The 57465-nt window shown below is 69.5% G+C and carries 51 protein-coding genes and 2 pseudogenes (2 of these 53 running past the window's edge); 25 read left to right on the forward strand and 28 right to left on the reverse strand.

Annotated elements, in window-relative coordinates:
• A protein-coding gene (gene gltX / locus BG418_RS10790; RefSeq protein ID WP_262928573.1) for a glutamate--tRNA ligase crosses the window boundary here: on the forward strand, positions 1–473 show its end. Its footprint begins 895 nt before the window's first position; the window shows 473 of its 1368 coding nt (coding positions 896–1368); its start codon lies beyond the left edge, outside the window; it ends in the stop codon at positions 471–473.
• A gap of 71 nt (positions 474–544) precedes the next feature.
• Here the strand turns inward: gltX and BG418_RS10795 are convergent, their stop codons facing one another.
• The 8 genes from BG418_RS10795 to BG418_RS10830 form a co-directional block, all read right to left on the reverse strand.
• On the reverse strand, positions 545–1090 hold the full coding sequence (locus BG418_RS10795; RefSeq protein WP_188273532.1) for a hypothetical protein: 546 nt from the start codon (positions 1088–1090) through the stop codon (positions 545–547).
• Between the two features lie 178 nt (positions 1091–1268).
• A complete protein-coding gene (locus BG418_RS10800) occupies positions 1269–2009 on the reverse strand; it encodes an IclR family transcriptional regulator (RefSeq protein WP_223184636.1) in 741 nt (246 codons plus the stop codon).
• A gap of 169 nt (positions 2010–2178) precedes the next feature.
• A complete protein-coding gene (locus BG418_RS10805; RefSeq protein WP_188273534.1) occupies positions 2179–3897 on the reverse strand; it encodes an acyl-CoA dehydrogenase family protein in 1719 nt (572 codons plus the stop codon).
• Between the two features lie 200 nt (positions 3898–4097).
• On the reverse strand, positions 4098–6047 hold the full coding sequence (locus BG418_RS10810; protein ID WP_398998314.1) for a glycoside hydrolase family 3 protein: 1950 nt from the start codon (positions 6045–6047) through the stop codon (positions 4098–4100).
• Between the two features lie 132 nt (positions 6048–6179).
• Positions 6180–7340, reverse strand: a complete 1161-nt coding sequence (locus BG418_RS10815; protein ID WP_317453604.1) for a GH12 family glycosyl hydrolase domain-containing protein — start codon at positions 7338–7340, stop codon at positions 6180–6182.
• Positions 7341–7757: 417 nt separating this feature from the next.
• Complete coding sequence (locus BG418_RS10820) at positions 7758–8606, reverse strand: hypothetical protein (RefSeq protein WP_188273535.1); 849 nt, start codon at positions 8604–8606, stop codon at positions 7758–7760.
• Between the two features lie 220 nt (positions 8607–8826).
• Positions 8827–9153, reverse strand: a complete 327-nt coding sequence (locus BG418_RS10825; RefSeq protein WP_188273536.1) for a hypothetical protein — start codon at positions 9151–9153, stop codon at positions 8827–8829.
• 114 nt (positions 9154–9267) lie between these two features.
• Complete coding sequence (locus tag BG418_RS10830; protein ID WP_188273737.1) at positions 9268–10200, reverse strand: alpha/beta hydrolase; 933 nt, start codon at positions 10198–10200, stop codon at positions 9268–9270.
• A gap of 334 nt (positions 10201–10534) precedes the next feature.
• Between BG418_RS10830 and BG418_RS10835 the strand changes: the two genes are divergently transcribed.
• Positions 10535–12508: a translation factor GTPase family protein gene (locus BG418_RS10835; RefSeq protein ID WP_188273537.1), complete on the forward strand. Its 1974-nt coding sequence runs from the start codon at positions 10535–10537 to the stop codon at positions 12506–12508.
• 41 nt (positions 12509–12549) lie between these two features.
• On the opposite strand, the gene BG418_RS10840 is transcribed toward BG418_RS10835, so the two are convergent.
• Together BG418_RS10840 and BG418_RS10845 are read right to left on the reverse strand one after the other, a co-directional pair.
• A complete protein-coding gene (locus tag BG418_RS10840) occupies positions 12550–12969 on the reverse strand; it encodes a molybdopterin-binding protein (protein WP_188273538.1) in 420 nt (139 codons plus the stop codon).
• A gap of 186 nt (positions 12970–13155) precedes the next feature.
• On the reverse strand, positions 13156–14151 hold the full coding sequence (locus BG418_RS10845; RefSeq protein WP_188273539.1) for a LacI family DNA-binding transcriptional regulator: 996 nt from the start codon (positions 14149–14151) through the stop codon (positions 13156–13158).
• Positions 14152–14370: 219 nt separating this feature from the next.
• On the opposite strand from BG418_RS10845, the gene BG418_RS10850 reads away from it, so the two are divergent.
• Together BG418_RS10850 and BG418_RS10855 are read left to right on the forward strand one after the other, a co-directional pair.
• The gene (locus BG418_RS10850; RefSeq protein ID WP_188273540.1) at positions 14371–16338 is read left to right on the forward strand and encodes a CBM35 domain-containing protein; all 1968 of its coding nucleotides are present in this window, start codon (positions 14371–14373) and stop codon (positions 16336–16338) included.
• Positions 16339–16340: 2 nt separating this feature from the next.
• Positions 16341–17477: an aminotransferase class V-fold PLP-dependent enzyme gene (locus BG418_RS10855; RefSeq protein ID WP_223184637.1), complete on the forward strand. Its 1137-nt coding sequence runs from the start codon at positions 16341–16343 to the stop codon at positions 17475–17477.
• A 7-nt stretch (positions 17478–17484) separates the two neighbouring features.
• On the opposite strand, the gene BG418_RS10860 is transcribed toward BG418_RS10855, so the two are convergent.
• The 6 genes from BG418_RS10860 to BG418_RS10885 form a co-directional block, all read right to left on the reverse strand.
• Positions 17485–19020 carry a carboxylesterase/lipase family protein gene (locus tag BG418_RS10860; protein WP_188273542.1) on the reverse strand — a complete coding sequence of 512 codons (1536 nt, stop codon included), beginning with the start codon at positions 19018–19020 and terminating at the stop codon, positions 17485–17487.
• A gap of 158 nt (positions 19021–19178) precedes the next feature.
• Positions 19179–20438 (reverse strand): serine hydrolase, encoded by a 1260-nt coding sequence (locus BG418_RS10865; protein WP_188273543.1) that lies wholly within the window; start codon positions 20436–20438, stop codon positions 19179–19181.
• Between the two features lie 116 nt (positions 20439–20554).
• Positions 20555–22507, reverse strand: a complete 1953-nt coding sequence (locus BG418_RS10870) for an ABC transporter ATP-binding protein (protein ID WP_188273738.1) — start codon at positions 22505–22507, stop codon at positions 20555–20557.
• A gap of 8 nt (positions 22508–22515) precedes the next feature.
• A complete protein-coding gene (locus tag BG418_RS10875) occupies positions 22516–23307 on the reverse strand; it encodes a hypothetical protein (RefSeq protein ID WP_188273544.1) in 792 nt (263 codons plus the stop codon).
• Positions 23301–23912: a hypothetical protein gene (locus BG418_RS10880; protein WP_188273545.1), complete on the reverse strand. Its 612-nt coding sequence runs from the start codon at positions 23910–23912 to the stop codon at positions 23301–23303. Before BG418_RS10880 ends, BG418_RS10875 begins: the two co-directional genes overlap by 7 nt.
• A gap of 12 nt (positions 23913–23924) precedes the next feature.
• Positions 23925–24662: a hypothetical protein gene (locus BG418_RS10885; protein WP_188273546.1), complete on the reverse strand. Its 738-nt coding sequence runs from the start codon at positions 24660–24662 to the stop codon at positions 23925–23927.
• Between the two features lie 185 nt (positions 24663–24847).
• On the opposite strand from BG418_RS10885, the gene BG418_RS10890 reads away from it, so the two are divergent.
• Together BG418_RS10890 and BG418_RS10895 are read left to right on the forward strand one after the other, a co-directional pair.
• Entirely contained in the window at positions 24848–25237 is a 390-nt protein-coding gene (locus tag BG418_RS10890; RefSeq protein WP_188273547.1) for a hypothetical protein, read from the forward strand.
• The gene (locus BG418_RS10895; protein ID WP_188273548.1) at positions 25234–26445 is read left to right on the forward strand and encodes a radical SAM protein; all 1212 of its coding nucleotides are present in this window, start codon (positions 25234–25236) and stop codon (positions 26443–26445) included. The genes BG418_RS10890 and BG418_RS10895 overlap by 4 nt, the downstream gene beginning before the upstream one ends.
• 52 nt (positions 26446–26497) lie before the next feature.
• Here the strand turns inward: BG418_RS10895 and BG418_RS10900 are convergent, their stop codons facing one another.
• Complete coding sequence (locus BG418_RS10900) at positions 26498–27034, reverse strand: GNAT family N-acetyltransferase (RefSeq protein WP_188273549.1); 537 nt, start codon at positions 27032–27034, stop codon at positions 26498–26500.
• A 210-nt stretch (positions 27035–27244) separates the two neighbouring features.
• Between BG418_RS10900 and BG418_RS10905 the strand changes: the two genes are divergently transcribed.
• Positions 27245–28396 carry a serine hydrolase gene (locus BG418_RS10905; RefSeq protein WP_188273550.1) on the forward strand — a complete coding sequence of 384 codons (1152 nt, stop codon included), beginning with the start codon at positions 27245–27247 and terminating at the stop codon, positions 28394–28396.
• 46 nt (positions 28397–28442) lie between these two features.
• Here BG418_RS10905 and BG418_RS10910 read toward each other — a convergent pair whose 3' ends face one another.
• Positions 28443–28703: a pentapeptide repeat-containing protein gene (locus tag BG418_RS10910; protein WP_188273551.1), complete on the reverse strand. Its 261-nt coding sequence runs from the start codon at positions 28701–28703 to the stop codon at positions 28443–28445.
• A 302-nt stretch (positions 28704–29005) separates the two neighbouring features.
• Between BG418_RS10910 and BG418_RS10915 the strand changes: the two genes are divergently transcribed.
• Positions 29006–32719 carry a WD40 repeat domain-containing protein gene (locus BG418_RS10915; RefSeq protein WP_188273552.1) on the forward strand — a complete coding sequence of 1238 codons (3714 nt, stop codon included), beginning with the start codon at positions 29006–29008 and terminating at the stop codon, positions 32717–32719.
• Between the two features lie 225 nt (positions 32720–32944).
• Here the strand turns inward: BG418_RS10915 and BG418_RS10920 are convergent, their stop codons facing one another.
• Positions 32945–33361: a cupin domain-containing protein gene (locus BG418_RS10920; RefSeq protein ID WP_188273553.1), complete on the reverse strand. Its 417-nt coding sequence runs from the start codon at positions 33359–33361 to the stop codon at positions 32945–32947.
• Positions 33358–34806: an MFS transporter gene (locus BG418_RS10925; protein WP_188273554.1), complete on the reverse strand. Its 1449-nt coding sequence runs from the start codon at positions 34804–34806 to the stop codon at positions 33358–33360. The genes BG418_RS10920 and BG418_RS10925 overlap by 4 nt, the downstream gene beginning before the upstream one ends.
• Before the next feature lie 57 nt (positions 34807–34863).
• Here BG418_RS10925 and BG418_RS10930 point away from each other — a divergent pair, with 57 nt between their 5' ends.
• Both BG418_RS10930 and BG418_RS10935 read left to right on the forward strand, forming a co-directional pair.
• Entirely contained in the window at positions 34864–35532 is a 669-nt protein-coding gene (locus BG418_RS10930) for a TetR/AcrR family transcriptional regulator (protein WP_188273555.1), read from the forward strand.
• 225 nt (positions 35533–35757) lie between these two features.
• Positions 35758–37683, forward strand: a complete 1926-nt coding sequence (locus tag BG418_RS10935) for an SMI1/KNR4 family protein (RefSeq protein WP_188273556.1) — start codon at positions 35758–35760, stop codon at positions 37681–37683.
• Positions 37684–37718: 35 nt separating this feature from the next.
• Here BG418_RS10935 and BG418_RS10940 read toward each other — a convergent pair whose 3' ends face one another.
• Positions 37719–38153: a carboxymuconolactone decarboxylase family protein gene (locus BG418_RS10940; protein ID WP_188273557.1), complete on the reverse strand. Its 435-nt coding sequence runs from the start codon at positions 38151–38153 to the stop codon at positions 37719–37721.
• Positions 38150–38815 carry a class II aldolase/adducin family protein gene (locus BG418_RS10945; protein ID WP_188273558.1) on the reverse strand — a complete coding sequence of 222 codons (666 nt, stop codon included), beginning with the start codon at positions 38813–38815 and terminating at the stop codon, positions 38150–38152. Before BG418_RS10945 ends, BG418_RS10940 begins: the two co-directional genes overlap by 4 nt.
• Before the next feature lie 129 nt (positions 38816–38944).
• Between BG418_RS10945 and BG418_RS10950 the strand changes: the two genes are divergently transcribed.
• From BG418_RS10950 to BG418_RS10970, 6 genes and pseudogenes are all read left to right on the forward strand, one after another.
• Positions 38945–39373, forward strand: coding sequence for a MerR family transcriptional regulator (locus tag BG418_RS10950; protein ID WP_188273559.1), 429 nt, complete (start codon positions 38945–38947; stop codon positions 39371–39373).
• Positions 39374–39574: 201 nt separating this feature from the next.
• Positions 39575–40807 (forward strand): serine hydrolase, encoded by a 1233-nt coding sequence (locus BG418_RS10955; protein ID WP_223184690.1) that lies wholly within the window; start codon positions 39575–39577, stop codon positions 40805–40807.
• Positions 40808–40827: 20 nt separating this feature from the next.
• Positions 40828–41028: pseudogene (locus tag BG418_RS10960) on the forward strand (hypothetical protein); the annotation flags it as partial.
• Between the two features lie 46 nt (positions 41029–41074).
• On the forward strand, positions 41075–43711 hold the full coding sequence (gene lanL / locus BG418_RS10965) for a class IV lanthionine synthetase LanL (protein WP_188273561.1): 2637 nt from the start codon (positions 41075–41077) through the stop codon (positions 43709–43711).
• Positions 43712–43754: 43 nt separating this feature from the next.
• A complete protein-coding gene (locus BG418_RS40495; RefSeq protein ID WP_262928569.1) occupies positions 43755–43883 on the forward strand; it encodes a hypothetical protein in 129 nt (42 codons plus the stop codon).
• A gap of 82 nt (positions 43884–43965) precedes the next feature.
• Entirely contained in the window at positions 43966–45036 is a 1071-nt protein-coding gene (locus tag BG418_RS10970; protein WP_188273562.1) for a lanthionine synthetase C family protein, read from the forward strand.
• Between the two features lie 2 nt (positions 45037–45038).
• Here BG418_RS10970 and BG418_RS10975 read toward each other — a convergent pair whose 3' ends face one another.
• Positions 45039–45992, reverse strand: coding sequence for a helix-turn-helix domain-containing protein (locus BG418_RS10975; RefSeq protein ID WP_188273563.1), 954 nt, complete (start codon positions 45990–45992; stop codon positions 45039–45041).
• Positions 45993–46110: 118 nt separating this feature from the next.
• Here BG418_RS10975 and BG418_RS10980 point away from each other — a divergent pair, with 118 nt between their 5' ends.
• Positions 46111–47142 (forward strand): trans-acting enoyl reductase family protein, encoded by a 1032-nt coding sequence (locus BG418_RS10980; RefSeq protein WP_188273564.1) that lies wholly within the window; start codon positions 46111–46113, stop codon positions 47140–47142.
• Between the two features lie 239 nt (positions 47143–47381).
• Here the strand turns inward: BG418_RS10980 and BG418_RS10985 are convergent.
• Positions 47382–47561: pseudogene (locus BG418_RS10985) on the reverse strand (FAD-dependent monooxygenase); the annotation flags it as partial.
• A gap of 130 nt (positions 47562–47691) precedes the next feature.
• Here BG418_RS10985 and BG418_RS10990 point away from each other — a divergent pair.
• Positions 47692–48096, forward strand: coding sequence for a hypothetical protein (locus BG418_RS10990; protein WP_317453605.1), 405 nt, complete (start codon positions 47692–47694; stop codon positions 48094–48096).
• Positions 48097–48853: 757 nt separating this feature from the next.
• Entirely contained in the window at positions 48854–49399 is a 546-nt protein-coding gene (locus tag BG418_RS10995; RefSeq protein ID WP_188273565.1) for an RNA polymerase sigma factor, read from the forward strand.
• A 154-nt stretch (positions 49400–49553) separates the two neighbouring features.
• Here the strand turns inward: BG418_RS10995 and BG418_RS11000 are convergent, their stop codons facing one another.
• The 3 genes from BG418_RS11000 to BG418_RS11010 all read right to left on the reverse strand — a co-directional run bounded on the left by BG418_RS11000 (position 49554) and on the right by BG418_RS11010 (position 52915).
• Positions 49554–50762 (reverse strand): MFS transporter, encoded by a 1209-nt coding sequence (locus BG418_RS11000; RefSeq protein WP_317453606.1) that lies wholly within the window; start codon positions 50760–50762, stop codon positions 49554–49556.
• Between the two features lie 276 nt (positions 50763–51038).
• Positions 51039–52184, reverse strand: a complete 1146-nt coding sequence (locus BG418_RS40825; protein ID WP_188273567.1) for a cytochrome P450 — start codon at positions 52182–52184, stop codon at positions 51039–51041.
• A gap of 380 nt (positions 52185–52564) precedes the next feature.
• A complete protein-coding gene (locus BG418_RS11010; protein WP_188273568.1) occupies positions 52565–52915 on the reverse strand; it encodes a hypothetical protein in 351 nt (116 codons plus the stop codon).
• Between the two features lie 253 nt (positions 52916–53168).
• Between BG418_RS11010 and BG418_RS11015 the strand changes: the two genes are divergently transcribed.
• From BG418_RS11015 to BG418_RS11025, 3 genes are all read left to right on the forward strand, one after another.
• Positions 53169–54794, forward strand: coding sequence for an alpha/beta hydrolase (locus tag BG418_RS11015; RefSeq protein ID WP_188273569.1), 1626 nt, complete (start codon positions 53169–53171; stop codon positions 54792–54794).
• Between the two features lie 176 nt (positions 54795–54970).
• Positions 54971–55594, forward strand: coding sequence for a hypothetical protein (locus BG418_RS11020; RefSeq protein ID WP_188273570.1), 624 nt, complete (start codon positions 54971–54973; stop codon positions 55592–55594).
• Positions 55584–56135 carry a hypothetical protein gene (locus BG418_RS11025; RefSeq protein WP_188273571.1) on the forward strand — a complete coding sequence of 184 codons (552 nt, stop codon included), beginning with the start codon at positions 55584–55586 and terminating at the stop codon, positions 56133–56135. The genes BG418_RS11020 and BG418_RS11025 overlap by 11 nt, the downstream gene beginning before the upstream one ends.
• Before the next feature lie 12 nt (positions 56136–56147).
• Here BG418_RS11025 and BG418_RS11030 read toward each other — a convergent pair whose 3' ends face one another.
• On the reverse strand, positions 56148–56594 hold the full coding sequence (locus BG418_RS11030; RefSeq protein ID WP_188273572.1) for an Lrp/AsnC family transcriptional regulator: 447 nt from the start codon (positions 56592–56594) through the stop codon (positions 56148–56150).
• Positions 56595–56687: 93 nt separating this feature from the next.
• Between BG418_RS11030 and BG418_RS40500 the strand changes: the two genes are divergently transcribed.
• The 3 genes from BG418_RS40500 to BG418_RS11040 form a co-directional block, all read left to right on the forward strand.
• On the forward strand, positions 56688–56819 hold the full coding sequence (locus tag BG418_RS40500; protein WP_262928570.1) for a hypothetical protein: 132 nt from the start codon (positions 56688–56690) through the stop codon (positions 56817–56819).
• Positions 56816–57250 carry a nucleoside deaminase gene (locus tag BG418_RS11035; protein WP_188273573.1) on the forward strand — a complete coding sequence of 145 codons (435 nt, stop codon included), beginning with the start codon at positions 56816–56818 and terminating at the stop codon, positions 57248–57250. Before BG418_RS40500 ends, BG418_RS11035 begins: the two co-directional genes overlap by 4 nt.
• 159 nt (positions 57251–57409) lie before the next feature.
• Positions 57410–57465: the start of an SMP-30/gluconolactonase/LRE family protein gene (locus BG418_RS11040; protein WP_317453607.1), read on the forward strand. It continues 916 nt past the right edge of the window; the window shows 56 of its 972 coding nt (coding positions 1–56); it begins with the start codon at positions 57410–57412; its stop codon lies beyond the right edge, outside the window.

Consider the following 57465-nt stretch of genomic DNA (forward strand, 5'->3'; position numbering starts at 1 on the left):
TCCCTCTGGGCGAGTTCATCGAGGCGTGCCGGCCGTGGCTGCGTGCGCCGTACGCCGGCTGGGCCCCCGAGGACTTCGATCAGGCGGCCTGGGAGGCGCTCGCACCCCACGCCCAGACGCGGTTGGCCGTGCTCTCGGACATCACCGCCAACGTCGACTTCATGTTCCTGAAGGAGCCGGTCGAGGACGAGCCGTCGTGGGCGAAGGCCATGAAGGACGGCTCGGACGCCCTGCTGAAGACGGCTCGCGCCAACCTTGAGTCGGCCGACTGGACGAGCCCCGAGTCCTTGAAGGAAGCCGTTCTTGCCGCCGGTGAGGAGCACGGCCTCAAGCTGGGCAAGGCGCAGGCCCCGGTCCGCGTAGCCGTCACCGGCCGTACGGTCGGCCTGCCGCTCTTCGAGTCCCTGGAGATCCTGGGCAGGGAGAAGACCCTGGCTCGGATCGATGCGGCCTTGGCGAAACTGGTCGGCTGACCTGAGTGAACGCTGAAGAGCCCGGCCCGAGCGGTGCGTCCACCGCTCGAGCCGGGTGATCAGTGGGAGCCTCAGCAACCCCCGCCGTCATGCGGCGCGGCCCAGTCCGCCCCGCCGTACCAGTGGTCGGTGCCCCACGCGTCGTTGCCGCAACTACGGTTCGCCGTCCACATGTTGGCCTGGGCGCGCCAGTCGTCCGGGCTGCCGTCGTGCACCCAGCCCCAGGAGGACACGTTCTTCTGGTTGATGTCGCCGCAGAGGTACGGCTCGACCGCACCCGAGGTGGGCGAGACCAAGGCGACGCAGACCGTGGGGTTGTCGCGGGCGTGGTCGCTCTGGAACTGCCCCGCCCACTGCCAGTGGGCCTGCGTCCGGTTGCAGGAGGAGTCCCAGAGCTGCTGCACCTGCCCGGCGTACTCGCCGTACATAAAGAAGTTCCCCGGGCTCCCGATGTAGTGCCAGTTCCCGGTACAGGTACCGCCGTCCATCGGCCGCATGGCGGTGGAGGTGTGGCCGGTCGCCTGTGCGCTGCCCGCGCCGGAGAGCGCGAGTGCTCCCCCGGCGAGGACGGCGGCGATCGCGGGCACGGCACGTCTTGTCCTGCGAAGCATGGCCATGTGGCTGGTCTCCTGACCGTCACGTCGGTGGAGCCGCCCGCAGAGGGCGACTGGATGCCGCGGCCAGTTCATCGCGTACGGGCCTCGCGCGCCTGGACTTTCGGGGTGGGCCGAAAAGCCTCAAAAGTACGGGACGGCCTCACGCTGCCCGGCCGCCGCACCCCGCGGCCATTCCGCGTCACAGCCGCCGGGCGGCGGGCATACGGGCCAGGTTCACGCCGGCCGCGCGGGCCGCGTGCCTGACGGCATCCGCGGCGGAGCCCGATCGCCGGTCGTCGAGGAGCGTCACGCCGATGGCAGCGACCACGGCCCCGGACCGGGCGCGCACCGCTGCCACCACGCAGCACATGGGCACTTCCCCCTCCGAGTGCTGAACGGCCACGCCGTGCTCCCTCGCGCTGCCGACCCGGCGTGACCACTCGGCGGCGGAGCAGCCGACCGGCGGCCGCGTCGCGGTGCCGGACGCCGCGACGACGATGTGGGCCGCGCTGCCCGGCGGCACGACCGCGCCGGCGGGGAAAGGGATGCCCGCGTCCGCCGGCCCTGGCAGCCGAGCAATGACCACCATGTCACCGGCGCAGGGAGCCACCGCGGCCGCGCCGCCCCCGGTCACCGCCACGAGACGCCGCAGCGGCAGCGCGGCGGCTCTCTCCACCATGCGATGGGTCCGCCAGGCGCGCCCGAGGCGGGCGACCGTCGCGCCCATGCGGTAGCGGCCGTCCCGGCGCTCCACCGCGCCAAGACCCGCCAGTTGGTCGAGCAGCCGGTGCGCGGTCGCCTTCGGCAGTCCCGCCCGGGCCGCCAGATCGCTCAGCCCGGCCTCATCCACCCCGGCGAGCCCCTCCAACAGCGCGAACGCCCCCTCCAGCACACCCCGCCCGGCGCCGACTCCCCGTCGTCGCGGGACTTCCGGGGACAACCCCGTGGCCTCCATCGCAACCCCCTACAGGCTGCCCCCACACTGCTGCGGACCCAACTCGGCCCGGAATACCGCGTATTGGGTATTGACAGCATTCACGCCATGAAGGAGCACCAAGGAGGGGCGCCCGCTGAGCCGACGGCTCTCCGACGGCTCAGCGGGCGGCTTGTCACTCCGCCATCTCGTACGCGCCGGACAGCGCCTCCACACGGTCCCAGACCCGCGCCGAGCGGGCGTCGTCGACGGCCGGGCGGCGGACCGCGCCGAGCGCCCAGGCCTGCTGCTGCTCGGTGGCGGAGTCCTTGCCGTGCAGCTCGACGGCGTGCGCGGAGAAGTCCCGTACGAGGACCGCGAACAGCTCGTCCAGTACATCCTCGTCCAGACCCGTCAGACGGGCCTGCTCCAGGACCAGCTGGCCGTGGACGACGAGCGCGAACAGCTGGCCGACGGCGAGCAGCAGGTCGAGGTCCCGGCTCTGCGCCTCGTCGGGAGCCGCGGTGGTGACGAACTCGCACAGCGCGTCGGCCTGCTCGCGGAAGCGCGCGACGTTCGGCAGCGTGGCGTACGCGTCGTAGGCGGCGCGCCAGTCGTGGAAGCGTACGGAACCAAGGCCGCGGGCCGGTCCCTGCCGGAAGAGGAAGTCGTCGTCGGCCGCGTCGAGGCGGGTCGGCACGGCCGGGTACTCCACCGGCTCCAGCAGGTGGTTGCGCATGAACTTGAGGATCAGCGCGAGGTTGACGTGGACCGTGCCCTCCAGCTTGGGCAGTCCGCGGATCTCGATCGCCGCCTGGGCGAAGTAGTTGTCCTTCTCGAAGCCCTTGGCCGCGATGACGTCCCACATCAGGTCGATGACCTTCTCGCCCTCCGTGGTCACCTTCATCTTCGTCATCGGGTTGAAGAGGAGGTAACGGCGGTCGTCGGGCCCGGCCGAGCGGAAGTAGTCGACGGCGCGGTCGCTGAAGAGCTTCATACCGACGAGACGTACGTACGCGTCCGTCAGCTCGCGGCGCACGTGCGGGAAGGCGGTGACGGGGCGGCCGTAGAGGATGCGGTTGTGCGCGTGGGTGACAGCCTCGTACATCGCGTGCTCGCAGATGCCGATGGAGGCGGTGCAGAGGTTGAACTTGCCGACGTTGACGGTGTTGAGGGCGGCGTCGAAGGCGGCGCGGCCGGTGTGCAGGACGTCGTCCGGGGCGACCGGGTAGTCCTCCAGGCGGAACTCACTCACGTACTTCGAGGAGTCGACCACGTTCTTGACCAGGTGGTACGCCGGGTGGCGGCTGTCGGCGGCGAAGAAGACGTAGCCGTCCGGGCCCTCGACGTCGGTGCGGCGGCCGAAGACCGAGACGAGCCCGGCGGCGTTGCCGTTGCCGATGTAGTACTTGGAGCCGGTGGCCCGGAAGCCGCCGTCGCCGTCGGGCTCAAGGAGCATGTCGGTGGAGTAGATGTCGGCGCCGTGCGTCTTCTCGGACAGACCGAAGGCGAACACCTCACCCTGGGAGAGGAGTTCGGCCGCGCGGGCGCGGGCGGCGGCGTTGTCGCTCTGCCACACCGGGCCGAGGCCGAGGATGGTGACCTGCCAGGCGTACCAGTAGTCGAGGCCGTAGAACCCGAAGATCTCGTTCAGGGCCGCGATCCGGGCGGTGTCCCAGCGCTGGTCCTCGTTCCCGGCATCGGCGGCCGGGGTGAGGAAGGTGGCGAACAGACCCTCCTTGGCGGAGAACGCGAGGAAGTCCGCCAGCCAGGCACGGGAGCGGTAGTCCTCGATCAGCCTGCGCTTGCCGCGCTCCTCGAACCAGTCGACGGTGGCCCGCAGCAGCCGACGGGTCTCGGCGTCGAAGTGCTGCGGGTCGTAGGTACGCGGGTTGAACAGCAGAGCGTCGGCCATGAAGAGTCGCCTTTCGAGGGGGTGAGGGTTCCGCTCGAATCGCCGGGCCGGCTCATGGCCGGAGCCTGGCTTCTGCAGCGGAGAGACGAGGATCGCGTGTTCGCGCGCCATACCTCGAATCCTTCTATGCAACTCGTTGCATAAACAAGTCTCACCGCCCGAGTGAGACCCGACTCACCCATGGCAGCCGGGGCGGAGGGTCAGCGCTGGGCGGTCAGGCCGTATCCGTACGGGAACAGCGGGTCGTAATGGGCGTCGCCCACGTTGATCGGTTCCTGGGCCTCGCTGCGGGGCCAGGTCACCGGGAGCTTGCCGGTGAAGGGGCGCTTGCCGAACAGGACGTCCGCGACCCCGTCGCCTTCGCTGCCGGGGAGCCAGGACATGGCGAAGGCGTCCGCCTTGGGCAGTTGGTCGGTGATGATCTGCGGGCGGCCCGCGACGTCGAGGACGAGGCATGTCCTGATCGCGGAACATACGCGGTCGATGTTCGCCCGGTCCGTGGCGGAGAGGTTGAGAGTGTGGCCGCCGGTGCCGACGTCGCCGACACCTTCGGCGTAGGGGGTTTCGCCGATGACGACGATGCCTACGTCGGAGCCGGTCATGGGGGCGGTGGCGTCGGCGCTGTACGTGACGTTCTTCGCGTCGCGCTGGATTCCCTGGAGGATGGTGGTGCCGGGGAAGGCGGTGTTGCCGGACTGGCCCTGCCAGGTCACGGTCCAGCCGCCGGCCTGGTTGCCGAGGTCGTTGGCGTTGACTCCCGCCACATAGATGTGCTGGGAGGGCTTGAGCGGCAGCGCGTGGTGGTCGTTCTTCAGCAGGACCTGGGATTCGGCGACCGCACGACGGGCCACGGCCCGATGGGCGGGCGAGCCGACGGTGTCGATGTTGGCCCGGTCCGTGAACGGGTGCTCGAACAGGCCGAGTTGGAACTTCGCGCGCAGAACACGGGAGACCGCGTCGTCGATACGGGACATCGGGACGCGGCCCGCCTGGACCTCGGCGGCGAGAGTCTGCTCGAACTGCGGGGCGTCGTACGGCTGCATGAACATGTCCATACCGGCGTTCACCGAGGTGCGGACCTGGGTCGCGAAGTCGCCCGGCAGTTGGGTGATGGCGTCCCAGTCGCTGATGAGGAACCCGTCGAAGCCGATCTTCCGCTTCAGGACGTCGGTGAGCAGCTCCTTGCTGGCGCTCATCTTGACCGGCTGACTGCCGGGCACGTCGGTCCACTGGACGGACGAGTAGGACGGCATGACACTGCCGACGCCGTGGACCTGGACGGCGGTGACGTACGGGGCCAGGTCGACGGCGGCGAACCGCTGATGGCTGGTGCGGGTGATACCCCGGTCGATGGTGTAGTCGCCGGTGGTGGAGGTGCCGTAGGTGGTGTCGCCGTCACCGGCGTAGTGCTTGACGGTGGCCAGCACGCGGTCGGGCCGGGCCAGGTCCTTCGTACGGGTGCCCTGGAAGCCGTCGATGGCGCTTTCCATCCGCTGGACCAGCGCCGGATCCTCGCCGAAGCTCTCATACGTACGGCCCCAGCGGTCGTCGCGGGCGACGCACACGCACGGTGCGAAGACCCACTGCGGGCCGGTGGCCCGGGTCTCGGTGGCCGTGATGTGCTCCTCTTCGGCCACCAGCCGGGGGTCACGCGTGGCGCCCATGCCGATGTTGTGCGGAAAGATCGTCGCGCCGACCAGATTGCCGTCCCCGTGCACGGAGTCGATCCCGTACAGCAGCGGGATGTGCAGCCGGGACGCGAGCGCGTGCGTCTGGTAGCCGTCGATCATGTCCGCCCACGCCGCAGGGGTGTTGGGCGTCGGGGTGGATCCGCCGCCGGACAGCAGCGAGCCGAGGTTGAGGTGGGTGATCTGCGTGGGGTCGGCGTCGACCGAGCCGCGTTCGGCCTGGGTCATCTGGCCGATTTTCTCGGCCGTGGTCATCCGGCCGAGCAGATCGGAGACCCGCCGCGCCACCGGCAGCTTCGGGTCGAGGTACGCGGGGGCTGTCGCGGTGCCGGGGTCGGCCAGGGCCGACGAGGCGGGCATGGCGGTGGCGACGAGGGCGGCCGCGACCAGCAGTACGCCTGCCGTGCGTCGACCGGTGGTGCGTGCTCGCGGCCGGGCGCCGCGTGCGGGGTGAAGTCTCACGTCGATGCTCCTTGGAACGTGGCCGCCTCGCGGGGCGCGACCGGGTTACGGTGCCGAAATGTTGTCCGGAGTGGCGCCCCGCGAATCCGCTGCTTTCACGCGGCGCCCGAATCCTGTGGTGCGGGGATCGCGCTACTTCTGCGTCCACAACTGGTTGGGCTGGGTGCCGCCGCCGTAGCAGTCCCAGATCTGCAGGAGCGCGCCATTGGCGGAACCCTCGGCGTCCAGGCACTTCCCGGACCGGGGGTTGGTGACGGTGCCGTTGGCGTTGAACTGCCACTGCTGGGCGCCGGTGCCGTTGCACGACCAGAGCCGCACCTGTGCGCCATTGGCCGTGGAACCGGCGGCCACATCAAGGCACTTGCCGCTCTGCGGGTTCACGATCTGCCCGCCGTCACGCTTGAACTGCTGGTTCCACCCGCTGCCGCAGTCCCACAACTGCACGGCCGTGCCGTCGGAGCTGCCCCGGTCCTTCAGGTCCAGGCAGCGGCCGCTCTGCTGCCCGACGACCGTGCCCGGCGTCGCGCCACCGCCGCCCGAGCCGTTCGAGTCGTACGAGAAGGAGTGCACGGACAGTCCGGGCCCGCCCACCCACGGCTCGAAACCGAACTGCACACTGGTCATGTACCAGGCCGACTGGAGAAAGCCGCGGGTGATCGAGTCGTCGGTGAAGTCCTTGATGTTCACCGTGATCGTATGGGTGGGCTGCTGACGGACGTACGAGACGGTGTTCCAGGTGATGCCGCTGCCCTGACGGCCGTACCACACATCCCAGTTGGCGCCCTCGATCCAGACGGTGGCGACCTTGCTGCCGTACGGTGTGGGCGGCCCGGAGTGGTTGGCCCAGATCATCAGCTCCTCGCCGTTGTTCTGGCCCGACGGGTTGGGGCTGGTGTCGAACCAGATGTCGTAGGAGGCGTCCCACTGCCCGTCGGCGGTGCCGAAGTCGACGCTGGACCGCGGGTTGTACGCGCTGCCGAAGGACGACACCCGCAGGGGCAGACCGTTACCGGTGGAGCAGTTGCCGTAGTGGCAGCCGGCGTAGACCGAGGGGTACGCGGCCGGTGCGCCGCCGCTGCCCACGTTGTGCCAGCCCTTGGTGATGTCGAAGCCGTCATCGCGCACGTCGATGCACTGCTCGACCGAGTCGCCCCACTCGTTGTTCTGGACGACGTACTTGCCGCCCGACACCTTCGTACTGTCGGTCCTGCCGCAGAGGGTGGTGCTCGCGGACGCCGAGGACGCGCCGGCCAGAGAGAGGGCGACCATGAGCAGAGCAACCACGACAGCCACGGCCCCATGTGGCTTCAGGCGCGATCTGGGCATGGGGGATCCTTTCGATCGCCGGGTGGGCCTCTGCCGCACCCGGGCGGTGGGGGGGATGCGCCGTGATCGATGGGAGCGCTCCCGTACGCGGCGACGCCGGCTCCTTCCGGAAAAGGGCATGCGGGAGCACTCGGACCAAGACGGCTCGCCGGAGCCGTCTCCGAAGCGGAGAAGCAGAAGAACCAGTACGCGGCGGACGAGCTCGCCCAGCTCGCTCACGCCACAACACATGAAGCCAGCGCAGCTGATTGACTGTCAAGCGGCGTGCATACGTTCACTTTATGAAGTCAGCGCGGGGTGCCTGTGGTGGGCGTGAACGCCGACCACTTCGCCCTGAACACCACTGAGTTGCCGGGCTTGACCGGCTTGACCCGGCTTGCCGATTCAGTCCATCCGAGGCAGGTACGGCAGTGCGGCGCCGGAATCCGCATTCACCGGGACCCGTCCGGCGAGGGGTTCCTTGAGGCGCACAGTGACCTTCGCGACCTTCAGCGACGCGTCGCAGATTCCCTTGAACGTCCCCTTGCGCTCAACGGCGGCGAGCACGACACTGTCGCGGCTTTCCCGCACCCGCACGTCCACACCCTTGGCACAGGCGCCATAGCCTGTGTCCACTGTCAGCAAATACCCCTCGGACGACACGGCACCGATACCCATGATCGGCATCAACCCGCCCGCGCGCGGCAGCACGCCCACCGGCGACGCGGGCAACTCCGGGGAGGGGATCGCCACCCGGGTGAGCGGGGTGGCGTAACCCTTGACGGAAAACCGCCATACGGGCAGGCGGGCCGGGCCGCGCGAGGTGAGCACCGTCCGCTCACCGCGATCGGCGCCGGTCACCACCAGCGGCGGCGCACCCTTCTCGCTGCTCCGGGCGCCCAGTAACGCAAATGTCTGAGGTGCCGTCAGCACCGGTGTGGCCGTGGTGGATCCGTCCGCCCAGTGGACACTGGCCGGCGGGGTGCCGTCGGGCAGGCTGCCGCGCAGCTCCAGCCATTTGTTGCGGTACGCCTCCTTGTCCTGCTCGGAGCGGAAGGCGTCCTGCGGCAGTTGGATGGCGTCTTCGAGCAGGTAGACGCCCCCGCGCCACTGCCGGGCCGCCTGCGATCCGTCCCAGGCGTCGGCCACCTTCTTCATCCGCGCGTCGGCGTCCTTCGCCGGGATGCTCACCGCATCCCCGTCGGAACCGGAACATCCGGCCGCCAGCACCGCACCCGCCGTCATCGCGACCACCGCGACCACCGCCGTCGAGACCGCTCTGCGCATGATGTCTCCCCCGTCTCGCCCTGGGCCGTTTCCCCTTGGGCGTGAGCGGGCGTGCGCCGGTTCCACGGGCGGCTGGAAATCAGCCAGCGGCGGCGCGGTGCGGTTGTACCCACGGCAACATGAGGACGTGCCGGGTCCAGGGCATGGACCCGGCACGTCCTCGCCCCCGGAAGGGCATGCGCTGCCGTCAGAGGTGTTCGGCAGGGTTGGCCGGCAGGAAGAAGTTCCAGCTTCCCGGACCGTGGTGCTGGCCGTCCGGGGAGTTTCTGGAGGCGCAGGCGCCGTTGGTGGGCGCGCCGTTCCACCAGAGGCTGAAGCAGTAGTTGCAGAAGCGCCAGTTGTCCTGGTACGCCGTTACACGGTCCGGGATCGGAAGCCCTGCCAAGGCTCGCGCCTGGTTGTGCGAGGCGGCGGCGCGGGCGGCGGGCGTACCCATGATGGCCGCACCGGCGACGAGGGTCGCTCCTCCCGCCGCCTTCATGACCCTGCGACGGCTCTGCTGCTGATCGGTCATGTGCTCACTCCTTTCGGGCTGCGCCAACCTTGCTCCGATCCCAACTGGGCCAGGAATCACGAATATTGGGTATTGACAGCCTTCACTGAGTGATCCGGACATCCGGCGAACGGCTCATCGGCCGAGCAACCGCCGAAGCCAGCGCGTACGGGCTTCGCGGGCGTCCCGGCTGAGGTCCGCCTGCGGCGCGAGGGTGTCGAAGCCATGGAACGCGCCGGGCCATACGTGCAGTTCGGCCTCGCCACCCGCCTGCCAGATCGCATCGGCGTAGGCCACGACCTCGTCCCTGAAGGTCTCGGCCGACCCGACTTCGAGGTAGGCCGGGGGCAGCTCGGACAGATCCGTGGCGCGGGCGGGGGCCGCATACGGAGGAAGGTCTTCGGCCCCGTACAAGTCGCCCAACAGGGCCTGCCACGCGGTCGCGTTGGAGGTCCGGTCCCAGGTGTCACGACCGGCCATCTGATGGCTGGAAAACGTGTCGTTACGGTCGTCGAGCATCGGGCTGAGGAGCAGTTGGCCGATCGGGGTCGGACCGCCACGGTCGCGGGTCAGCAGGGCGAGGGCGGCGGCGAGTCCACCCCCGGCGCTCTTCCCGCCCACGAGGATGCGATCGACGTCGAGGCCGAGGTCAGCCGCGTGATCAGCGGCCCATACCAGCCCCGCATGACAGTCCTCCACCGGTCCGGGGTACTGCGCGTGCGGCGCCAGGCGGTACTCGACGGAGATGACGGCGAGTTGCAACGGGAGAGCCCATTCGCGGAGCAGGCGCGGCAGTACGGACCACGCGTTGCCCGTGATCATTCCGCCGCCGTGCATGTAGTAGAGGAGCGGCAGTGGCCCATCGACCCCGGCGGGCCGCGCGCTCACGAGCGTGACATCCGGCCCGCCCGACGCCCCCGGCACACGCAGCTCCTCCACCTCGAAGCGGTCATCGGCCCGCAGATCCCCCACCGTGGGCCTGGGCCGCCCCGCCGCATCCCGCTTCTGCCAGGCAACAAGGCTCTCCGGGGTGACCGGCTCCCGCGCCTCCTCCCCCAGGGCTGCCAGCACGACACGCAGCTCCGGATCGATGGGAGGCGGCACGTACCGAGCCGTCGACGCAGACCCGCGCTCCAGCGGTATGTCACCGACACCCACGACAAGAGCTCCCCTCGGTTGACGGACGCCCGACGGCACCCCGACCAGGACAGCTTGCCAGCCGGGCCGCGCGGGTGAGCAACACCGGACATCGCCGTACCCTGCCGAAAACCAGTCGCCGACCCCGACCCCGCTGTGCGAGTGTGACGGGAGAGGCCCTCTGCGACCAAGGAGATCATCATGCGCGGAACGTTCATGTCCCAGACGAAAGGAATGCTCATCAACCTGAAGGACATGACGCTTCATGCGCAGTACGTCACGCACGCTCAACCTGGGGATCCTGGCGCACGTCGATGCCGGTAAGACGAGTCTGACCGAACGGCTGCTGCACACGGCCGGGGTCATCGACACGCTCGGCAGCGTCGACGCGGGCAACACGCGGACCGACAGCATGGAGCTGGAGCGGCGGCGCGGTATCACCATCAAGTCGGCGGTCGTCAACTTCGTGCTGGGGAGCGGCGATTCGGCCGTCTCCGTCAACCTCATCGACACACCCGGCCACCCCGACTTCATCGCCGAGGTCGAACGTGTCCTCGGTGTCCTGGACGGCGCCATCCTCGTCGTATCCGCCGTGGAGGGCGTGCAGCCGCAGACCCGCGTTCTGATGCGTACGCTCAAGCGGCTCGGCATCCCCACCCTGCTGTTCATCAACAAGGCCGACCGACGCGGCGCCGACGACGGACGTGTACTGCGCGAGATCGAGCGCAGACTCGATGTGCCCGTGATCGCGATGGGACATGTCACCGACGGACTCGGCACGTCCACCGCACGCGCCACCGCCTTCGGTGAAGGTGACGCTCCCTTCGTGCGACAGCTGCTCGACTCGCTCACCGTCCACGACGACGCTCTCCTCGCCTCGTACGTGGAGGACGAGGCCGACGTCTCGTACGACCGGCTGCGCGCCGCACTCGTGGCGCAGACCCGTGGTGGGCGGGTGCATCCGGTGTACGTCGGCTCGGCGATCACCGGCGCGGGTATCCCGGAGCTCGTCGAGGCGATCCGGGAGCTGCTGCCCGCCGAGCGCCCCAGCGGTGAAGGTCCGCTGTCGGGGCGGGTGTTCAAGGTGGAGCGCGGGCGGAGCGGTGAGAAGATGGTGTATGCCCGGATGTTCTCGGGAGAGCTCAGGGCCCGCGAGCGTGTACCGGTCGGGGGCGCCGAGGCCAAGGTCACGGATGTCGCCGTCTTCGACCGGGGTGCCCTTGAACGCCGTACCTCGGTACGGGCCGGGGAGATCGCGATGCTGCGCGGGCTGTCGGCGGTCCGGATCGGGGACGTGATCGGGCGGGTTCCGGACGGCCGCCCTGACGGCCGTGTCTTCTCGCCGCCTTCCCTCGAAACCGTCGTCGTACCCGCCGCCCCGGCCGACAGGGGCGCACTGCACCTGGCCCTGACCCAGCTCGCCGAGCAGGACCCGCTGATCGGACTGCGTCAGGACCCGGACGGCCGGCAGTTGTCCGTCTCGCTCTACGGCGAGGTACAGAAAGAGGTTTTGCAGACCACCCTCGCCGAGGAGTACGACCTCGCCGTCGAGTTCCGCGAGACGACCCCGATCTGCGTCGAGCGCGTGACCGGCACCGGGTCGGCCCACGAGATCATCGACCACGACGGGAATCCGTTCCTGGCGACGGTGGGACTGCGGGTGGGGCCGGGGCAGATCGGCGGCGGTGTCGTCTTCCGGCTCGACGTCGAACTCGGCTCACTGCCGCTCGGCTATATGCGGGCCGTCGAGGAGACGGTCCACACCACGCTCCGGCAGGGACTGCACGGCTGGCAGGTGCCCGACTGCGTGGTGACGATGACCCACTCGGGGTTCTGCAGCATCCGGAGCACAGCGGGCGACTTCCGCGGGCTGACCCCGCTGGTCCTGATGACCGCGCTGCACCGGGCCGACACGGTCGTCCATGAGCCGATGCACCGGTTCCGCCTGGAGTTCCCGCAGCAGGCATACGCCGTGGTGTCGCTCGCCCTGGCCCGCCGCCGCGCCCTGCCGGGCACACCGACGGCACTCGGAGAGGCGTACGTCGTCGAAGGCCACCTCCCGGCCGACCAAGTGCACGGCTTTGAGCGGGAGTTGCCCGAGCTGTGCGGCGGCGAGGGCGTTCTGGAGACGGCCTTCGACCACTACCGCGCGGCGGCGGTCCCGAGGGCCCGGGTGCGTACGGACCACAACCCGCTGCACCGCGATGAGTATCTGCTGCACGCGCACCGCCGGATGTGACGGTCGACCGGCCCTGCCGCCCTCGAACGGCCCGGCAGGGCTCAGGCCGTCGCGAGGGCAATCTCCGTCGACTTGATCAGCGCGACCACGGACGCACCAGCAGCCAGGCCGAGGTCGGCGACGGCGTCCTTGGTGATGGCGGCGGTGAGCGCGCCGCCGTTGATGTCGACCTTGACCGAGGCCATGGCGCCGCCGGTGGCAACGTCGGCGACGGTGCCGGCGATCTGGTTACGAATGGACAGACCCTCGACCGGGCCGGTCGCCAGGGACACCTCGGTCGACTTGATCAGAGTGCGCACGGCCGAGCCCTCGGCGATGCCCAGCTCCTTGACGGCCTCCAGGGTGATGGCGGCCGTCATGTCCTGACCACCCTCCAGGCGAACCTTGACCGTGGCCATGACCTCGCCGGGGGTGACCGAGGTGACGGTGCCGGGGATCTGATTGCGGATGGACAGGCTCATGACGGAACGCCTCGCATACGGGGTGTTTGAGTGGAGGTGGAATGCCGGGTTTTTCCCCTCATTCCCTTATTCCCTGCGCACTCTAACCACACGTCACACATTCGTCCGGACGCAGCTCGCAAGCGCCAACCGGGTGGGTGTATCCGGCTGGCAAACCAAAGCGAACCAAGAGCACACCGCGCCCTGCTACCGCAGCACCGGCCCCGTGGACGCGCGGATCACCAGCTCCGGGTCGAAGAGCAGTTCCCCCGTGGGCACCTCTCGGTTGCTGACCAGGGCCAACACGCTGCGGCCCACCTCCAGGGCCAACCGGTCCGCGGGCTGGCGGACGGTGGTCAGGGGCGGGTCGGTGAAGTCGGTGATCGCCGTGCCGTCGTAACCCACCACCGAGACGTCGTCCGGCACGGATCGCCCCTGCCGGCGGATCCCCCGGATGGCGCCGAGCGCCATGTAGTCGCTGGCGGCGACGATCGCCGTGACGCCGAGCGCGAGCAGCGGGGCGGCCGCCGCCTGTCCGCCCTCCACGGTGTAGCACTGCCGGATCACCCACGGCCGCGCGTCGTCGACGCCCCGTCGGGCCATGGCGTCGAGGAAACCCTGGACGCGCCGGTCGGCGGGACGGTTGCCCGTCGGTCCGGAGACCATGCCGATACGACGGTGACCGAGGCGGTGGAGATGGTCCACGGCCAGTTCGGCGGCGAGGACGTCGTCGGTGGAGAAGACCGGCACGGGCACCCCGTCGGCGAACTCGCCGTTGATCCCGACATACGGCACCCGGCGCTGACGCAGCAGTTCATAGCCGTCGGTGTCCGCGCCCTCCACCGTGTTGGAGGCGGAGAGAAAGACGACCGCCGCGACTCCCTTGTCCACCAGGGCGGAGAGGAAGTCCCGCTCCGGCACACCGCCCGCGAAGGCCGGACACAATATGGCCTTCAGCCCGTGCGGCGCGAGCGCGGACTCGATACGTTCGGCGACATCGGCGAAGAACGGGTTGGACACCAACTCGGTGATCACTGCCACCAGTTGGCCCTGGGTCGGCCGCTCGTAGCCGAGTTCGACCATGGCCCGCTCGACCGTCTCCCGGGTCTTGCGCGACACCCCCTGCCGCCGGTTGACGACCCGGCTGACGGTGGCCTCGCTGACCTGCGCATGGGCTGCGACGTCGGTGATGCCGACCTTCATCGCGCTCCTTCCGTGACGGTTGCACGACCCTCCAACACGCCTGCGTCCAGCGCAACTTACACCGATCTGTTGAAAGTTTTCAGCTCTGTCTTCCATTCTGTTTCGTCATAACCATTGAAACGTTTCCAGGCCGATTGCTAGCGTGCCGCCCGCGCCCCGAACCGCCGTAGGACAGCCGCTCCACACAGGACAGCCCCCACCGATCCGGGAGAGAACCCGATGAGCCGTTCCCGCGCGATGCTGCTCGCCACGGCCGCGTTACTGGTTCCGCTCGCCCTCGCCCCTATGGCCGCCGCCCGTCCCGGGGACGGATCCGCCGGAGCGCCCGCCCTACTGAGCGTGGCCGATCCGGGGTTCGAAACGGGCGGATCGGGTTGGGAGTTCGGCCCGGGCACCGGGGTCGCCACCAACAACCCGCACGGCGGCAGCCGACTGGCCTACCTCGACGCGGGCGGCAAGAAGGTCTCCCAGACCGTGACGGCCACCGGTCGCGGCAGCTATGACCTCTCCGTCTGGATCGCCACGGGTGGCCCGGGCGGGCGGTACGTGTTGCGGGTCAATGGCGTGACCGCTGCATCCGTGTCCCTGCCCGCGTCCGCCGCGTACCGTCGCTACACGCTCAGCCGCATCGCGCTCGCTCCCGGCGACCGGCTGGAGATCGCGTTCGAGTCGGGGGACGGTTGGGTGAACGTGGACGACGTGATGGTCTCACCGTCCGCGCCCGCCGACCCCCGGATCAGCTCCAGCGACCCCGAGGTGGTCGCCATGTTCGACTGGGCCGAGCGCAAGGCCAACAGCTGGGTCCAACTGCCCGGCACCCAGGGCCCGCTCAACGTCGACGAACGCAACACCGGCGGCACCGGCTCCGGCGTCTACGCCCCCTCGTACTGGGCCGGTTACGCCAACCGCAGCGGCTACTACGCACGCGACACGGCCCATCAACTGGCCGGAGCCGAAGTGCTGGGCCTGCGCACGGAGAACAAGACGATGCTGCGCTCGTTCGCCGCCTCCGCCACCGCCGAGCACGCCTACTACCCCGTATGGGCCATGAACTTCGACGCCCGGACGTATCTCTCCATCGACTACCACGGCCCCGACTCCTTCGTACGCGAGGTCCCGGCCCCCTTCGAGCTGGTGCAGAAGGCCGAGGAGGCGTACCGCTGGAGCGGGGACCGCGCCTACCTCACCGACCCCGTCCTGTGGGATTTCTACCGCCATGTCACCGACGAGTTCGTGACTCTGCACGACGGGCAGAAGGACAACGGCCGAGTACGCGTCGCCGAGGGCACCGGCAAGGGCATCTTCCAGGGCACCGCCAGCTACGACGAGGTCAGCGGGGAACCACTGGCCGAGGCCGGTGACGCCATCGGCTCCCAGTACCAGGCCTACCGCGCGATGGCCGCCCTGGCCCGTGCCAAGGGCGACAACGCACTGGCCGGGCGCTTCGAGCGCCGGTCTCGCGATCTCAAGGCGTACTTCAACTCCACCTGGAGCGGCGGTGGTTCGGGCGCCGACATGGTGCGCGGCTACACCACCGACGGGCGGGCGCTCACCGGCTGGGGCAAGGAGAACAGCTGGTTCATGCCGCTCAAGCACATCATCGACCCCGGCAGCCGTCTCACCGCCTACCTGGACTTCATCGACGAGCAGGCCGGTGGCGCGGGACAGCCCGACAACATCGAGGCGCTGACCTACCTCCCCGACGTCTTCTTCGCGGGCGATCGCCCGGACACCGCATGGAAGTGGATGCGGTATGTCTACGACCACAAGGACCTCCCGCACGTCAACTCCCGCCAGGGCACCAACGGCGACTACCCCGAGGTCTCCTTCACCCTGATCGGCCAGACCGTCCAAGGGCTGATGGGCCTCACCCCCGACGCCCCGGACCACACCCTCACCACACAGTCCCAACTGCCCACCAGTATGGGCTGGTTGAAGCTCGACGACCTGCACATAGGCCAATCCACCTTCGCCCTGCGGCACGACGGCGTCCGCAAGTCGACGCTCACACACGCCTCGGGCAGCACCCCGTACACCTGGGAAGCACGTTTCCCGGGCACCCATCGCGCGCTGCTCGTCAACGGGGTGCGGCAGTCGGCCCGTACCAAAGTGGTGGACGGAACGACGTACACCTACCTCCGTACCCGGGTCTCCCCCGGGCGGACCGTCACCATCGAGGTGCGATGACCATGGCGCCCGCCACCTTCCCCGGTGGCCCGCAACTGTTCCAGCTGAGCCCTGCGGTGGCCCACCTCAACCACGGCTCCTACGGCGCCGTGCCACTCCCGGTCAGCCGGGTGCAGCGGCGGCTGCAAACAGAGCTGCACGCCGACCCCGATGCCTTCTTCCTGGCCGTTCCGGACCGCCTGGCCACGGCCCGGGGCCGTATCGCCGCGCAGTTGGACACCGACCACGAGGCGATCGCCTTCGTCGCCAACGCCACCGAGGCCGCCAACCTCGCGCTCGACGCCCTGGACCTCAAGGACGACGACGAGATCCTGGTCACCGACCACGGCTACGGCACCGTCGTCGCGGCCGCGGCCCGCCGGGCCCGCCTGAACACCGTCGTCCTCGACCCGGCACTGCCCGACGAGGACGCGATACGCAAAGCGGTCCTCGCCGCTGTCACTCCCCGTACGACGGTGGCCCTGCTCGACCACATCAGCTCACCCACCGCCCGCGTGATCGCCGGTCCCCGGCTGCTCGTCGACCTCGCCGAGCGGGGCGTGACTACGGTCGTCGACGGTGCCCACGCACTCGGTATGCTCGCCCAACCACTGGCCGGGCGACCGGACTTCTGGTTCGGCAACCTGCACAAGTGGGGATACGCCCCGCCGGGCAGTGCCGTGCTGGCCGTGGCACCCGCCCATCGCGGTCGGGTGTCCCCGCCCGTGCCGTCCTGGGAGGATCACCGCGGCTATCCACGCGCCGTGGAGTACCGGGCCACCGCCGACTACACCGGCTGGCTCGCCGCCCCCGAAGGCCTCGACCTGATCGCCCGGCTCGGCGCCCATCGCGTACGTACCCACAACAGCGCCCTGGCCGCGTACGGCGCCGAGCTGCTGGCCCGTATCCCCGGAGTGACCCCGCTCCCCACCGACGACGCCCTCGCCATGCGCGCCCTGCGCCTGCCGTCGGGCATGGCCCGCACCCGGGACGAGGCCGCCGCGCTGATGAACGAGATCGCCGCTCGGTTGCGCTGCCGGGTGCTGATCTGGCCCTGGGCGGACGGCGGCGGCATCAGGATCAGCGGGCAGCTGTACAACCGGCCGCAGGAGTACGAGCGTCTGGCGGCGGGGGTACGTGCCCTGCTCGACGGTCGTTGACCGGCTGCTACCGGTCGATCAGCGACAGCACCGGAAAGGTGTGGTCCTCCCAGAGAAGGCGCGAGGTCTCCTCCGGGTAGGCGGTGACGGTCGATCGCGTGTCGAAGATTTGGGTGAGGCGTCGCTCGGCGTCGTACGCGGGCCAGCCGGGGTCGCCGTGGGCAGCGAAGGCCGTCCATGCGGTGCGTATCGACGCGGACAGCTCCTCCGCAGCGGGTGCGGGGCTTTCACCGATGAGCACGGCGGGTTGGCCACTGCTCAGGTTGCCGAACACGAGGGGTACGTCGAGGCCGTGGCAGGCCCCGAGGACGCCTCCCATGCCCGGGGCGGGCCAGGTCAGTTCGTATACGTGGGCGCCTCCGCCGCCGGTGAGTTGCGCGGTGGCGAGGTGGAGGCTCGGCATACGGAACAGCCAGTCCGAGAGGACCAGTTCGTAGAGCGCGTCCGGGCATGCGGCGGGGTTCGCGTCGCGGTAGCGGCGTGCGCCGTCCGGGCCGGGGGCGAAGGTCCGCAGAACGCTGTCCGCCTGCTCCTGCGTCACCTGGCCGAGGCGGCCGGCGAGCGCGGTGAGCAGCCGCTGCTCGTCGCGGGTGTGTCCGACGAGGACGTCGATGTCCCGGGCGGCACCATCGGCGAGGGCCTGCCAGGGGGTACGGGGCAGGACATCGCCGTCGACGACGGGCGATACCAGGATCGACCGGTGTGCGGCCTGACCCCAACGCCCCGTGAACGAGGCTGACTTGGCGGTGACCGCGTCACCGGCGGCGCACAGCAGGTTCGGTTCCACCGTCGACAGGTCGGAGACGGTAGGCCGCAGTCCCAGTTCGGCGGCGAAGGCGGTGGCGATGTCGGCGGCGAGTTCCGGTGAGAAGAACGTTCCCACCACGCTCTGCGCGATCGCCCGGCGGAAGAGTCCGGCCGCGCGGGGCATCGCGAGGAGCGCGGCGACCGACCCCGCGCCCGCCGACTGGCCGAAGACCGTGACCTTGTCGGGGTCGCCGCCGAAGACCCGGATGGTGTCGCGTACCCACTCCAACGCGGCCACCTGATCCAGCAGACCCCGGTTGGCGGGCGCCCCCTCGATCTGTGCGAAGCCCTCGATGCCGACGCGGTAGTTGAGCGTCACCACGACGACACCGCCGTCCCGGGCGAGGCGGGCCCCGTCGTACTCGGGCAGGCTCGCCATGCCGATGACGTACGCGCCCCCGGGGATCCACACCATGACGGGAAGCCCGGCTCCCGGGTCCGGGGCGGGCGTCCACACGTTCACCGTCAGCCAGTCGGTGCTCGCCGCGTCCGGCGACAGCGCGTCCATGCCGAAGTGACCGGCCTGTGGAGGCGGCGGCCCGTACGACACCGCCGGGCGCACACCGTCCCACCCCCTGACCGGCTGCGGCGCCGCGAACCGGAGGGCGTCCACCGGTGGCTCGGCGAACGGGATGCCACGGAAGACCGCCACGCCCTCCTCCACTCGACCGCGCAGCGCACCGGCTGCGGTGCGGACCTCGGGCTCGAAGGTCGGCTCGGAAGCGCCAGTCGCCATCGCAGTCCCTTCCCGGGGACGGGTAACGCCTTGAGGAAAAACGCCTACGGAATCATCCCGCTGGAGTCAGAGCCAGTGCCAGCCATTTACGGTTCCGGAGCCCCGGAGTACGCGGCGCGTCCCGTGAGCGCCGCGTACGCCAGGGACCTTGCGAATCGTCAGATACGGCTGTCCTCGACGGCGGGAACCGAGCGGTCCGCCGTCCCGTTGCCGGTGAGCGACCGGGGCGAGGGCTTGGTGGCGGCCGGCGCCTTGCCGCAGAACGCGGGCTCCAGGGTGTTCGTCAGCGCCGAGGTGACGGCACCGTTGTTGGAGGCGTTGGCGAACACGACGACCGTGCGCTTGTGGTCCGGGGTGGAGAACGTCTGGGTCTGGTAGCCCTGGACGATTCCGCCGTGGCCGAGCACCTTGCCGCAGGACAGGGCGATCTCCCTGATCCCGAGCCCGTAGCTGACCTTGGCCGTGGGCGTGGGGAGCACGCTCGTCATCTGGCGCAGCGACTCGTCGGAGACCAGCCCGCCGGAGCTGCCGGCGAGCAGCGCGGTCATGAAGCGGTCGAGGTCACGGGCGGAGGAGACCACACCGCCCGCGCTCCAGACCCAGGACGCGGTCTGCTCGGTCGAGTCGAGGAGCGGCTTGGTCCGGTCGTCATTGGTCAGGTAGCCGGTGATGTGCGGGCCCGCGATGGTCTTCTGGGGCACGGTGAAGCTGGTCTGACGCAGCTTCAGCGGCTCGAAGATCTGCTCCTTCAGCAGCTCGGCGTAGGGGCGGCCGGTGAGGTGCTCGGCCGCCAGACCCATCAGTACGTAGTCGGTGTTCGAGTACGAGTACGCGGTCCCCGGGGTGTACTGCAGGCCGTGCTTCACCGACATCGCCACGAGGTCCTTGGGCTCGTAGACGTTGTTGCGGATGCGCTTCTCGAAGGCTTCGGTGGTCTCCTCCCCGCTCTGTTCCAGGAGGTCGTTGGTGTGGTCGTACACCCCGGCGCGGTGTTCCATCACCTGGCGCGCGGTGATCGCCCAGCTCTCGGGCAGCGTCCCGGCGGGCAGGTAGTCGCGCAGCGGCTTGTCCAGGTCGATACGGCCCTGCTCGGCGAGGCGCATCACCAGGACCGAGGCGAACATCTTGCTGTTGCTGCCCACCCGGAAACGCCAGTCGGCGTTCATGGGCGTACCGTCGAGATCGGCCTTGCCGACGGTCAGCGTGCGGCCGCGCTCGGAGTTGTCCCCGTGGTCGCGGATCACCGCGAACGCCCCCGGCGCGCCCGCGTCCACGACACGTTGCAGCGCGGCGCGCACCCCGGTCACGTCCGTCTCGGTCCGGTCCTGAGCGGCGGACGCGCCCACGGCGCTCCCGGCCGCGAGCACCACGGTGGTCGCGAGTACGGTCACGGTACGGGCGATGGTGGTTCCAGCCATAAGAGAAATACCCCTGTTTCCCGGCTTTTTGTGCGGAGGGCCGGTCTTTTAGCCCTCAGCCACCAAGATCGTATAGGGGTATGAGCTGATCGGCCTTCGCCCACGCGGCCCCGCGCTCAGCGGCACACATCGCCTTCCGGTGCGTACTGGCTCGCCTGAAGCCGGTAGAGCTCCGCGTACAGGCCGTCCGCCGCCAGGAGGTCTGACGGGGTGCCGGATTCCACGAGGTGGCCCTTGTCGAGGACGTGGACGAGGTCGGCGTGGCGGACGGAGGCGAGGCGGTGGGTGATGAGGAGGACGGTGCGGCCGTCGTCGGCCAGGGCGCGGATCTCGTCGAAGACCTGGAGTTCGGCGCGGGCGTCCAGGGCCGCGGTGGGTTCGTCGACGATGAGGATCTGTCCTTCCCGATAGGCGGCGCGGCTGAAGCCGATGCGCTGCCACTGGCCGCCGGACAGCTGGTGGCCGCCGCGGAACCCCCGGGCCAGCAAGGTGTCGAGGCCACGGGGCAGCTCGGCGACGAGTTCCTTGGCGCCCGCGTGGTGCAGGGCGCGGTCGACGCGGTCGTCGCTGGCCGGGGCGTCGGGGCGGCCGATGAGGACGTTGACGCGCGCGGTGAAGGACCATCGGGTGAAGTCCTGGGCGACCATCGCCACCCGGTCCGTGAGCTGGTTCCGGTCGGCGTGGGCGGCGTCGGTCTCGTCCCAGAGGATCCGGCCCTGCTGCGGGGTGTAGAGACCGGCGAGGAGTTTGGCGAGGGTGGTCTTGCCCGAGCCGTTGCTCCCGACCAGGGCGACGATCTTGCCGGTGGGGATGGTGAGGGTCACGTCGTCCAGGGCGGGCGCGGCCTGGCCGGGATACGTGAAGGTGACGTGCTCGAAGCGGATCCGCTGCGGCAACTCAGGCAGCGGCAGGCCTCCGGTGGGCAGGGTGCGCCGCTCGGCCTCCTCGCACAGTCGCTCCAAGTCCCCTACGAACAGGGCCTGTTCATGCAGCGCGTTGACCTCCAGGGCCAGGGTGGTGAGGTTCGCTGATCCGGTGCGGATCGCGATCACAGCCGTGCCCGCGACGGACAAGGCCATCGCGCCGCCGAGGAGCAGAGCGCCCAGGGTGAGATACGTGGCGGCCGTGGCGGCGCCGATCCAGACGGCCGCGATCAGCCCGGTCCGGGCTTCGAGCCGGGCCAGCCGCGCCTGTTCGGCTTCGGCGGACTCGGACAGCGCACGGAAGTGCCGCAGGAGGAACGGGCCGATGCCGTGCACCCTGATCTCGGGCGCGGCGCCGGTGTCGGTCAGCATGTGCCCGATCAGAGAGCCGGCGCGGGTGTGCTGGGTCCAGGCGTGGAAGGACAGATAGCGGCGCCGGGCCGTGGTCAGCGCGCTGCACGAACCGGGCACCGTCATGAGGGCCAGCAGCGGCAGCAACACCGGGTGCAGCACGGTCAGGACGCTCGCGGCGGTGATGAACGAGGTCGCCGCGTTGATGGCACGGTTGCCGATGCTCATCATCCGGCGCGCGGAGGACGCCCCGTACCGGGCCGAGTCGAGCAGTTTGTGGAACTGGTCGTCCTCGATCGCCGCCAGCTCCACCTGCGAGGCCCGTTCGAGATACACCTCGGTCGCCACCCGCTCGACCCTTGGCTCCAGCCGCCCGGTCGCATACGTGGTGACGGCCCGCAACAGCGCCCCCGCCGACATCGTGACGCTCACCGCGATCAGCGCGGGCAGTGCGCGGTGCAGGCGGTCCTCGATGGCCGCGCCCGTCAGCAGCCCGGCCAGGATGTGGTTGACCGCCAGCAGACTCGCGGCCTGGGCGAGCCCGCGCCCGAGGTTGGCGACGACGAGGAGGCGGGCGGCGCGGGGGTCGGCACGCCAGGCGAGCCGGAACCCGGAGGCCAGGAGCCGGGGCAGCCGTCGCAGCACCGCGCGCAGGTTCAGTTCGAGGTAGGCCTCCTCGTGCTGGGACCAGCCCATGTCGTAACGGAGAGGACCGCCGAACAGCAGTTGCTCGGAGTGCGAGGGCCGCACACTGTCCGGGTCGGTGCGATCGCGGTTCCGGTGTTTGTGGCGCATCCCCGCGCTCACCCCGTGAGGGTCGCGGCCATGAACACCAGCGCCGGGTAGGCCCCGATGAAGGCGAAGACGAACGTACTGAGTCCCATGGTGACCGCGATCCCGATGTGCAGCGCGGCTCCGGCGAGGAGAAACCCCCAGCGCGGAACGCCCGGCACGAAAAGGGCGAGCCAGAACGTCACCTCCAGCACCATGACGCCCCACGCGAGCACGAGCCCGAGAAGCGGCCGGGCCCGCAGGAACGCCGCCAGCCGGGGTGAACCGTACGAGCGGGTGGAGAGGATCATCGCGAGGCAGGAGCCGTCGCGCCACATCGGCGAGATCAGCTTCGCCGTCCCGGCGATCAGATAGCTCAGCACCAACTGGCAGGTGAGGAACGCCAGGAAGAGCTTCCCGACCGTCCCCCCGACGGTCAGCGCGGCGGCGGCGGTGAGCATGGCGAGAGCCGCCATCTGGTCCGCGCCGTCGGTTCCGTAGTCGCTGCGGTGCAGACCGAGGAGCAGGGTGGTCAGCAGCACGCAGGCCAGTACGGCCGAGCCGCGCGTGGACAGCGGCGCCACGACCGGGGCGGCGAGCCCCGCCCCGAACTGGACGGCCAGGACCGCCCGGTACCGCTCCCAGACGAAGAGCCCGCGCACCGCGGGCGGGCAGCGGTGCGGGTACGACCCGACCACGGACCACGCCAGCGTGCCGTCCTCGGCGAACTCGCGAGCCTGGCGCAGGTCGCGGCCCGCCGACACCGCGAGCCCGGCACCGCAGACGGCCAGGATCGCCCGGGCCGTCTCGGTCTCGTTCAGCATGGCGTACCTTCCCGAGCGCCGGGGTCCCGTACGTCGACCTCCCGTACATCCGCGTCCCGTACGTCGACCTCCCGCACGTCCGCCTCCAGGTCGTCTCCCGTCCCCAGCCGATGCACCACGGACACGAAGATCACCTGGGGGTCCTCGTCCCGCAGACTCGCGTGCGCGATGACGAACTCGAAGCCGACGGCGGCGGCGTCGTGCGGCGCGGAGGCCGCTCTGTTGAGCAGCAGGAGGTACGGAGTGCTGATCATCAGCCGGGCGTCCCGGGTCCGCGCGTCCGACTCCTCCTCCCAGCCCTGCGCGGCCCGCCGCACCAGGTGCGCGGCGGCGTCGAACAGGGCCTTGCCCGCCCGGCCCCCTTCGCCGCCCTCCGGCAGGACGAGTCGCAGGGGGCCGACCGTGTCGTTGGCCAGGACGTCGCGGTACATCAGCACCTTGTCCTTCGTCGCCGGGTTGGGCGCGAAGAACGTCCAGGACGGCAGCAACGGGGAGAACCAGGCGGGGACCCGCTTGCGGAGCGCCTCACCGATCCGGGGCAGCGCCGCCACCACGGTCGCCATCAACCACGCCGTCAGGACGACAGCCACGAGTACGGATCCCACGCGGCGCCCCCCCTAGAAGCGGAAGTGACGGCGGCGCATCGCGAGCAGGCCGGCCACCGAGGCCGCGGGCTCGCCCGTCTCCCCCGTGATCTCCTCGATCTCCGCGGCCGACAGTTCCGTCGCGCTCTCGCCCCGGGCGAAGCCCCCGTGCTTCTGGCGGACGGCATCGTTCGTCGCATCACGGAGGCGGTCGGTGATGATGTCCATGGTCGTGATCGTCTGGCAGGGCTCGCGCGTCCCCATGTGCACATGCCGCTCGTCGGAACTCACGCTCTCCAGCAACCTCCGCTCCAGCGGCGTCAGTTCGGGCGCCCGGCGCATCAGCAGATACGTCGTCCCGACCTCGGGAACACCCCGGTCGGTGTGCTCGACGATACGGAAGTCCGTGTCCTGGAGCGGGCCACCGGTGTACGGGAAGGTGAGCGTCCTGAACGCGTACCCGCGCGGCAGCGCGAGATCGCGCACCAGCGGGTGCCCCGCGCAGAGCAGGTCGAAGTAGCACGACGCTGCCACCAACTCTGTTCCGGGAGCGGGCCGTTCGGGCACGGGCGTGTCCCGTACGGTCTGCCAGTCGCCGCGCAGCGCGGCTTCGCGCAGCCGCCGCCACGAGAGTGCCGAAGCATCCCCTACGTAGATCACCACTGATCCCGCGGGCGGCAGCATCCCGCCGTCCGTCACGCCCGCGGTATCGGTCGGGACGGTCACCACGTCCACGCTCCTGGCCGTGGCAGCCACTGCTGAGGTAGTCATCACGAACTCTCCTGCCCATCGTGTCCGAAGCCGGTTGCTGGACTGGGGCAACCAGTCTCCGGTGCCGCCAGGGCCCTCAAACACCCCCCAATATTGGGGGGTTGGCAGTACCTTTCCGGCCAGTTCTCATGATTCTGAACGGACGCCGGCATCAGCGGGCCGACAGAGCGAGAAGGGTGGTCACCATGGCCGAAAGGACCGGAAGGACACCTACCGAGTACGACGAAAACGGGTCACCGGCGGTCTCCCGCAGCGCGTATCTGCGGCTGCTCGCGCTCCAGCGCACGGGCGGACCGAACGAGCCGCTGGCCGACGGGGCCGGGCAGGAGCAGCGGGAGCGGCTGGCGATCGTCGACGGGCTGCGGCCCGCCGAGCGGATGTGGCCGGACTACCCGGACTTCTGGGTCGAGGGCCCGCGTACGGGCGACGGCTGGCACGAGCGGTTCCTGGACAAGGGCCCGCGCCGGGCCGGCTTCGTCACGCATCGCGAGGAGCAGGGACCGGCTCCGCGCCGGCAGCGCGTCGCGGAGGCGTACCTGCGGCTCAGGTCGGCGCTGGGAACCGGGTCCGCATGAGCGTCGGCACGGCCGAGGAGCGGCGGGCGGGCCGCCCGTCGGCGCGGGAGGAGACCCCGCCGTACCTCCAACTCGTGGTCAAGGTCTCCAAGTTCTGCAACCTGCGTTGCCGCTACTGCTACGAGTTCCCGTCGCTCGGCGACCGGACCGCGATGACGGTTCCGCAGGTCAGGAACATGATCAAGCACGTGGGCGAGTGGCTGGCGGACCAGCCGGGCCGGACGGCGGACTTCGTGTGGCACGGCGGGGAGCCCCTGCTGATGCCGCACGAGTTCTACTACGAGGTCAAGCGGGCCCAGCAGGAGTTCCTGGAGCCCGCCGGGATCCCGTACGGAAACTCCGTGCAGACCAACCTCTACCGGCTCACCGACGACGACCTCGCCCTGATGCGGGACGTCTTCGACGACGTGGGTGTATCGGTGGACCTGGTCGGCGGCCAACGCGTCAACGTCGCCGGCCGCCAGGCCCAACCGCGGGTCCTCACCCATATGCAGCGCCTGATGGACGAGGGCCTGAACTTCGGCTGCATCACCGTGCTGTCCCGCTCCACGGCACCCCATGTCGCGGACATCCACCGCTTCTTCGAGGACATGGACCTGGGCTTCCGTCTCCTGCCCATCTACCGTACGGGCTATCCGGGACAGCAGGCGGAACACGAGCTCTCGTCGGAGGAGATCGTCGGCGCGCTCAAGACACTCACCGACCGCTGGCTGGTCTCGGACAGCTTCATCAACGTCGAGCCGATCGAGGGTTACGCGGCCAACGTCGTGCACGCCCTGCACGGCGAAGGCGAGCAGCGTTTCTACGACAAGGAGCGCGGCGAGACCATTCTCGTCATCGACACGGACGGATCCGTGTACTCGAACGGCGACGCGTACGACCTGACGCTTCGGCACGGCGACATCTTCACCGAATCCCTCGCCGGTATGCGCCGCTCCCCGACCTTCGGCGAGGCGCTACGCCAGTCGCGGGACAGGGTCAGGGACACGTGCACCGGCTGCCGTTACTTCGGCTCCTGCTCGGGCTTCTTCGCAGCGGAATCCACCCCCGAACAACGCTGGCGGGACCCCGTGTCCGGCCTGTCCCGGTGCGGGGTGGTGCTACCGGTCCAGCAGTACATCGAGGAGCGGCTCACCGCCCTCGGCCTCGTGGACAGCGTGAGCCATCGGCTGGACCGCGCCCTGCTCGAACGGCGTGCGCTGGACTGAGGCCGTGGCGCCTTTCTCGTACACCGTGCCCAGCGAGCGGTGATGACGCAGGTCAGGCCTCCACAGCGTTGCTCGCCGACGCCCCTGGCGGGCGCACCATGAAGACGTCGATCGGGTCCTGGGATTCCATGACGAATCCATGGCGCTCGTAGAGTCGGCGGGCAGCGCTGCCCTGTAGTACGTGCAGACCCACGGTCATACCCTGCGCGTCGGTCCGCGCCAGCACCGTGCGCAGGACGTCGGACCCGAGCCCTCGGCCCTGATGACGCGGTGCCAGGTAGAAGTGCTCCAGCCACTGCATACCGTCGGCGGGACCTTCGGCGGGCCGGACCGTGACGCAGCCTATGAGTTCGTCGTCGATCGCGATGACCGACGTATACCTCGTGGAGAAGGAATCCCTCAGCCGCTGCCGCACCCGGTGTTCGTCGTAGCGCCCGAGGCGTTCCAGGTCCGCGCGCATGACGGCGGCCCGCAGCTCGGCGATCGCCTCGATGTCCTCGGCCGACCCGGCACGCAGCACCCAGCCCGGGTTGCCTCCCGACACCGTCGCGTCGGAGCACGTCCGAGTCCCCACCACCTCAGCATCCATGGCCCGGAGTATCGCAGTCCCCCTGCTCGCAGGTGGCACCTGTCCATCACGTGGAACGCCTGCCACCCCACCCACCACCTGGGGTTTCCCTTAAGGGAAGCGAGGTCCGTCGCTCATCCCTGCTCATGATCACCGGAACTCCCCCACCGGCCTAAGCTGAAGCAACGTCAGTCACACCGACCACTTCACTTCAGATGAGGCCACCACCCCATGTCCCACCGCAAGGCCACCGCTGCCTCCGCGCTTCTCGCCGCAGCTCTGCTCATCCCCGTCGCCACTCCCGCCGTGGCGGCCGCGCCCGCGTCCAGTGCCGATCGGGCCGCGCTCCAGCAGGCGCTCGACGCCACTGTCGCCGCCGGTATACCCGGGGCCATTGCCGAGGTGCGGGACGGGCGCGGGGTGTGGAAGGGCAGCAGTGGGACCGCCGACCTGGGCAGTGGGCGCGCCGCCCACGCCGGGGACCGTTTCCGGGCCGGGAGTGTGACCAAGACCTTCGTGGCCACCGTCGTCCTTCAGCTCGTGGCCGAGGGCAAGGTGCGACTCGACGACGACGTCGAGCGACAGCTGCCCGGCGTGGTGCCCAACGGCGCGCACATCACCGTGCGCCAGCTGCTCAATCACACCAGCGGTCTGGCCAACTACACCGACGAACTGCTCAAGAAGCCCGACCCGGTACGGGCCGCGCAGAAGGCCACGTACACCCCGCGCCAGCTCATCGCACTGATCGCCGACATACCGAACCGTCCGGCGCCGGGCACGACGTGGGAGTACTCCAACACCAACTACGTCGTCCTCGGCCTCCTCGTCGAGCACGTCACCGGGCAGTCGCTCGGGCACGCGATCGACCACCGCATCCTGCGGCCCCTGCACCTGAAGGGCACGACCTTCCCGACCTCCTCGCGTCTTGCGGGTGCGCATCTGCACGGCTACGACTGGATCGACGGCCGGGGACCGGGTGCCGCGCCCACCGACCTCACCGAGTTCAGCCCCGCCGCGTACTGGGCCGCCGGGACCCTCATCTCCACCACGCACGACCTGAACACCTTCTACAAGGCGCTCCTCGACGGCCGACTGCTGCCGCCCCGCCTGATGAAGGAGATGCGCACCCTGCACCCGATGAACCCCGAGCGCCCCAACCGCTGGTACGGCCTGGGCCTGGAGAGCAACGGCACCATATGCCCGTCCGGCGGCCCGGTCGTCGGGCACACGGGCGAGGTCGTCGGATTCCAGACCTTCAGCTTCACCTCGGCGGACGGCAAGCGCCAGGTCACCCTGTCCGTCAACGTGGGCCTGACCATGACCAACGCGGAGGGAGCGGCAGCGATGAAGGTAGTCTCCACCGCGCTGTGCGGCGCCGCGTGACCTGTCAACTGGGCATCAACTCTGGGTACATGGCCAGTTGACCGTTTCACCCACCCTCGGGTGCAAGGCCAGTCGGCACCCTTGTCGTCACATCGGTCCGGGCTCGGGCCAGTTGGTCGGCCGTGAGGTGGACCTCGGGAAGCCAAGCGTCCTGCAGCCGGGCGTACGACAGGTCCGCCTCGTCCAGCCGGGCGCGCGCCAGGCGCGCTCGTTCCAGACGGGCGCCCTGGAGGTCCAGGCCGCGTAGATCGGTGTCGCGCAGATCGACACGGAACGGCTCAGTCCGTACGGGCCGCCGCCCCAGCACGGTGAGGGCGGCCTGTACTCAGTTCTGTGCCCGTACGTGCCGCTTGCGATCACTCCCGTACGCACATCGCCCACCCGGATTGATTACCCGCACGAACAGGGCCTGCGCATCAATGCAACAGCCGTTGAAATCGCTGATGCGCGCCGGTTCCGCCGCCCACGGGGGTGGAATGCGGGACCGGGCTTCCGGCAGCACCTGCCGGGACACGCGAGTGGATGCGCCACGACCTGTCCTGGAGCCGCCTTGTCTGCTCCAGGACAGGTCCATACCGTGAGTTCACCCGATCACCCAACGGGGAGACAGTGGGACGCCGCGAGAAACCGATCGAACCGACCGACGGACCCGTACAGCGCCTCGCCCAGGAGTTGCGGCGGCTGCGCCAGGAGGCGGGCAGCCCGACGTACCGGGCCATGGAACGCGGCGCGGGGTACTCCGCCGCCGCTCTGTCCCGGGCCGCCGCCGGCGAGAAACTCCCCTCGCTTCCGGTCGTTCTGGCCTATGTGCAAGCGTGCGGCGCCGACATCGCCGGGTGGGAGGAGCGCTGGCGCGAGGCGTCCCGGGCGGAGGCCGCCGAGCCGTACGCGGACGACGAGGACGCCGTCCCGCCGTTCCGGGGGCTCGCGCGGTACGAACCGGACGACGCGGACCGGTTCTTCGGCCGGGACGGGCTCACGGACGCACTGACCCGGATGGCCTGCGGGCATCGCGTCAGCGCGGTGCTGGGCCCGTCGGGCAGTGGCAAGTCCTCGCTGTTGCGCGCCGGGCTCATCCCCCGATTACGCGCCCTGGGCGCCCCGCACGTACCACCCGCCGCCATCCGTGTCCTCACTCCCGGCCCGCACCCCGTGCGCGACCACCACGCGCTGTTCGTGCCGGACCCGGCCGCCGGGGACACCTGGCTGATCGTCGACCAGTTCGAGGAGGTCTTCACCCTCTGCCACGACCCTGCCGAGCGCGGTGAGTTCATCGAGCTGCTGATGAGCGCACGGACGCACGACAGCAGACTACGGATGGTCCTCGGAGTACGCGCCGACTTCTACAGCCACTGCCTCGAACACCCCGACCTCGCCTCCGTTGTCGGCGAGGCGAGCTTGCCCGTACGACCGCTGACGCCCACCGAGCTGCGCGAGGTGATCGTCAAGTCGGCTGCGGCGCACGGACTGATGGTCGAACGCGCCCTGACCGCCCGGGTGTTGGAGGAGGCTGCCGCCGAGCCCGGTAGCCTTCCGCTGCTCTCCCACGCCCTGCTCGAAACCTGGCGCCGCCGCCGTGGCCGGACCCTGTCCCTGGAGGGGTACGAGCTGGCCGGGGGCCTGCACGGCGCGATCGCCCAGAGCGCGGAGGCCGCCTACAGCCGACTCCCCGACGAGCAGGCGCAGGTGGCCCGCCAGATCCTGTTGCGCCTGATCACCCCCGGCGAGGGCACGCCCGACACCCGCCGCCCCACCGACCGCGAAGAAGTGGACGCCGTCCACCCGGCCCAGGTCGCCCCGGTCCTGGAACACCTCGCCCGCGCCCGGCTGATCGCGCTCGACGGGCAGGCCGTCGATCTCACCCATGAGGCGCTGATCACCGCCTGGCCCCGGCTGCGCCGGTGGATCGACCAGGACCGCGAGCGGCTGCGCGCCCACCGCCAGCTCGCCGAGGCCTCGCGGGACTGGCAGGACCTGGGCCGCGACTCCGGCGCACTGCTGCGCGGTACGCGTCTGGACCAGGCCGAATCCGCCTTCGATACGCCCGCCCGGCGCGGTGAGCTCACGGCGCTGGAGGACGCGTTGCTCACCGCGAGCCGCCGGGCACGTCGACGTGCCCGGCGCACCCGCCGTGCGGTCGCCGCCACGCTGTCGGTCCTGGTCGTGCTCGCTCTGGTGGCGACGACGGTGGCCTGGCAGCAGGGCCGGGCCCGGGATGAGCAGAGCCGACAGACCGCCGCCCGCGCAGCCGCCGCGCTCGCCGAGAGCATGCACCAGAGCGACCCGCAGGCCGCCATGCGGCTGAGCCTGGCCGCCTGGCGGATCGCCCCCGTGCCCGAGGCGCGCGCCGCCGTCCTGGCCGCCGCGTCCCGACCTGACCAGGACACCGACAACGAACCCCAACCCGACCCCGACGCCCCGCACTTCCTCGACCGCTTCGGCCGCACCCTCACCACTCGCGCGGACGGCGGCGTCGTCCAGCGGAACGTCGACGGCCACCGCACACTCTCCGCCGATCCGGTGGACGCGGACCCGATGGATGCGAGCCCGGACGGCAAGACGGTCCTGCTCAAAAGCCGCGACGGCATACGGCTGTGGCACCACGGCCTGACCGAGCACGCCGAGGAGACGTTTCCGGGATCGGTCTTGCTCGTCGGCCGCTTCCAGGCCGACGGACGCGCCCTGGTCCTGACCGATTCGTACGACGTCCCGACCATCCAGGTGTGGGACGTGACCCGAAGGCGTCTGCTGTTCAAGGACGCACCCGGGCATCCACCCACCGCGCCGCATACAGCGGTGAGCGACGACGAGCGCTACCTGGCCATGTGCCCGGCGGGCGGCACGCTCGAAGTCTGGGACATGGCGGCGAAACGCACACTTCCCGTACCCAGCTCCGTCGGGTCGTTCGCCCGGTGTCCGGCCGCCGACGCGTTCCACCGCATGCGTTTCACCCATGGATCACAGAGCCTCGCCGTGATGACCACGGAGGGCATGGTGTCATGGAATATCACCACAGGCCACGAGGAGGATCGAGTCAGTCAACGGGGCATCAGTGACGCCGAGTTGAGCGAGGACGGCAAGTTGCTGGCAGCGGCCACGGCGGACGAGATCCTGATCTGGCGGACCACCGCCCCTTCGACCCCTGTCTTCCGCTACCGCCTGGAGAACGAACAAGCCAGGACGCTGAGGCTGGACACCGAACGCGGCCTCCTGCGCTATCTCGGCGGCCGCTCCAAGGTGGCCGTACGGTCACTGGACATCCGCCCGGTCGCACGCTCGTCGGATGACACGGCGTCCGTCGACTGGGCGTTGTTCAGCCCCGACGCCAAGGTGTTCGCCACCAGGGTGCGCCACGGCTCCCGGCTGACGTTCGAACTCCGTGACGCGACAACCGGAAAGAGCATCGCCCACCTGCCCGCCAAGACCTGCCCGGCCACAGACACCGACCGCTGCGGTGCCCGCATGACGTTCAGCGCCGATGGCCGGACACTCGCGTACGGCACGTTCCGTTGGGAAAAGCCCAACCCGAACCAGCAGATCACGCTGTACGACGTGGTCGGGCACCGCACCAAGGCCGTCGTGGACCTCACCCCGACCGGGCGGCCCCTCGGGGAGACGAGCGACATCGCCCTGACCCCGTCGGGCAAGGCCCTGCTGGTGATCCGGTCCACCAACGGCCGTCGGAGCCTTGAGCGTTGGGACCCCGAGGACGGCAGCATGTCCGTGGTGGGCGAGGATCCCGGGAAGTCCTTCCAACTCCCCCCGACGGACCGGCAGGCGATCACCGAAGGCGGTTACGTCACCGATCTGAAGACCGGACGCACCACCGTGCACGCGCACGCCGAGGATCTGCGAATCGGGGTGGCCACGAGCGCCCACGGGTTGACGGCAGCAGGGTCGATGTACCCCGCGATCGCCGTGTGGGACGGCGACGAGCGGTGGGAGACGGATCCCCTCGCCCTGGCGGAGCGGGACGTGCAACGTTTGGCCGACCAGCCCGTGCTGGTAACGGCGCTCGCCCTTTCCCCGGACGTTCGCACACTGGCCACGGCCGGGAGCGACGGATCACTGCAACTGTGGGATGTACGGAGCCACCGCCCCTTGGGCGCCCCTCTGCCGACCGGCGGCGACCCCGTCTACTCCCTCGCCTTCAGCGCCGACAGCGGCACCCTGTACGCTGCGGGCCTCCGTGCCCCCTGGCACGCCTACCCGTCCGCGCCGCAGACCCTCGCCCAGCACCTGTGCGACCGGCTCCGTGGCGGCTTCGACAGGGCGCAATGGAAGCAACTCATCCCCGAAGCGCCCTATCGAAACATCTGCTGACGCCTGCTGATGCCTGCGGCCGCCGTGGGCGTGAACTACTGCTTCTTGGCGCTCTGTTCGGCGGCGGTGGCCCTCGCGCGCTTGCCGTCCCCTCGGCCTCGTCCTCGCTCAGCCCCGGGTTGATGAGGACACAACCCTGAACAGGGCGTCAGCCGAGCTTCGAGCTGACCTCCTGTCACCGTAGCCCGCTGTTGCCCGGCAGCGCCTCGCCGGGCCACCTTCCACTCAGTTGGCGCCCGCGTGCCTTTCGAGGCGGGTGCCGTGGCGAAGGGTGATCGACATCAGGTCGCTGGGAGCGTCCAACTCCAGACGGTGCCAGCGGCCACGCGGGACGATCACGGCGTTGCCCGCCCGCAACCGCACCACGTCCTCGGCACCGCCGGGCGTGGTGGGACGGAGGTAGAGGCGAACGCCGCCGGTCAGACAGCACACCGCTTCGTCGGCCTCCGGATGCATCTCCCAGTGGTCGGCGTGAACGTCGGTGTCGGTCTCCACATGGAACGTCGCGATCTGCCAGGCGCCCGATTCGCTGCTCGTCATGCGGCGTTCGGCGACTCGGAGGTCGCCGCCGTCGGGGTGGATGTGCAGAGCCGAGGCGAAAAGGTCGAAGGGTGAGCTGGGTGACATGGGTGTTGTCGTCATGACGACGTTCCTTCCAGGAGATTCTCGGTGGGGGCGGTGGATTGCGGGATACGTACGTCGGCCCGGCGGCGCGGCAACACGGCGATCGCCACGACCGCCGCGAGCACGAACAGGGCGGCGGCGACGGCCAGCCCCAGCGCGTAGCCGTCGTTGAGCGCGGCGGGGTCGGTGGCCGTGCCGGTGCGGTGTGCGGCGATGGCCGCCAGGGCGGCCAGGCCGATGCAGCCGCCGAGTTGGCGGGAGCTGTTCATGAGGCCGGAGGCCATACCGGCCTCGCGTGGGGCGACGCCGGTGGTCGCGGCGACGACGATCGGCGCGATGACGAGTCCTACACCGACCCCGGTGACGACGCACGGGCCGAGCACATCGGTGAGGAATCCGCCGTCGGGGCTGATGCAGGCGAACCAGCCGAGGCCGACGGCGGCGAGCAGGGCGCCGGGCACCAGGGACGCACGCGGGGTACGTGTCGCCGTGACGCGGGTCGCCACGACGGTGCCCGCGACCAGGCTCGCGGAGAAGGGCAGGAACGCGAGGCCGGTCGCCGCAGCCCCCATGTCCAGAACCTGCTGCATATACAGGGAGATGAAGTAGAACGCCGCGAACTGCCCGGCCGCGGCGAAGAACACCAGCACATTGGCCCCGGCGACCCAACGGCTGCGCAGCAGGCCGAAGCGCAACAGCGGTGCAGGTGAACGGGATTCGACGAGAACGAAGGCAGCCAAGAGGGCGGCCGCCGCGACGAACATCACCAACGTGGCCGGAGAACCCCACCCTTGGGTGTCGGCGCGTACGACATCGAGCACCAGCAGCCCGACTCCCCCGGTCACCAGGACGGCGCCGAGCACGTCCAACCTCTCGCGCCGGACAGGTCGCACTTCGACCGGCACGCCGGCGAGAACCAGCGCGAGAGCCACCGCCACTATGGGCAGATTGATCAGCATCACCCACCGCCACCCCGCGTACTCGGTCAACAGCCCACCCGCCAGCACACCCAGCGCTCCCCCGGCGGCGTTCACGCCACTCCACACCCCGAGCGCGCGTACGCGTTGCGGGCCTTCGGTGTACGTGGTGGTGAGCATCGCCAGCGCGGCGGGGGTGGCCGCGGCCGCCCCGATGCCCTGTCCGGCGCGGGCGGCGATGAGTTGCCAGGGTGCCTGGGCCAGCCCACCCGCCAGCGAGCACAGCCCGAAGACGACCAGACCAAGGACGAACAGCCGACGTCGGCCGTACAGGTCGGACGCACGACCCCCCAGCAGCAGAAATCCGCCGAGCGTGAGCGCGTACGCATGCACGACCCACGACAGTCCCAGCGGCGCGAACCCGAGCGCGGTGCGCATCGAGGGCAGCGCGACGTTGACCACGGACAGGTCCAGAGCGACGGCGAATTGGGCGACGGCGACGGCCGCCAGCACGACGCCGGGTCGCCCTCGTAAGTTTCTATACATGTATAGAAAGTAACGGCAGGGGATCGCTGTTGTCGACACCTGAGGGATGATGAGGACATGTCGCAACCGTCCGCACCGCGCAAACCCCGTGGCCGACCGCCCCGTATCTCCCGCGAGGAAGTGGTCGACACGGCCCGCCGGATCATCGACACGGAGGGCGTGGACCGGCTGACCATGCGTCGGCTGGCAACAGAGATCGGCAGTACGCCGATGGCGCTCTACCACCACGTCCGCAACAAGGAAGAGCTGCTCGTCCTGCTGCTCGACGACTACGCCACGCGGACGCTGCAACGGCCCGAACTCCCCGCCGAGCCGCGCGAAAGGATCGTCGTCGCCGCAGCCGCAATCCACGAGGCGCTCGCGGCCTGCCCCTGGATCGTGGAGGTACTGACCGCCGACGACCTGATGTCCACGTCCGCCCTGTGGTTCGTGGAACAGATCGTCGACGGCCTGGTCCAGTGCGGCCTCTCCCCCGAGCAGGCGGTCCACGGCTACCGCGCGATCTGGTACTACACGGCCGGAGAGATCGTGATCCGCACGACAGCGACCCGACGACGCACGAACGATGACCGCCCCACCTACCGGGAGCAGGTCTTCGCCGCCCTCGACCCGAACGAACTGCCCCGCTTGGCGCAAGTGGCAGACGCCTGGGCACCGCTGACGGCCGAGGACACGTATGCGCTCGGCCTCCGGGCCTTGGTGGACGGGCTCCTGGTTACCCGCTGACGGCCCACGGCTCCCCGTGTCGTCAATGGGTTACGCGCGGTCCCCGAGGCACCGGTCGAGCCGGCTGCGCAGACGAGCGGAAGCTCCCGGCAGAGCCCCGAACTCGCGCACCTCTCCCGCCCCGAGTTCCATCCGCCCTGCGAGCGCAAGCACGGCGGCATAGGGCCGTTCGCCCTGAGACCGACGGGCCGGGGATTGTCAGTGGCGGGTGTCACCATCGGAAGCATGTTGAGATTCGAGTGGCAGCCCTTCCTGACCCGCTGGAGCCAGGAGTGGGCCGATGCGTACGACGCGGGGCAGGGTGGGCGGGACGATGACCGGGACGCCTGGGTGGCGCGCTGGCTGGGGTTCGGGCCGGCCGCGGAAGAGCGCATCGTCGCGCTGGAGCAACGGATAGGTCGCCCACTGCCCCCGTCACTGCGCTCGTTCCTCCAGGTCACCGACGGCTGGCGGCACGCCGGGCACTTCGTCTACCTGCTGGCCGGGGCCGAGCGCATCGACTGGTGCGGTGACCCGCACGGCATGAGCACGGACTGGCTGGAGCAGCTCGGCGAGGACGCGGACGAAGAGGAGATCCGGGAGGCCGGAGTGTGGGCGCGTTCGCTCCAACTGGCCCTGGATTCCGACATGGTGGACGTACTGCTGGATCCGGAGGACGTGGACGAGCGGGGCGAGTGGGCCGTCTACACGTATGCCAGTTGGCGTGGGGCGCCCCCGGAGCGGTACCCGTCGTTCCGGCACTTCATGGAGGACATGTACCAGGAGTTCCTGAGCATGTCCGCCGACGATCCCGGCTTCGACAACGACACGACGCGCTCCTTGGACGCGGGAGTGGAGCGGGCACGTGAGCAGGTGTTGAGCGGTGCGTACGAGGAGGCGGCCGAGGCGCTGACCGAGGCGGTCGCGTGCGGACGGCCGCGGGCCGCACAGCTGTTGGCGCAGATCCGTCCGCTGTCCGGCCAGGGCGTCGACGTCGAGGCGGGCGCCTCGCTGGACGACCCGTACGTCGCCGGTGAGTCGATGCCCCTGAACTGCGCGGAGGAGGCCCGCTCCGGACGCAGCGACGACGCGTGGTTCCTCGGGCGCTACCCCGAGGAAGACCGCGAGACGGTCGCGCGCGTGCTGGAACGGATACGTCAGGGGACGTACGAGTACGAGGCGTCCGGACCGTTCGGTGACGCGGTACGCGTGGCCCGCGACCTCGCCCGCCGGGCCCGACCCGAAGCCGCGTGGCGCGTTCTGGCCGCGGCCGTTCCCTCGTGGCAGCCCGCGACCGACGACCACATCGCCCCCGTGGGCCTGCTGGCCGACTCCGTCCTCGGGCCGGTCGTCACACCCGAGCGGGGGCGCGCGCTCCTGGCCACACCGCGCGGCGCCGCGGCGACCCCATCAACCGATACCGCCGGATCGCCCGCTCCGCCAACGGACGACGGCATCGACGCCGACGGTCTGGCCTGGCTCGCCGAGACCGACGGCAACATGCGGCCCGGTTTCCGGCTGGTGCTGGTGGAAGGGGTGGAACCCGCCGACCTGCACCAGCGCATGGGCGCGGGCGGGCCCCTCCTGCCAGCGCTCCGCACATGGGATGCGAGCACCCGGCACGGTTCGCCGGACGCCGAGACCTGGGAGCAGAGGGTGACCGTACGCGTCGGCAACGCGGGGCCCAACTGGAGCTTCGCCCATGCTGCGGACGGCACGGACGCACGGCAGTCCCGGTTCCGTTCCCCCTCCCTGGACGCCTCCCACGGCACTCGGGCGCTGACTCTCGTCCTCTACCCCGATCCGTTCTTCCACGGCACCGCAGACGACCGACCCCACACCTTCCACTTCTCGCTCGCCCAGGACGGCCACCTCCTCCATTCCCTCATCGTCCACGACAGCGAGGTGACGTCCACCGGCGAGGCCCCCGCCGCCCTTGCCCCCGACCGTCTCCTTTTCGACCGTACGAACTCCGGTGGGCCGGACAACGACACAGCCGCCCCCGACATACGCCGGGCCCTTGCCCTGATCGCCGCCGAATTCGATCTGACGCTCTCCCAGGAAGCGTTGCTGCACGGGCGGCTGGACGGCTTCGAGACGGTCTCCTGGTTGCGCGAACCCCAGCCAGGAGAGTCCTGGGCGTACTTCACCGTGGGAGGACCGCTGGACTGAGCGCATCACGACCCGGTCGCACCCCGAACGCTTCCTCAGACAGCCTTGCGGTCTCCGACCTCCAGGTGTTCGGCCTCCAGAAGTTCGGCCACGATCTCGATGCCGAGCGCGTAGGCGGGCGTGCCCGCGGTGATGAGTGCGGTCTCGGCGACCCCGACGAGATCGGCGAGGTCGGCGCCCGCGTGGAGTGCTCCGCGGGCGTGCAGGCGGGCCGGATCCGTACGGCCGAGCGCCAACAGCTGCCCGAAGTGGACCAGTTGCTGCACGCGTCCGCCCAGCGGACTGTCGGCCAGCACGATGTGCCGCAGCTCAGCGAACGCCTCTTCCGTGTCCAGTCGGCCGAGGCTCTGGGCCACGCGCAGACGCGCCTCCACCCCGCTGGGCACGGCCCCGAAGGTCGCGCGGTAGCGGTCCCGTACGGCCTCGATACGTACGGTCTCAGCAGGTTGAGTGAGAGCGTCGTCCGTCATGCCGAGACCCGCGCAATCGCCGCTCGTACGTCTTCGAGGGCGCCTACGGGAAAGTCCACGGCCCCGCCGAGCGCCGTCGCGGCGATCTCCGCCTCCGCGCTTTCCTCGATCGCCACCACGAGGTGGGCGGTGGCCGCCGAGTCGGGGCCGAACACCAGCAGGCCGTGGTTGGCGAGCAGCACCGCGGCCGTCGTGGGACGTCGCTCCAGGACCTCGGCCATACCCCGCACCGAGACGTCGGACCCACGAGGCCCCCATGCCACCACCGGTACGTCCTCGGCCTGCCCGAAGCGCAGCATCGGCTCGGTGCGGCACGGCAGCGGCCGATGGGCCACGGCGAACGCCGTCGCGGCGGGCGAGTGCGTGTGGATCACCGCGCCCACCTGCGGGCGAGCGCGGTAGATGGTGCTGTGCATGCTGATGATCTCTGTGCTGACGGACTGCAGCTCTCCCGCGAGGACCCGCCCGTCGAGGCTGACGGTCGCCAGCTGTTCGGGCCGCAGGTCCCGCACGAACCCCGGGGTCAGCAGGAAGCGCTCGGCATCGAGCCTGACGCTCAGGTTGGCGTGCCCGGAGTGCGACATCACCCCGGCCACGAAGAGCTGCCTCGCGGCCTCGACAAGCTGGCGAGCCCGGTCCGTCACGTCATGTGTGTCAGTCATCTCGTTCATTTCTTCATCTCCGAAGTCGTCTGCCGGCGGCCGCTCGTGCGCGCCACCGTCCGCATGCAGACCACTCTTCAACTTGAACTAAGGTTCAAGTCAAGCGTCGGGCGGAAGGACGGGCGGAGCATGCGTTTGACGATCGGTCGGCTCGCCGAGATGACCCAGGTACCCGCGTCGGCCATCCGTTTCTGGGAACGCCACGGACTGCTGCCCGCGCCCGAACGTCAGGGCGGCCAGCGGCGGTATCCGCCCGAGGCCGCCGAGCGGATCGTGCTGCTGCGCAAGTGTCAGCAAGCCGGACTCACCCTGGCCGAGATCAGAGAGTTCCAGCAGGACCAACCACGCAGACAGGCGTTGATCCGGGCCAAACTCGCCGAGATCGAGCAACGGATGGTCGACCTCGACCACGCCCACCAGCTCCTGGCCCATGCCGTCCAGTGCGGCAAGGAGGACATCCTCGTGTGTCCCACCTTCCGGAAGGAGATGGCCACGTGGCGCCAGTCCCCCGGAGTGGACGGCCAGCCGGGCACCGGGAACGGCGCTCCACCCCGCTGACCAGCGCGCCTGCACGGTCTCGCGCGACCCGCAACCCGGGCGCCGCGATGCGCGGGCGACACGGCAGGCCTAGCGTGGGACGGGAGTGATGTCCTCGTCCGGATGTCGTCGTCCGGACGTTCTCGTCCGGCAGGAGGCCTGCCCGTGAGGTGTTCACAGAGTCAGTGGCGCAAGACGTGCGTGGGGGTGGCGGCCGCCGCGATGCTGGCCGTACCGATGTCCGCGGGAAGCGCGTACGGCGCCACAACGCCGCCCGTACCGTCCCCCACCGCGTCGACGTCCAGCAGCACCGGCTTCCCCGAGCTCAGCCCGGCCGTCGCCGCACGTCTGGACACCGCCGTCCGGCAGGTCATACGCGAGGCCGATGTTCCCGGCGTGATGGTGAGTCTGTCGGCACCCGGCAAGGGGAGCTACGTCAAGGCTTTCGGCGTCGCCGACAAGACGAGCAACGCCCCCATGGCACCGAATCTGTATATGCGGATCGGCAGCGAGACCAAGACCTTCACCGTGACCGCCCTGCTCGAACTGGTCGACCAGGGCAAGGTGGGTCTGGACGATCCGATCTCGAAGTACATCCCGGGAGTCCCCAACGGGGACAAGATCAAGCTGCGGGATCTGGCGGACATGCGCAGCGGGTTGTTCAACTACTCCGCGGACGACGGCTTCGTCAAGGCGCTGCTCTCCGACCCGAAGCAAACCTTCACGCCACAGCAGTTGCTGGACTACGCCTTCAAACACCCGGTGCAGTTCCAGCCCGGTCAGGACTTCGAGTACTCCAACACCAACCTCATCCTGCTCGGCCTGGTCGTGGAGAAGGCCGGCGGTATGCCGCTGAACGAGTTCATCGCGCAGAAGGTCGTGAAGCCGGCCGGGCTGTCCGACACGTCCCTGCCGACCGGCGCCGACTTCCCCAGCCCGCACGCCCACGGCTACACCAACCAGACCCTGTCCGGGAAGATCGCGGACACCACGGACTGGAATCCCTCATGGGCCTGGGCGGCCGGAGCGATGGTCTCCTCCCTGTCGGACCTGCACAGTTGGGCCCCCACGCTCGCCACCGGCAAACTGCTGTCCGCCAAGACGCAGGCCGAGCGCCTCAAGACCATCCCCACGCCGATTCCGGGCGCGAGCTACGGTCTGGGCATCTTCAACATCCAGGGCTGGATCGGCCACAACGGCTCACTGCCGGGGTACGAGTCCCTGACCATCTACCTGCCCGAGTCAAAGGCCACACTCGCGGTGGTCCTCAACACCGACGTGCTGCACAACAAGTCGGAGCCCAGCACCCTCTTCGGCCAGGCGATCACCCGTATCGTGACCCCTGGGCACGTGTACAACATCCCGGTCATCGAGCCCCGCCAGACGACCCCGCCCACGTCCCAACCGTCGTCCCGGCCCAGCTCCCCACCCACGTCCTCACCGACCTCCCGGTGATGGCATGATCACGGCGTGACCGGTCGGAGGACTGCCTGGTCATCGAGGACGCTCCGTCCGGAGTCGCGTCGGGGCTGCGGGCCGGTATGACGGTGTGGGGAGTCAACACCCCGGTCGCCGTCGACGGCGTACACCGCCACTTCGTGAGCCTGCGCGAAGCGGTACCCGCCGTTCTCGCCTTCGTGGCCGATACGCACCGGGAAGCCACCGTCACGGTCTGACCGACGCGACCTTCCCCCTTGCTGCGGGCCGTGCCACCATGACGGCGTGACGGCGAGCCCCGAGGTGAGCTACCAGTCGATCGCGGCACGGATTCTCGGAGCCGAGCGCTCCTCGTGGACGATGCGGGACGGCGAAACGTGGTGCATGGTCACGCCGCCCGGCCATCGGTCCCGGAGGCAGGGGTGGAAGCTCCATGTCTCGGCGACCGTCGGCTCCGCCCACGAGGTGCTGGAGCGGGCGGCGGGCGTCCTGGTCGCGCACGGCTGCGCGTTCAAGTTCGCGGTGTCGCCGCGCGTCACCGCCGATCTCACCAACGTACGGGCGGCGCGGGCGCACTCCGGCAAGTTCATCACCGCCTATCCCGCCGATGACGATCAACTACGCCTTCTGGCCGCTGAGTTGGACCGCGCCACGTCCGGACTCGCGGGTCCCGCGATCCTGTCGGACCGGCGGTACCGCCCGGGCAGCCTCGTCCACTGTCGTTACGGTTGTTTCTCGGCGCCGCGCGAGCTCGACGACGAGGGTTTCTACCGGGGGCGGCTCCAGGCACCGGACGGGACGCTCGTCGCGGACGAGCGAAACCCGTGGTTCTCGCCGCCCGCATGGGCCCGGCCGCCGTTCGACGCGCCCACCCGAGCCCACACCGGAGGCGCCGTACTCCTCGTGGAGCGCTATCTGGTCCGGGAGGCGATCCGCCATTCCAACCGTGGCGGGGTCTACCGCGCGCACGACCGCCGCACCGGCCGGGACGTACTCCTCAAAGAGGCCCGCCCGTACGTCGGTGCACTGCCCGACGGAACGGACGCCCGGGACTGGCTGCGCCACGAGGCCGACGTACTGGCGCAGTTGGCGCCGCTCGGTGTCACCCCCGCTCCGCACGAGGTCTTCGAGGCCGGTGGACACGTCTTCCTCGCCGAGGATCTGATCGACGGGGACAACCTGCGCCAGTGGTCGGCGGATGGTGCGCTGCGCGCGGGCGGTCGGCTTCCGGTCCCGGTGGCATGGCGGCTCGCGCGGGACCTCGCACGCCTGGTCGGCGAGGTGCACGCGGCCGGGTTAGTCCTGCGCGACCTCAAACCGACCAACGTCGTCGTACGCCCCGGCGGCGAGCCCGTACTCGTAGATCTGGAATGCGCGGTACGCGCCGACAGCTCGGCCCACGTCATCGGCACCCAGGGCTTCACCGCCCCCGAATACCTCTCCCGTACGGAATACGGGCCCGTGCCCGGCCCCGAAGTCGACTGCTTCAGCCTCGGCGCGACCCTGCTGCATGCGACCTCCGGGATCAACCCTGTGCTCGCCCCCGACACCTCGCCCGCGCGTCCACCCGGCGAGCGGCTGTCGGCGATCGTGGAGGCCGCCGCCCCGGACTGCCCGGCCCTCAACGCCCTCGCCCCGCTCGTGCTCGGCCTCACGGCGGACGCTCCGGACCGGTGGCCGTTGGAGAAGGCGGCGGCGTTCCTCCGGGCGGAGCCCGCCACGCCGACGGTGTCACCGGGCCCCGCCCTGGCCGACGCCGAGCTCGACCGGTTGCTGCACGACGGACTGGCGTACATCGCGGCGACGGCCGACCCCACCGCCGTACATCTGTGGCCCAGACCCCAGTCGTTACCCGAAGGCGATCCCTGCAACCTCCAGCAGGGAGCGGCGGGCGTGGTGGCCGTGCTCGACAGAGCCATACGTACGGGCGAGGCCCCCGCCCTCGAACCGACGCTGCGGACCGCCGCCCACTGGCTCGACGAACAACTCTCGCGACCCGGCCGCGTCCTGCCCGGGCTCTACTTCGGCCGCTCCGGCACCGCATGGGCCCTGCACGACGCGGCCAACACCCTTGCAGACTCTCAACTCGCCAGCCGAGCACGGCAGTACGCCCTCGACATACCCCTCGACACGACCAACCCCGACATCTGCCACGGTCTGTCCGGCGCGGGGCTCGCCCAGTTGCACCTGTGGCACACCACCGGCGACGAGCGTTTCGCCGAGCGGGCCTCCGTATGCGCGGACGGTGTACTGGGCCTGCTGACGCAGAACGACGGCGGAGTCGACTGGCCGCTCGACCCACCGCACCGCCGCGAACTCGCCGGGTCCGGCTCATACGGCTTCGGACACGGCGTCGCCGGAAACGCCTCCTTCCTGCTCGCCGCCGGGCGCGACCTCGACCGCCCGGAGCTCGTCGACATCGCGATCGGCGGCGGCCATGCGCTGTGTGCCGTCGCCGAACTCCGCGACGACATCGCCGTCTGGCCCAAGGGGCCCGACCGCGCGGAACGCCCAGGTCTCGACTTCTGGTGCCACGGCGCCTCCGGCATCGGCACCACGCTCGTCCGGCTGTGGCAGATGACCGGCGAGCCGCGTTTTCGCGAGTACGCGGAACTGGCCGCGCGGACCGTCCACCGGGACCGCTGGCGCCAAGGCACCGGCACTTGTCACGGCGTGGCGGGCAACGCCCAACTCCTGCTCGACATGGCCGAGTTGACCGGTGACGACACCTATCGCGTCCGGGCCGCCGAGGCCGCCTTCTGCCTCCACGCGCGGGCCGCGCTGCGGGACGGCCGGCTGATCGTCCCCGATGACACCCTGCGTGACTTCTGCGTCAGCTATCAGGTCGGCCTGGCCGGAGTCCTGGATCTGCTGCTGCGCCTGAAACACGGCGGCGGCCGCGCCTGGACCGTGGACCCCTGACTGTCCGGCTACACCCGCCCCTACCCGGAAGGAGGTGAGGACCATGGAGGAAACGGTGCTGGAGCTCCAGGAGTTGCCCGAGACGGACGAGGAGGCGCTGGAGCCCGCGATGTGCTGTGACACCGACCATACGAGCGGTAACTGCACCGATCCGCCGCGCTGCGCGCCGTGATGTGGGCACCCGTAGCGAACCGTTCCGTGTGGCCGGGCCGCCTGGTGCGGCCGCACGGAACCCCGGTGGCAGGAGGCGGCGTATGACCGGCGGGAAGTGGACCCCCGTGCTGCCCCCGCCCGAGTCCGCCGCCGTCCTCGACCGCGTGCTTGCCACCGCGCGGACCCACCGTGTGCCGCAATGCGTCCGGCCCCATCTCGCCGCAGGCGGCGCAGGACTGGCGCTTGCCTACCACCAGTTGGACCGCTGCCTGCCCGGCCGGGGTTGGAACACACTGGCCGAGGGCTACCTCGCCGCCGCGGCCGAGGGGTACCGGCGGTTCGGCGCCTCGCTCGGCCTCTTCGGCGGCGCCACCGGGCTGGCCTTCGCCGCGCAGGTACTTTCGTACGACCTGCCGACCGTCCGCGAACGCGTCCTCGACGAAGCGCTGGAGCGAGCCCGGGCACTCGGCGACGATCCCCCTGAGGGTACCGTCGATGTCGTCTCCGGGCTGGCCGGAGCTGGTGCGTACCTGCTGGGCGAGCACCACGAGCCCGTGGCGAACACGGCACTTCGGCAGGTGCTCACCGCGCTCTCAGGGGGCTGGGACCCGCCCGACTCCGGCGTCGCACACGGGCTGGCCGGACCGCTTGCCCTGCTGTCACTCGCTCTGGGTCAAGGCATCGCCGTACCCGGCCAGCGCGAGGCCGTACGCCAAATGGCCGGGGCACTGACCTCTCGGTGCACCACCGACCCCTGGGGCCCCACTTGGCCCGGTACGAACAACCACCCCGTACGCGCCTCCTGGTGTCGGGGAAGCCCGGGGACTGCCCGTGCCCTGTGGTTGGCGGGCACGGCACTCGACGACGTGGCGCTGCGCGAGCTCGCGGTACGGGCGATCAAAGCGGTCTGCCGACGACCGCCCGAGGTGCGCCGCGTCGACGAGGACCCCGGTCTCTGCCACGGTATGGCGGGCCTGCTCCACATCACCACACGTTTCGCCCACGACACCGGCGACCCTGACCTCGCCTTGTTGGCCACTGAGTTAGCGAATACGCACTTCCGCCCGACCGAGCCCGGATTCCTCGACGGGGCCGCAGGCGTCACGCTGGCCCTGCTCGCGGCGGCGACGGACACCCACCCCACCTGGGACCGGGCCCTGCTGCTGGCTTGACGCTACGAGAGGTTGCGGGGCCGCGAGCGGAAGGTGCGGCGGTAGGTGTCCGGGGGCACGCCGACCGTTCGGTTGAAGTGGCGGCGCAGCGTGGTCGCGGTGCCCATGCCGGTGGCTGTCGCGATGGCGTCGACACTGTCGTCGCCGGTCTCCAGCAACTCCTGGGCGCGGCGGATGCGTTGGGTGAGCAGCCATTGCAGTGGGGTGGTGCCGGTGGTCGCGCGGAAGTGGCGGCCCAGGTGGCGTGAGCTCATACGTGCCTGGCGGGCCAGGTCCTCCACGGTCAGTGGCTGGTCGAGCCGTTCCATCACCCAGGGGAACAGTCCGGCGAGCGGGTGGTTGTCCGGGGCGGGCACGGGCGTGGTGACGAACTGGGCCTGGCCACCGTCCCGGTGCGGCGGCACGACCAGACGGCGGGCGACGATGTTGGCGACCGACGAGCCGTGGTCGAGACGGACGAGGTGCAGGCACAGGTCCATGGCGGCGGCTTTGCCGGCGGAGGTGAGGACGCTGCCGTTGTCGACGTAGAGCACGTCCGGGTCGACGTCCACCTCGGGGAAGCGGGCGGCGAGCTCCTCGGTGTGCGCCCAGTGCGTGGTCGCGCGCCGCCCGTCCAGGAGGCCGGCTGCGGCCAGGACGAACGCGCCCGTGCACAGCGAGGCCACGCGCGCGCCTGCCTCGTGGGCCGCGCGTACCGCGTCGACCAGGTCGGCGGGTGGGTCCACGTCGACGTCGACCCACCCGGGGACGATCACGGTGTCGGCGTGCCGCAGCCGGTCGAGCCCATGGTCGGGCTCAAGCCGGAACCGCCCGACCTGCACGGCGTCCGGCCCGCAGACTTCGACGTCGTACCAGGGAACGGACACGGCGTCCGGGGCGGTACCGAAGACCTCGTACGCCAGGGACAGCTCGAAGTGCAGCATCCCGTCGGTGACGGCCAGCGCGACAGTATCCATGTCCGTAATTGTACGCACCATGTCGTTCCGGACACTGGTAGCCGGGCACAGGCCGAGCCAGGATGGTCGTAGTCGATCAAACAGATCGCTTCGGATCTTGAGCACGGGGAGAGAAGACATGGCATCGGCGCAGATGGTGGCGGTGTACGGCGCGTACGGGCACACCGGTCGATTCGTGGTGGCACAGTTGCTGGATCGCGGGTTCGTCCCGGTGCTCGTCGGCCGCGACGCCGAGAAGTTGCAGGCGATTGCAGCGTCCCACCCCGGACTCGAAGCCCGGCCGGCCTCGGTCGACGATCCGGCCGCGCTCGACCGCGCACTGGCCGGTGCGGCGGCCGTGATCAACTGTGCCGGGCCCTTCGTCAACACGGCCGCCCCCGTGATCGAGGCGGCCCTGCGCCACGGGATCCCGTACGTGGATGTGGCGGCCGAGATCGAGGTCAACGTCGATACGTTCGCGCACTTCTCGGACCGCGCCCGCGCCGCCGGAACGGTCATCGTCCCCGCCATGGCCTTCTACGGCGGCCTCGGCGACCTGTTGGCCACCGCCGCGATGGGCGACTGGACCGCGGCCGACGAGGCCCACATCGCGTACGGCCTGAGCAGCTGGCACCCCACGGAGGGCACGCGCGCCGCGGGCACAGTCTCCGGCAAGCGACGCAAGGGCCGATACGTCCGCTACACGAACGGGAAGCTGGAGTACCACAACGACGCCCGGCCCACCCTGAAGTGGGCTTTCCCGGACCCGATGGGCACCCGGTCCGTCATCGGCGAGTTCACGATGGCCGACGCCGTCACCATCCCCAGCCATCTGTCCATCCCCGACGTGTACAACTACATGACGACGGAGGCGGCCAGGGACCTGTGGGACCCGGACACCCCGGCCCCGAGCGCGGTCGACGAGCAGGGCCGTTCCTCCCAAACCTTCCTGGTCGACGTCGTCGTACGCTCCGGCGGCGCCGAACGCCGCGCCGTGGCGAGCGGCCAGGACATCTACGCGGTCTCCGCACCGCTCGCGGTGGAAGCGGTCGCCCGCATCCTGGCAGGCCGGACCCACACGATCGGCGTCGCCTCCGCAGGCGAGATCTTCGACGCCGCCGATTTTCTGCGCACGCTGGCTCCGCACGTTTCCGTGGAGGTGCATCCGTAGCGGACGGTCCGGCGGAACTGCTGGGCGGGCGACGGCAGTTGATGTGGTGCGCCGGCGGCCCACCACGCCGCCCGCGCACAGCCCGGCCAGCACTCTGCCCGTATGAGTTGCCCAACTCAGCTGGTGGCGGCCCCGAACCACGTCGGCAGGTGGTCGATCAGATCCCACTGACCCTCACCGACCCACGCCACGTGGCTGTCCGGTCACAGCAACACCGCCGGTACGTCCAGTTCCTCGCTGGTGCCGTCGCCCAGCTCGACGGTCACCCCGTCGTCGTCCTGGCTCAGCCCGACCACGTCGCAGCCGCGACGGATCTCGGCGCCGAGTCCGGTGGCGTGCTCGGCCAACAGGCGGTCGGTGGTGGGCTGCGGGATACCGAGGACGTACGCATGCGCGCTGTCCAGCTCTGGCGCCGGCTGGCGATTGTGCGCCACCAGCCGGGCCCTTGCGGCACCCCCCCCCGTGCGCTATACGTCGAGCGTCAAGGAGTGGGTAGTGCTCCTTGCCTTTGCCTTTTGCGGTCCGCTCCCTTCGTGCAACGATCTCGCCGTGACCACCCCGGATGACACCTCTGACCTCCTCGGTTCTTCCCGCTGGCGACTGCTGATCGCCGCACTGACCGCGCTTGCGGCCGATGCGGCCGACCAGCAGGCATGGCTCGCGGCGCATCGAGTCGAGACGGACGACCTGGCCCTCGACTTCGAGCACGCCCTCCGGACCGCTGCAACGCTGGCCGCGGCTGGACGCATCGAAGCGGACGTCATGGCACGCCTGGAGGCGATCGACGCCCGTTTCACAAATATGAGCGGGCAGCAGAACGCACACCGATGGACTCCGCAGGCCCTGGCAACCGATACAGGCTGGCACGAAGCCCGCGCCCAGGCCCGTCAGATTCTGACCGAACTGACCGGCGGTTGGAATTACCCGCTGCCCGACATAACCGTCATCCGCTAGCCAACACAACGGCCTCGACGCGGCCGTGTCGGGCCAGGCAGCCCGCTGCTCGACGTCTCCGACCCCAAACCAAAGAACCCGGCCACGACGTCAACGGCGCCCAAGGCGGCGGTACGCTCCTGTACGGCAAGGCATCCTCCTGGACCTGCATTCAGCCGAGAGAGAGCCACTCTGGGCGAGTAAGCCAGCAATGCGTTCGGCATCCAAGAGCACCCCGAAACGGGCGAGTTGGTGATCTTCGGCGGCCGCGAGACCACCACCGCACCGGACGAAGCTGCGGAACCCTCCTCAGTCACCACGTCATCGCCGGGCTCCGTCCCGATGACGGGTTGGGCACGCCCGACCGAGCCGGGCGACTTCCCGGACGGCTACTGGGACTGAAAAACCCCGCAAAGAGAACTTCAAGCAATACCCACCAGGTGGTGTTGAGTCAGCGGAGGCCTACTATCTGCGACTGGCCTTATTCAGCCACTTTGTAGGCGTACGAAGCGACACCCTCCGACGGCAATGAACTCGAAATTGCGCGTGAGCTCCGAGTATTCGATAGCCGGATGCGCGAGGCGAAGTCGAATTAAGGCCAGTAGGGAGAAACGCACCCTGGTCCCCTTGAGGGCCGAGAACGGCGCTGCCTAGCATGCAGGAACTCGGGGGTTGACGGGAGGGACTCATGGGGCACTCCACTATGCGGAACGAGGGACTGGCGCAGGCAATACCTACACCTCAGGACCGCACTCCCAAGGATCGGGCGCCAGTCGATTTGGATCAGCTGATCGGTCGTTGCCGAGAAGGGGATCCCAGGGCATGGGAACAGCTGATTCGTACGTACAGCCCTCTCGTATGGGCCGTCATTCGCTCGCAGGGCCTCAAGCAAGCCGATGGCGAGGACGTGTATCAACTCACATGGCAGAAACTCTTCGAGCACATACACAAGTTGGAACAGCCCGGCAGGGTGGCGGCGTGGCTGGTCACCGTCGCCAAACGTGAGGCCATCAGCCGCGCCAGGCAGGCTCGCAGGATGGTCAGCGTCCCCGATCCCGCGGACTTCCTTCTCCCCGCGGACATGGCTGTCCCCGCACCCGAGGAGTGGACCATTGCCCGTTCGGACGGCGAGCGGCTGCGCACGGCCATCAGGAATCTGCCGGAAGAGCACCGGGCCCTCCTGGAGCTGCTCTTCGCCGAACCGCCGCTCAGCTACGACTACATAGCCGCATCCGTGGGAATGGCGCGAGGGTCGATCGGTCCGACCCGTCGCCGCATTCTCGCCAAGATGCGCGGCGAGCTGGGGGGAGGCAAAACCGGCTGAGGGAAGTCCCGTTGAATTCCCGGTTGAACTCGCTGCTGCGGGATTTCATCCTGCCCGCAGCAGCGGGGGTCAACTGCGCTACGGCTCACCCGGTGAAGCACTCGTGGCCGGTCTCGCACTTCCAGGAAGCCAAGGCCCGCTGTCGCCTTGATGGTCACTGGCGACGAGCGAGAGTGAGAACAACTGCCGTTCCGGTAATCCCAGTTGCTCCAATGACGACGCCAGGATGAAGATGCGTACCCAGAGTGCCGGACAGCGCGACGCCCAGTCCTTGCACCGTCATGAGGCCACTGTTCTGCACCGTGAACAAGCGCCCTCGGTAGGTGGGAGCCGTCGCCGAGAGGATCAGCGGGTCGATGCCCTGGTTGCAGGCGAAGCCGGCCCCCGAGAGAGCCAGCAGAGCCGCCGCCATGGGAACGGACGGTCCCAAGAAGAATCCGATCAGCGGGATTTGCGAGCCCACGACCAAGGGAGTGATGAGGCGACGCCGAGTGTCCGGTGACAGCTGCGCCACCACGAGTTCGCCCACCACCGTACCGACGGCATAGCCGGTGAAGAGCCAGCCAGCCGCTGTCGCGGCGGAACCCGCTTCGGCGGTGTAAGCAACGGCGAGACCGTCACCCACGGACGAGAATCCAGGGACGGCCCAGGTCAGCAGGACCAGTCGCCGTAGCGGCCTGTTGGCCCAGATATGGCGCAGCCCCTCCCCCGATTCCTTCACCACGGCTCGCAGGGTGCGTTCGCCGTCCGGTGCGGTGGCGGGAGCAGCCGGTGTCCAGAACCCGATGAGCACGGCCGAGACCACGAAACTGCACGCGTCCACGGTCAGCAGCCACAGCGGTCCGATCGCGGCCACCAGAACGCTGCCCACCGCGAATCCGAAGACGACCGCGGTCTGACTTATGGTCCGCAAGAGCGAACGGCCTAACGGAAAGAGATGTGCGTCCAGCAGGTGCGACAGGCTCGCGGCCCTGGCTCCCTGAAAGAGCGGCGCTATGAACCCGGTGATGAGCAGGAGTCCCAGGAGGGCGGGAATCGGCAGTCGGGGTATCAGCATTCCCGCGATGCAGACGGCGCTGAGCAGGTCACAGCAGACCAGTACACGCCGCGGCCGGAAGCGGTCGGCGAGTGACGAAAGGACGGTGCCGCCCACGGCGTAGGGAAGAAACGAGCAGACGAGAACCAGCGCCGACCACAGGGCCGAGCCCGTTCGCTCGAAGATCAGGATCGACAGGGCGACCTCAGCGGCCAAGGTGCCGACCATGGACACGGCGTGCGCGGCGAACACGGCACGCATTCCCGGAACGCGGAGTACCGACCTGACCCCTGAAGCCGGGATCGTATCGACCGCGGACTGCTGCACAGGCCGTCCCCAATTCTCACACCTTGATCCTGCTGGACCCGGGCAGGGTACTGGCCGGGTCCAACAGGAACCTCACCTAGCTATGTGCTGCCTGGGGAATCAGTGAACGTGACGCATGATGTCTCCCCCTCCCGCATCGAGAGTGGTTGATCCGTTCCGTGCTCTCACATGCGATGGGAAATCAGTGAACGTGACGCATGGCCTTTCCCCCTCTCCCGTCCGGTGGGTATCTGACTCGTTCCGAAGGAGGCCTCCCGTGATTACGGAGACCCCTCCTCAGAACGAAACCTCAAGGCTGTGCATCCCGTGTTCGGTCACGTTGGGGCGGGGCACGGGCTCGGAGACGAGCCGGGCGTTCGGATACCGGTGGCCGATGGCACCGAAGGCGATACGGGCCACCTGGACGGCGACCTGGGCGCCGAGGCAGGCGTGCGGTCCCCGGCCGAACCCGAGGTGACGGTTGGGCGTCCGGTCCCACTGCAGGGATTCGGGATCGGCGAACATCTTGGGGTCCCTGTTCGCCGCGCCGAGGAACATCGAGACGATCTCGCCCTTGCGGATCTTCTGGTCCCCGAGGACGGTGTCATGCACGCAGGCACGGCTCTCCACATGCACGGGGCCGGCAAACCTGACGAGTTCGTTGACCGCCTTGTCGTTGTCCACCGGGACCCGCTGCTCGGGCGGTATACGGAGCAACGCGAGCAACCCGGTCACCAGGAAGCGGCTGGCCGTCTGGAAGCCGGCCTGCAGGACGACGCGCAGTGAGTTGAGAAGTACCTCGTGGTCGACTCCCGCGCTCGGCGCCCGATGGACGACATGGGCGGTGAACCCGTCCGGCAGCGGTGACTTGAGCCATTCGCCGACCAGGCCGGTGAGTTCCGCTCGTGCCGCGACCCCGGGCTCGTAGCACTCGGGTCTGAGGCTGGAGTCCATCCCGTCCACGATGGTGTTCGACAGGGGGACGAACCAGTCCTTGTCCGGCTCGGGAACGCCCAGCAGGTGGGTGACTGCCCGCAGGGTCAGAGGTTCGGCCACCTTGGATACGAAATCGAAGGGCCCTTGCTCCTCCACCGCGGCCAGCAACTCGTCAAGGGTGCGCCGGACTGTCCGCTCCAGACGGTCGGGGTCCGCCACCTTGAAGCCCTCAAGCATCAGATGACGGATCCGGGTGTGCTCCGGTGGGTCAAGGGTCTGAAGGCTGAGCAGGGACGGAGGGGTGTCCACACCCACGCGCCGCCAGTCCTGACAGAAGTTCTCCGCGTCCCGCAGAGCGGCGAAGGACTCCTCGTAGCCGGTCACCAGCCAGGCCTCGATGTCGGAGTCCCAGAGAACGCTGGACTGTTCGTGCCATCGCCGGTATATCGGATGGGGATCGAGCAGGGCAGCTGGATCGAGCAGGCTCAAGATGTTGGGGTCCGTCACGCACCCACTCCCTTCATACGTATTCGGGTCAGCCCCCGGACGAGAACCACCCCGGGGGAACTCACGCCTGGCTCAACTGGCCGAACAACACCGGCACTTGGCGCGCTGGGCCACAACCGTCCGGGTCAGCTCTGCCTCGCGGGTCTCACACCCTGCCTCCCCACTGGAGCCGCGCCGAACGTGCCTGCCAACCAATACAGAGGCGCGAACGACGTCCCAGATACATCCCGATGCCGTCTTCCTTCGAACTCCTTCGAAACCTCTGGATCCACCCCTCGGCGTGTTACTTACGGAAGGCCCAACTCCACCGGAAGCGCCGGTGAACGCCCCTCCGATCTGGTGGTGTTGCGGCCCCAGTTGTTCGGCCGGACGCGCCGAGTTCAGAGCCAGCGCTGTGCCGCTTCGACGCTGTCCCCGCCGCTCGTGTTGAACGCGATGGCAGCCTGGGGCGCATGGCGGCGGATCAGGTTCACGATCTGCTCGAAGAGCGGAAGCAGCGGCTCTGCCTTGCGGATCCCGCCCCCGACGACCACTACGTCCCACGGCCGCTTGGTCAGCGACGCGATGAGGGTGGGCTCGGCCGCTTCGTTGAACTCGATGAGCGTCATCTCCGCGTCGATGCCGTGCGCGCCGAACCGGGTCAACTCCGCCTCGAGAGCCGCGCGAAGAGCCTCTCCGTCGATGCCGGGAATCGCTTGCGGGTCGTAACCGAGAACAAGTGCAGTAGGCATGCGGGCAACCTATCGTGCCCACCCGGGGAGGATCCTCCCTGGTAGGCCTGCTGCTCGTAGCCCTAAGTGACCGCCGGGCAGGGCGAGTTCAGAGACACCCCCGCGCACATCAACCCCCACGGGCGAGCATCAGGCCCGACCCGACCAGGGGGCACCAGGCCGGGCGTACGCCCCAACACCCCTCCAGTCACAGCTTGATAACGTCCAGCCAGCACCCTGGCTGTAACATTGCACATGTCACATCATGCTCTCCATGAGAAAAGTCATCGCCCTGCTCTCGGCCGCAACGGCCGTCGCAGCCCTCACCGGAGTGTCCGCGGGCACCGCATCCGCCGGCGCCACATCCCACGAGGACACCGGGCAGGGAAAGCTCGTCTGGAGCTCCTGCAACGACACCACCACGCCCGCGCTGCAGTGCGCGATGCTCGACGTGCCGGTGGACTACGCGCATCCGAACGGGCGCAAGATCAAGATCAAGGTGAACCGGCTCCCCGCCACCGCGCCCAAGGACAAGCAGCAGGGCCCGATCCTGCTCAACCCCGGTGGCCCCGGGGACTCAGGGCTCTGGATGCCCGCCTACATCGCCGGGCAGATACCGAAGGACGTCGCCTCGACGTACGACTGGATCGGCTTCGACCCGCGGGGGACCAACGCCAGCGAGCCCCATGTCATCTGCGACGCCCACTACCTCGACGGTGCGCGGCCCGACTACCAGGTGAGCCAGGGCACTTCGAAGGCCTGGCTGGCGAAGGCGGCCGGATACGCCGCCGACTGCGCCGCCGACTGGTCCTGGCTGCTGCCGCACATGACCACCGTCGACAGCGCGCGCGACATGGACAGCATCCGCCGGGCGCTCGGAGCGCCGAAGATCAACTTCTACGGCGGCTCCTGGGGCACCTCGCTGGGCTCCACCTACGGCCAGCTCTTCCCGTCGCGCGTACGACGGATGGTGCTGGACAGCATCGTCGGCCCCACCATCAGCTGGTACGACCACAACATCCTGCAGGACAAGGAACACCAGCGCCGCTTCGACGCGTTCGCGGCGTGGACGGCCAAGGCCGATTCGGTCTACCACCTCGGTACGGACGCCGCCGCGGTGAAGAAGGCGTACGACCAGGTCGAGTCCGCGCTGCGGACCAACCCTGTGGTCGCCTCCCCGGCCCCCGGCAAGATCGGCCCGGCCGAGTTCGAGGACACCTTCTACGGCGGTGGGTACAACTTCCTGCGCTGGCCCCGGATGGCCACCGTGCTCTCCGCCTATCTCACCCAGCACGACACCCAGCCGCTGAACATCGCGTACAACAAGTACGCGGCGCCCGGCTCCGACGACGGCACCTTCCCCGCGTACAACGCCGCCCAGTGCACCGAGAACGCCTGGCCGCGCGACTGGGAGTTCTGGAAGAAGGACCAGGCCAAGGTCAACGCCGAGGCGCCTTTCTACACGTACAACAACATGTGGTACAACGCCGCTTGCATGTTCTGGCCCTACCAGGGCAACCAGGCGGGCCGGATGAAGATCACCGGCAAGGGCCTGCCGCCCGTCCTGCTCTTCCAGGCCACCGAGGACGCCGCCACCCCGTACCAGGGCGGGCTGGCCATGCACGACGCGCTGCCCGGCTCGAAGCTGGTCGTCCAGAACGGCGGCAGCTTCCACGAGATCCTCTTCCACGGCAACGCGTGCCTCGACGACACCTTCACCTCCTATCTCCGCGACGGCAGCCTCCCCAAGGGCAAGGGCCGCATCGCCAAGACCTGTGCCCCCGAGGCTGACCCGACCCCCACCTACGTGACCCCGACCCCGGCGCTCACCGCCAAGCACACCGCCGCCACTCCCCTCTCCCCCACCGACCCCGAGGCCGTCCACGGCGTACTCCGGTGACCCATTGAATCAACCAGCCACAACCGTACGGCCGTTGGCACCCAGCCAACGGCCGTCGGTCGTGCTCCAACGCCTCGTAGATCCTTTACCGACAGCGGATCTGAAGAATCGATATCTCCGGAGCGAGGTGGCCAAAAACCTGCGGGCCGGCTCATTCGCCTCTACACTGCCGAAGGATGGGGGCGCTACTCATATCGGTCTTCGCTGTCACAGTAAGCGCGGTCGTTCCATTCGTCGTGGAGATATACAAGGGGACCAGAGCGACGCAGGAACAAAGTTACATTGCGGGAATCAGCGCATGCGCTGAACTCGCGGCGAGCTCGCCGGGGACTCCTGCGGGATATTGCCACCTCAAGTACGTCATCATAAACCAGTCGCAGAACGCGATCCATGACGTCATCGTCGTGCAGCCGCGCTGGCGGCCACAGCATCCGATCAGCGTGATCAATGCCGGAACCCGTCATGAGGAAGCGGATCTGACACTCCGCCGCATTGATCCAGGGTTCACCAGCTATCCCGTGGGAATCATTTTCAAGGACGGCCAGGGCAGGGTCTGGCACAAACATCATGTGGCCGAGCGCGTACGCAAGGCCATCGACCCTCCCCGTACCGTCCATGACTACGTGCCGCACAAGAACCCTCTGGGGATGACCAAAGTGAGCAAACGAGTCGGCGGCGGCCTGGCCGCGCTCGTCATGCTCGCCTTCCTCACATACGGACTCATCAGCTTCGTCGACAACTGGAAGACACGGGATACGCCCAGCTCCCCAAACCAATCGGCAGGTAGTCATGGACGCTGAATCCTTCGCCGTCGTGGTGGCTTTAACCAGCGGCGCCTCGGCCATGTTCTCCTTCCTACTGGCACGCGTCGCCGCCCGCCGGACCAAGCTCCTGGCGGCCCGTATCCGTGCCGGCGAAGTGATCGCGTATCTCACGTCCCCCGTCGGGGCGGCCGACATGACCGCGCTCTGCGTGATCGACAATCGGGCGACCGAGCGGATCAGCGACGTCGTCGTGCGCTACCAGGACTCGGATCTGTGCGAGCTCCCCGAATTGCGTCCCTGGGACCAGCAGCGCGTGCCGCTCCCGGAGACGCTCGGTTCCATCGATACGCAGCCGACAACCACGGCCCCTCAAATCGCCCCGAGCCTCGCGTTCTCGGACACACAAGGACGTCGCTGGACCAGTGATACGCAGGGGCTGCGTCTGGCGGAGGAAACCGGCCCGCCGCACAAGTCCACGAAGCTGAACCGCGTTCCACTCACCTGGCTCGTCTGGACATCGGCGGCGACCGGGCTGATCACCGTCATCCCCATACTGCTGTACTTCGCCATCCTGTAAGGGTGTTGACGGTCACGGCCGGTCGGGTCCTCGGTAGGGCAGCGTCTGGCTGTAGACGACGCTGGTGGTCGTACTGCCGAAACCGGCCAGCTCGTCCATGAGTGTCTCCAGGTGCCCCATGGACGTCGCGGCCACCTTGAGGGTGTAACAGTCGTCGCCGGTGGTACGCAGGCACTCCAGGATCTCCCGCCGCTCGGCGAGCAGTCGGCGCAACGGCTGGTGGTGGTTGCCCGGGTACTTCAACCGGACGAGGGCGAGCACGGGGTATCCGACCTTGGCCAGGTCGACCACTGCGTGGTAGCCGGAGATGACGCCGATCGCCTCCAACTGCCGCACCCGTTCCGTGGTCGCCGACGGGCTGAGGCTCACGCGCCGCCCCAACTCGCTGAGGGAGATACGTGCTTCCTGTTGCAACTGGTCGATGATCGCCCAGTCGACGTCGTCGAGATTCACGGTCATATCGCGAGATTACCGGGAAATTGACGGAGCAAGGTCAAGACTGCCGGGAGAAGTCCGTTCATTGACACCCGATCGCCCGGATAGTCTCCGATCATGCAACTTGGCTTCACCGTACGGACCTTCGAGCTCGGCACCGAGCCCGGCGTGCTGCGCGACGGGGAGCCCCACTCGGCGGCCTGGCAGGCGCTCACGGCCGTGGCCACACACTGGAGGACAGCATCGTGATCACCCCTGTCGACGAGGACCTCCTGCGGCGCGCGATCGGCATCGCGGCCCGCGCCATCACCCTCGGCGATGCTCCGTACGGCTCCCTGCTGGCGGGTCCCGACGGCACGATCCTCGCCGAGGCCCACAACACGGTGCGGCGCGACAACGACATCAGCGCCCACCCGGAGCTGAAGCTCGCCCGCTGGGCCGCCCGCGAACTCGACCCTCACACCGCCGAACGCACCACCATGTACACCAGCTGCCAGCCGTGCACCATGTGCGCCGGCGGCATCATCCGCTCCGGACTCGGCCGTGTCGTCTACGCGCTCTCCACCGACCAACTCATCGAGCTCAACCCGAAGTCCGGCGCCTGGCCGACGGTTGCGCAGGAGGGCCCGGCCCTGTTCGACGAGGCACGCGCACCCATCGACGACTACTACCGGCCATGACGCGCGTCCGGAACCTATGGAGCGACCGGACCTGCGCGACAGGCCCCGCCCTGCGCGCTGTCCAGCCACGCTGACCCCAACCATCGCCCTCAGCGCAGCACTTCCCTACGCTGAGGCAATGCGTCGCTGCCTACGAACCCACCGCACGCGGAACACCGCGTGAACCGCACCCCAGCTGTCCGTGCCCCGCTGCCTCCCCTCCGCCTCGTCGAACT

It is taken from the genome of Streptomyces sp. CBMA152 (genome assembly GCF_014596475.1).
Classification (GTDB): Bacteria; Actinomycetota; Actinomycetes; order Streptomycetales; family Streptomycetaceae; genus Streptomyces.

Excerpts from the sequence above, each read along its gene's own strand:
- BG418_RS10795 (WP_188273532.1), bottom strand. The coding sequence starts at position 1,090 with ATGGCCATGCTTCGCAGGACAAGACGTGCCGTGCCCGCGATCGCCGCC.
- BG418_RS10805 (WP_188273534.1), bottom strand. The coding sequence starts at position 3,897 with ATGGCCGACGCTCTGCTGTTCAACCCGCGTACCTACGACCCGCAGCAC.
- BG418_RS10825 (WP_188273536.1), bottom strand. The coding sequence starts at position 9,153 with ATGACCGATCAGCAGCAGAGCCGTCGCAGGGTCATGAAGGCGGCGGGA.
- BG418_RS10835 (WP_188273537.1), top strand. The coding sequence starts at position 10,535 with ATGCGCAGTACGTCACGCACGCTCAACCTGGGGATCCTGGCGCACGTC.
- BG418_RS10840 (WP_188273538.1), bottom strand. The coding sequence starts at position 12,969 with ATGAGCCTGTCCATCCGCAATCAGATCCCCGGCACCGTCACCTCGGTC.
- BG418_RS10845 (WP_188273539.1), bottom strand. The coding sequence starts at position 14,151 with ATGAAGGTCGGCATCACCGACGTCGCAGCCCATGCGCAGGTCAGCGAG.
- BG418_RS10850 (WP_188273540.1), top strand. The coding sequence starts at position 14,371 with ATGAGCCGTTCCCGCGCGATGCTGCTCGCCACGGCCGCGTTACTGGTT.
- BG418_RS10855 (WP_223184637.1), top strand. The coding sequence starts at position 16,341 with ATGGCGCCCGCCACCTTCCCCGGTGGCCCGCAACTGTTCCAGCTGAGC.
- BG418_RS10860 (WP_188273542.1), bottom strand. The coding sequence starts at position 19,020 with ATGGCGACTGGCGCTTCCGAGCCGACCTTCGAGCCCGAGGTCCGCACC.
- BG418_RS10865 (WP_188273543.1), bottom strand. The coding sequence starts at position 20,438 with ATGGCTGGAACCACCATCGCCCGTACCGTGACCGTACTCGCGACCACC.
- BG418_RS10870 (WP_188273738.1), bottom strand. The coding sequence starts at position 22,507 with ATGCGCCACAAACACCGGAACCGCGATCGCACCGACCCGGACAGTGTG.
- BG418_RS10875 (WP_188273544.1), bottom strand. The coding sequence starts at position 23,307 with ATGCTGAACGAGACCGAGACGGCCCGGGCGATCCTGGCCGTCTGCGGT.
- BG418_RS10885 (WP_188273546.1), bottom strand. The coding sequence starts at position 24,662 with ATGACTACCTCAGCAGTGGCTGCCACGGCCAGGAGCGTGGACGTGGTG.
- BG418_RS10890 (WP_188273547.1), top strand. The coding sequence starts at position 24,848 with ATGGCCGAAAGGACCGGAAGGACACCTACCGAGTACGACGAAAACGGG.
- BG418_RS10895 (WP_188273548.1), top strand. The coding sequence starts at position 25,234 with ATGAGCGTCGGCACGGCCGAGGAGCGGCGGGCGGGCCGCCCGTCGGCG.
- BG418_RS10900 (WP_188273549.1), bottom strand. The coding sequence starts at position 27,034 with ATGGATGCTGAGGTGGTGGGGACTCGGACGTGCTCCGACGCGACGGTG.
- BG418_RS10905 (WP_188273550.1), top strand. The coding sequence starts at position 27,245 with ATGTCCCACCGCAAGGCCACCGCTGCCTCCGCGCTTCTCGCCGCAGCT.
- BG418_RS10920 (WP_188273553.1), bottom strand. The coding sequence starts at position 33,361 with ATGACGACAACACCCATGTCACCCAGCTCACCCTTCGACCTTTTCGCC.
- BG418_RS10925 (WP_188273554.1), bottom strand. The coding sequence starts at position 34,806 with ATGTATAGAAACTTACGAGGGCGACCCGGCGTCGTGCTGGCGGCCGTC.
- BG418_RS10930 (WP_188273555.1), top strand. The coding sequence starts at position 34,864 with ATGTCGCAACCGTCCGCACCGCGCAAACCCCGTGGCCGACCGCCCCGT.
- BG418_RS10935 (WP_188273556.1), top strand. The coding sequence starts at position 35,758 with ATGTTGAGATTCGAGTGGCAGCCCTTCCTGACCCGCTGGAGCCAGGAG.
- BG418_RS10940 (WP_188273557.1), bottom strand. The coding sequence starts at position 38,153 with ATGACGGACGACGCTCTCACTCAACCTGCTGAGACCGTACGTATCGAG.
- BG418_RS10945 (WP_188273558.1), bottom strand. The coding sequence starts at position 38,815 with ATGACTGACACACATGACGTGACGGACCGGGCTCGCCAGCTTGTCGAG.
- BG418_RS10950 (WP_188273559.1), top strand. The coding sequence starts at position 38,945 with ATGCGTTTGACGATCGGTCGGCTCGCCGAGATGACCCAGGTACCCGCG.
- BG418_RS10955 (WP_223184690.1), top strand. The coding sequence starts at position 39,575 with ATGCTGGCCGTACCGATGTCCGCGGGAAGCGCGTACGGCGCCACAACG.
- BG418_RS40495 (WP_262928569.1), top strand. The coding sequence starts at position 43,755 with ATGGAGGAAACGGTGCTGGAGCTCCAGGAGTTGCCCGAGACGGACGAG.
- BG418_RS10970 (WP_188273562.1), top strand. The coding sequence starts at position 43,966 with ATGACCGGCGGGAAGTGGACCCCCGTGCTGCCCCCGCCCGAGTCCGCC.
- BG418_RS10975 (WP_188273563.1), bottom strand. The coding sequence starts at position 45,992 with ATGGATACTGTCGCGCTGGCCGTCACCGACGGGATGCTGCACTTCGAG.
- BG418_RS10980 (WP_188273564.1), top strand. The coding sequence starts at position 46,111 with ATGGCATCGGCGCAGATGGTGGCGGTGTACGGCGCGTACGGGCACACC.
- BG418_RS11010 (WP_188273568.1), bottom strand. The coding sequence starts at position 52,915 with ATGCCTACTGCACTTGTTCTCGGTTACGACCCGCAAGCGATTCCCGGC.
- BG418_RS11015 (WP_188273569.1), top strand. The coding sequence starts at position 53,169 with ATGAGAAAAGTCATCGCCCTGCTCTCGGCCGCAACGGCCGTCGCAGCC.
- BG418_RS11020 (WP_188273570.1), top strand. The coding sequence starts at position 54,971 with ATGGGGGCGCTACTCATATCGGTCTTCGCTGTCACAGTAAGCGCGGTC.
- BG418_RS11025 (WP_188273571.1), top strand. The coding sequence starts at position 55,584 with ATGGACGCTGAATCCTTCGCCGTCGTGGTGGCTTTAACCAGCGGCGCC.
- BG418_RS11030 (WP_188273572.1), bottom strand. The coding sequence starts at position 56,594 with ATGACCGTGAATCTCGACGACGTCGACTGGGCGATCATCGACCAGTTG.
- BG418_RS40500 (WP_262928570.1), top strand. The coding sequence starts at position 56,688 with ATGCAACTTGGCTTCACCGTACGGACCTTCGAGCTCGGCACCGAGCCC.